The 57671-nt window shown below is 42.8% G+C and carries 45 protein-coding genes and 4 tRNA genes; 27 read left to right on the top strand and 22 right to left on the bottom strand.

Features of this window, described 5'->3' with window-relative positions; translation table 11 throughout:
* Positions 1–355: 355 nt before the first annotated feature.
* The 3 genes from rlmD to cysM form a co-directional block, all read right to left on the bottom strand.
* Positions 356–1927, bottom strand: a complete 1572-nt coding sequence (rlmD, locus tag ABFV72_RS03305; RefSeq protein WP_431192071.1) for a 23S rRNA (uracil(1939)-C(5))-methyltransferase RlmD — start codon at positions 1925–1927, stop codon at positions 356–358.
* A 61-nt stretch (positions 1928–1988) separates the two neighbouring features.
* Positions 1989–2813 carry a 3'-5' exonuclease gene (locus ABFV72_RS03300; protein WP_347162428.1) on the bottom strand — a complete coding sequence of 275 codons (825 nt, stop codon included), beginning with the start codon at positions 2811–2813 and terminating at the stop codon, positions 1989–1991.
* 147 nt (positions 2814–2960) lie between these two features.
* Positions 2961–3932: a cysteine synthase CysM gene (cysM, locus tag ABFV72_RS03295; RefSeq protein ID WP_431192070.1), complete on the bottom strand. Its 972-nt coding sequence runs from the start codon at positions 3930–3932 to the stop codon at positions 2961–2963.
* Positions 3933–4523: 591 nt separating this feature from the next.
* Here cysM and ABFV72_RS03290 point away from each other — a divergent pair.
* The 10 genes from ABFV72_RS03290 to tsf all read left to right on the top strand — a co-directional run bounded on the left by ABFV72_RS03290 (position 4524) and on the right by tsf (position 18091).
* The gene (locus ABFV72_RS03290; RefSeq protein ID WP_347162427.1) at positions 4524–8138 is read left to right on the top strand and encodes an ATP-binding protein; all 3615 of its coding nucleotides are present in this window, start codon (positions 4524–4526) and stop codon (positions 8136–8138) included.
* A 222-nt stretch (positions 8139–8360) separates the two neighbouring features.
* Entirely contained in the window at positions 8361–9173 is an 813-nt protein-coding gene (locus ABFV72_RS03285) for a crotonase/enoyl-CoA hydratase family protein (RefSeq protein WP_101204229.1), read from the top strand.
* Positions 9174–9530: 357 nt separating this feature from the next.
* Positions 9531–10790: a multidrug effflux MFS transporter gene (locus tag ABFV72_RS03280; RefSeq protein ID WP_191114724.1), complete on the top strand. Its 1260-nt coding sequence runs from the start codon at positions 9531–9533 to the stop codon at positions 10788–10790.
* A 353-nt stretch (positions 10791–11143) separates the two neighbouring features.
* Complete coding sequence (locus ABFV72_RS03275) at positions 11144–12013, top strand: substrate-binding periplasmic protein (protein ID WP_347162426.1); 870 nt, start codon at positions 11144–11146, stop codon at positions 12011–12013.
* Positions 12014–12025: 12 nt separating this feature from the next.
* The gene (locus ABFV72_RS03270) at positions 12026–14206 is read left to right on the top strand and encodes an ATP-binding protein (RefSeq protein ID WP_347162425.1); all 2181 of its coding nucleotides are present in this window, start codon (positions 12026–12028) and stop codon (positions 14204–14206) included.
* 61 nt (positions 14207–14267) lie between these two features.
* Positions 14268–14630 (top strand): response regulator, encoded by a 363-nt coding sequence (locus ABFV72_RS03265; protein WP_057758425.1) that lies wholly within the window; start codon positions 14268–14270, stop codon positions 14628–14630.
* Positions 14631–14660: 30 nt separating this feature from the next.
* A complete protein-coding gene (locus ABFV72_RS03260; protein WP_057758427.1) occupies positions 14661–15110 on the top strand; it encodes a chemotaxis protein CheX in 450 nt (149 codons plus the stop codon).
* A gap of 35 nt (positions 15111–15145) precedes the next feature.
* Positions 15146–15595, top strand: a complete 450-nt coding sequence (locus ABFV72_RS03255) for a chemotaxis protein CheX (protein WP_057758429.1) — start codon at positions 15146–15148, stop codon at positions 15593–15595.
* Between the two features lie 463 nt (positions 15596–16058).
* Positions 16059–16850 (top strand): 30S ribosomal protein S2, encoded by a 792-nt coding sequence (gene rpsB / locus ABFV72_RS03250; RefSeq protein ID WP_347162424.1) that lies wholly within the window; start codon positions 16059–16061, stop codon positions 16848–16850.
* Between the two features lie 359 nt (positions 16851–17209).
* Positions 17210–18091, top strand: coding sequence for a translation elongation factor Ts (gene tsf / locus ABFV72_RS03245; protein ID WP_114701165.1), 882 nt, complete (start codon positions 17210–17212; stop codon positions 18089–18091).
* Positions 18092–18262: 171 nt separating this feature from the next.
* Here tsf and ABFV72_RS03240 read toward each other — a convergent pair whose 3' ends face one another.
* From ABFV72_RS03240 to hflX, 4 genes are all read right to left on the bottom strand, one after another.
* Complete coding sequence (locus ABFV72_RS03240) at positions 18263–19069, bottom strand: lytic transglycosylase domain-containing protein (protein ID WP_347162423.1); 807 nt, start codon at positions 19067–19069, stop codon at positions 18263–18265.
* Positions 19070–19554: 485 nt separating this feature from the next.
* Positions 19555–20244 (bottom strand): LrgB family protein, encoded by a 690-nt coding sequence (locus ABFV72_RS03235; protein WP_102094604.1) that lies wholly within the window; start codon positions 20242–20244, stop codon positions 19555–19557.
* A 16-nt stretch (positions 20245–20260) separates the two neighbouring features.
* Entirely contained in the window at positions 20261–20695 is a 435-nt protein-coding gene (locus ABFV72_RS03230) for a CidA/LrgA family protein (RefSeq protein ID WP_160021507.1), read from the bottom strand.
* 376 nt (positions 20696–21071) lie between these two features.
* Positions 21072–22499, bottom strand: a complete 1428-nt coding sequence (gene hflX, locus ABFV72_RS03225; protein ID WP_347162422.1) for a ribosome rescue GTPase HflX — start codon at positions 22497–22499, stop codon at positions 21072–21074.
* A gap of 306 nt (positions 22500–22805) precedes the next feature.
* On the opposite strand from hflX, the gene ABFV72_RS03220 reads away from it, so the two are divergent.
* The gene (locus ABFV72_RS03220; RefSeq protein WP_347162421.1) at positions 22806–23606 is read left to right on the top strand and encodes a lysophospholipid acyltransferase family protein; all 801 of its coding nucleotides are present in this window, start codon (positions 22806–22808) and stop codon (positions 23604–23606) included.
* Between the two features lie 158 nt (positions 23607–23764).
* On the opposite strand, the gene ABFV72_RS03215 is transcribed toward ABFV72_RS03220, so the two are convergent.
* Both ABFV72_RS03215 and ABFV72_RS03210 read right to left on the bottom strand, forming a co-directional pair.
* Complete coding sequence (locus tag ABFV72_RS03215; protein WP_347162420.1) at positions 23765–24805, bottom strand: aldo/keto reductase; 1041 nt, start codon at positions 24803–24805, stop codon at positions 23765–23767.
* A gap of 65 nt (positions 24806–24870) precedes the next feature.
* A complete protein-coding gene (locus ABFV72_RS03210; protein ID WP_201607374.1) occupies positions 24871–25368 on the bottom strand; it encodes an FKBP-type peptidyl-prolyl cis-trans isomerase in 498 nt (165 codons plus the stop codon).
* Positions 25369–25551: 183 nt separating this feature from the next.
* On the opposite strand from ABFV72_RS03210, the gene ABFV72_RS03205 reads away from it, so the two are divergent.
* Positions 25552–26208 (top strand): cold shock and DUF1294 domain-containing protein, encoded by a 657-nt coding sequence (locus ABFV72_RS03205; RefSeq protein WP_347162419.1) that lies wholly within the window; start codon positions 25552–25554, stop codon positions 26206–26208.
* Between the two features lie 38 nt (positions 26209–26246).
* Entirely contained in the window at positions 26247–26936 is a 690-nt protein-coding gene (locus ABFV72_RS03200; RefSeq protein ID WP_347162418.1) for a S24 family peptidase, read from the top strand.
* Positions 26937–27058: 122 nt separating this feature from the next.
* Here the strand turns inward: ABFV72_RS03200 and lspA are convergent, their stop codons facing one another.
* The 4 genes from lspA to ABFV72_RS03180 all read right to left on the bottom strand — a co-directional run bounded on the left by lspA (position 27059) and on the right by ABFV72_RS03180 (position 33386).
* Positions 27059–27709, bottom strand: coding sequence for a signal peptidase II (gene lspA, locus ABFV72_RS03195; protein ID WP_347162417.1), 651 nt, complete (start codon positions 27707–27709; stop codon positions 27059–27061).
* The gene (gene ileS / locus ABFV72_RS03190) at positions 27702–30563 is read right to left on the bottom strand and encodes an isoleucine--tRNA ligase (protein ID WP_347162416.1); all 2862 of its coding nucleotides are present in this window, start codon (positions 30561–30563) and stop codon (positions 27702–27704) included. Before ileS ends, lspA begins: the two co-directional genes overlap by 8 nt.
* 450 nt (positions 30564–31013) lie before the next feature.
* Positions 31014–31562: a protein disulfide oxidoreductase gene (locus ABFV72_RS03185; RefSeq protein WP_347162415.1), complete on the bottom strand. Its 549-nt coding sequence runs from the start codon at positions 31560–31562 to the stop codon at positions 31014–31016.
* A gap of 186 nt (positions 31563–31748) precedes the next feature.
* Positions 31749–33386 carry a carbon-nitrogen hydrolase family protein gene (locus ABFV72_RS03180; RefSeq protein WP_347162414.1) on the bottom strand — a complete coding sequence of 546 codons (1638 nt, stop codon included), beginning with the start codon at positions 33384–33386 and terminating at the stop codon, positions 31749–31751.
* A 537-nt stretch (positions 33387–33923) separates the two neighbouring features.
* Between ABFV72_RS03180 and ABFV72_RS03175 the strand changes: the two genes are divergently transcribed.
* Positions 33924–34553 carry a BLUF domain-containing protein gene (locus tag ABFV72_RS03175; protein WP_114701153.1) on the top strand — a complete coding sequence of 210 codons (630 nt, stop codon included), beginning with the start codon at positions 33924–33926 and terminating at the stop codon, positions 34551–34553.
* A 91-nt stretch (positions 34554–34644) separates the two neighbouring features.
* On the opposite strand, the gene ABFV72_RS03170 is transcribed toward ABFV72_RS03175, so the two are convergent.
* Complete coding sequence (locus ABFV72_RS03170; RefSeq protein WP_347162413.1) at positions 34645–36081, bottom strand: FAD-binding oxidoreductase; 1437 nt, start codon at positions 36079–36081, stop codon at positions 34645–34647.
* Positions 36082–36417: 336 nt separating this feature from the next.
* Between ABFV72_RS03170 and serA the strand changes: the two genes are divergently transcribed.
* On the top strand, positions 36418–37644 hold the full coding sequence (serA, locus tag ABFV72_RS03165) for a phosphoglycerate dehydrogenase (protein ID WP_057758460.1): 1227 nt from the start codon (positions 36418–36420) through the stop codon (positions 37642–37644).
* Positions 37645–37793: 149 nt separating this feature from the next.
* On the opposite strand, the gene ABFV72_RS03160 is transcribed toward serA, so the two are convergent.
* The 4 genes from ABFV72_RS03160 to metX all read right to left on the bottom strand — a co-directional run bounded on the left by ABFV72_RS03160 (position 37794) and on the right by metX (position 42091).
* Entirely contained in the window at positions 37794–38867 is a 1074-nt protein-coding gene (locus ABFV72_RS03160) for a rhodanese-related sulfurtransferase (protein ID WP_431192069.1), read from the bottom strand.
* A 259-nt stretch (positions 38868–39126) separates the two neighbouring features.
* Positions 39127–39708, bottom strand: a complete 582-nt coding sequence (locus ABFV72_RS03155) for a tetratricopeptide repeat protein (protein ID WP_057758462.1) — start codon at positions 39706–39708, stop codon at positions 39127–39129.
* Between the two features lie 413 nt (positions 39709–40121).
* A complete protein-coding gene (gene metW, locus ABFV72_RS03150; RefSeq protein WP_347162412.1) occupies positions 40122–40730 on the bottom strand; it encodes a methionine biosynthesis protein MetW in 609 nt (202 codons plus the stop codon).
* On the bottom strand, positions 40727–42091 hold the full coding sequence (metX, locus tag ABFV72_RS03145) for a homoserine O-acetyltransferase MetX (protein ID WP_347162782.1): 1365 nt from the start codon (positions 42089–42091) through the stop codon (positions 40727–40729). The genes metW and metX overlap by 4 nt, the downstream gene beginning before the upstream one ends.
* A 489-nt stretch (positions 42092–42580) precedes the next feature.
* Between metX and hemH the strand changes: the two genes are divergently transcribed.
* Positions 42581–43600, top strand: coding sequence for a ferrochelatase (gene hemH / locus ABFV72_RS03140; RefSeq protein WP_201568529.1), 1020 nt, complete (start codon positions 42581–42583; stop codon positions 43598–43600).
* Between the two features lie 113 nt (positions 43601–43713).
* Here hemH and ABFV72_RS03135 read toward each other — a convergent pair whose 3' ends face one another.
* The 4 genes from ABFV72_RS03135 to ABFV72_RS03120 form a co-directional block, all read right to left on the bottom strand.
* Positions 43714–44097, bottom strand: coding sequence for a hypothetical protein (locus tag ABFV72_RS03135; RefSeq protein ID WP_347162411.1), 384 nt, complete (start codon positions 44095–44097; stop codon positions 43714–43716).
* Positions 44098–44385: 288 nt separating this feature from the next.
* A complete protein-coding gene (locus ABFV72_RS03130) occupies positions 44386–44844 on the bottom strand; it encodes a hypothetical protein (RefSeq protein WP_347162410.1) in 459 nt (152 codons plus the stop codon).
* A gap of 364 nt (positions 44845–45208) precedes the next feature.
* Entirely contained in the window at positions 45209–48187 is a 2979-nt protein-coding gene (gene polA / locus ABFV72_RS03125) for a DNA polymerase I (RefSeq protein ID WP_347162409.1), read from the bottom strand.
* A 266-nt stretch (positions 48188–48453) separates the two neighbouring features.
* The gene (locus tag ABFV72_RS03120; RefSeq protein ID WP_298808379.1) at positions 48454–48867 is read right to left on the bottom strand and encodes an Ohr family peroxiredoxin; all 414 of its coding nucleotides are present in this window, start codon (positions 48865–48867) and stop codon (positions 48454–48456) included.
* A 268-nt stretch (positions 48868–49135) separates the two neighbouring features.
* Between ABFV72_RS03120 and ABFV72_RS03115 the strand changes: the two genes are divergently transcribed.
* From ABFV72_RS03115 to ABFV72_RS03065, 11 genes are all read left to right on the top strand, one after another.
* A complete protein-coding gene (locus tag ABFV72_RS03115; protein ID WP_347162408.1) occupies positions 49136–50038 on the top strand; it encodes a hypothetical protein in 903 nt (300 codons plus the stop codon).
* Positions 50039–50243: 205 nt separating this feature from the next.
* The gene (locus tag ABFV72_RS03110; protein WP_102094627.1) at positions 50244–51839 is read left to right on the top strand and encodes a peptide chain release factor 3; all 1596 of its coding nucleotides are present in this window, start codon (positions 50244–50246) and stop codon (positions 51837–51839) included.
* A gap of 202 nt (positions 51840–52041) precedes the next feature.
* Positions 52042–52893, top strand: a complete 852-nt coding sequence (locus ABFV72_RS03105; protein ID WP_347162407.1) for an RsiV family protein — start codon at positions 52042–52044, stop codon at positions 52891–52893.
* Positions 52894–53050: 157 nt separating this feature from the next.
* A complete protein-coding gene (locus tag ABFV72_RS03100) occupies positions 53051–54334 on the top strand; it encodes an FHA domain-containing protein (protein WP_347162406.1) in 1284 nt (427 codons plus the stop codon).
* A 174-nt stretch (positions 54335–54508) separates the two neighbouring features.
* Positions 54509–56005: an anthranilate synthase component I gene (trpE, locus tag ABFV72_RS03095; RefSeq protein WP_347162405.1), complete on the top strand. Its 1497-nt coding sequence runs from the start codon at positions 54509–54511 to the stop codon at positions 56003–56005.
* A 192-nt stretch (positions 56006–56197) separates the two neighbouring features.
* A tRNA-Thr gene (locus ABFV72_RS03090) sits at positions 56198–56273 on the top strand.
* Positions 56274–56340: 67 nt separating this feature from the next.
* A tRNA-Tyr gene (locus ABFV72_RS03085) sits at positions 56341–56424 on the top strand.
* Positions 56425–56508: 84 nt separating this feature from the next.
* Positions 56509–56582, top strand: a tRNA-Gly gene (locus ABFV72_RS03080).
* 103 nt (positions 56583–56685) lie between these two features.
* Positions 56686–56760 (top strand) — tRNA-Thr (locus ABFV72_RS03075).
* 209 nt (positions 56761–56969) lie between these two features.
* Positions 56970–57287 (top strand): DUF6122 family protein, encoded by a 318-nt coding sequence (locus ABFV72_RS03070; protein ID WP_347162404.1) that lies wholly within the window; start codon positions 56970–56972, stop codon positions 57285–57287.
* Between the two features lie 278 nt (positions 57288–57565).
* On the top strand, positions 57566–57671 hold a 106-nt coding region (locus ABFV72_RS03065), incomplete at its 3' end, for a GTP-binding protein (RefSeq protein ID WP_087553676.1).

The following is a 57671-nucleotide window of genomic DNA, read 5'->3' as shown; positions in this document are numbered from 1 at the left end:
GATCCATAAAGTGTCAGCTATAAACCAATACAACTGCTAAAAATGTTATTTTTAGCAGCTATAAAATGCGCGTAAAATATATAAAGCTATGAGTGCAAATGCTTGCTATGTAGCGATTAGAAACATCATCAAAAACATAGGAAGATTGTTTACTATTATCTCATTTTAAAGTGACAAATCAAGCGAGCCTCTGTACGGCTGTGGTCAATTACGCTAAATAATGGCTATTTATTAGCACAAACTTATCAAAGCTTTGAGTTATCTTAGATAATTGTAATAACGCTTAATTGTCTCTTTAATCAGGTTCAACTATCAGTCATTCTTGGCTATTCATCATTTTTGAAAATTAATAACGTTAAACCGCTACCTTTTCAAAGCGAGCGATAGACTCAACATGACCCGTATGGCAGAACATATCCATCACGCCAGCATGAGTCAGACGATATCCTTGTTCTAACAATGCTTTTGTATCACGAGCAAGAGTAGCTGGATTACAAGAGACATAAACAATACGCTCAGCATTAAATTTTGGCAAATATTGCATAATCTCCCAAGCACCAGAGCGCGGTGGATCAATCAATAGTGCATCAAAGCCTTGATTTGCCCATGGCTTATCAGTACAGTCTTGAGTCAAATCTTGACTATAAAATTCAGTATTGTTAATACCGTTGCGACGAGCGTTGTCAGCAGCACGTTCGGTCATGGCCTCACTGCCTTCGACACCGACTACTGAGCCTGTCTCGCCAACGAGGCGTGCTAGTGGTAAGCTAAAGTTACCCAAACCACTGAATAAATCTAATACGCGTTCGCCTGCTTTTAAGTCCAACAAGTCACAAGCAAGCTTGGTCATCTGACGGTTGACCGATAAATTTACTTGAGTAAAGTCAGTAGGGATAAATTCAAAAGTCAGATCATACTCTGGCAATTGATAATATAAACGCCCAAATTGCTCGCTCAAATCATCAGCGTCTGTCAACGCGATACGTTGGATGCTATCAACACCTTTCGACTGCAAATATAGCTGCCAATTACGCGCCGCAAAAAATACTTTTAGTTTGTCTATATCGGCATCTGACAACGGTTCTAAATTACGTACGATGAGCGCGACTGGCTGATTACCATCAGGTAGTTCTGGCAGTTGCTCACCCATGGCAAGCTCAAGCTGAGCAATCTTGTCACGGCTCTCTAAGGTGCTAATAAGTGTTTTTAGGTTTTCAATCTCAAAACCAATACGCGGATCCAAGATATGACATTCATCTAGCTCTGCTAAGAAGTTACTTGAACGCTCGCGGAAGCCGACAAGCGCGGTTTCTTTTTTGACAACATAGCGTACGCCCAAACGTGCTTTGGTACGATAGCCAAGACGATCGCCGACCACAGGCGGGAGCCAGTTGTCAGGCTCCGCATTGGCTTGATGCATCAGCATTTCAGCTAGTACTGACTGTTTAAAGTTTATTTGACCATCTGGCTGCCAGTGCTGCAAGTTACAACCACCGCAAGTACCGAAATGCGGGCAGGGTGGTACAGCACGTTCAGGGTTTGGGTTGGCGGTAATACTAATGGCATCGCCTTCTTCAAAGCTAGCACGGCTGTTGGTTATTTTTACTAAGGCGCTTTCACCTGGTAGAGCAAAGCTAACAAAGATTTTTTTGCCGTGCTTATCTTCAGCATGACCTTCAGCAACGTCAAAACCATTACCATACACAGCAACACCGCGACCATCATGTGATAAGCCATCAACATTAAATGGAATTGGCTCTGCGTCTTTTAGACGACGACGTGTCTTTGATGATGGCTTTGATTTTTTCTTACTAGGCGGAATGACAATCGTTTGGGTGTCGTTTGTTTGAGCTTCATTCGTTTGAGCGTTACTGTTTTGCGCTACCATATCAGATGCTGTAGATGTTTTTGAATCGGTGGGTTGCATAAACCTGCCTTAATAATAAATAACTAGAAGAGGGGAATAAAAACTACTAATAATGCGAATTCTATAATTCGGGTGCCGATGACCAGTCAGCGATAAACTCTTGATGTCGCGGACTACCGTCAGCTTGGGTATACTTTGCCAGATAGTCATAGCTCTGCTGCTGCCAAGCATCAAAATCTTGTGAAGACAATTGTCCTGTTAGACGTAACCAGCGTAAATAAATCAGCCAAGTGTTCATAACATCAGACTCACAGTATATAGATAGGGTCTGCCAGTCACCGCTACTAACAAGCGCGCCGACCATGCTGCCATCTACGTCAGTTTTACCAGGTAATCCGTACAGACTTGCGACGATATCCATGGCCTCTCGGCGACTAGCACCATACTGGCTAAACCGATCCATTAAGTCCAGATGACGCGTATGAAAGCGATTAACATAGTTATCAAAGCGCATGTTTTTAATACGCTCGCCTTCTTCGAACAGCCATGGCGCTGACAAATTATACTGCATGGCACGATATATCAGTACAGGTATGTCAAAGCCTGAGCCATTCCAACTAATAAGTTGTGGCAGTGTCTCAACATCGTTAAAGGCTCTAAAGAATTTGGCTAGGATTTCTTTTTCACTAAATTTATCGGCAGTCAAAGAAAATAGCGATAACTTACCATCCTTAATATACAGAGCTGAGATACAGACGATACGCTGTAGTGGCAAGCGCATGAAATCATGCCCTGCCTCTTGCGTACGTATGGCTGTCAGCGCGCTTAAGGCATCTGTATCATTAAGATCGGCCAATTTCGGATAGATACGGCGTGCTGCATCGACATCGGCGACAGTCTCGATATCAAAAACCAAGATAGGGTCGGATGGTAGCGCTTGTGACATAGATAATCCTGACTATTTATGAGCTTATAGTTAATTCATTATAAAAGAATAACAGCGCTAACCTTGCTTGAAGTATTACGTTTATATCTGCACTTGGTCGCTTTGCACTTCTTTTAAATTAACGATACTAAATGGTATTCTTATGCATTAATTAACTTCTGCGCTGCTGTTATCCGTATTGCTATCGTCAACGTTATATAAACCCGTTGATAAATAACGATCGCCACGATCGCAAACAATAAAAGCAATAACAGCATTAGGGTTTGCTTTTGCCACTTGGGTCGCTGCCCACGCAGCTGCGCCCGAAGATACTCCAGCAAAGATACCTTCAGTCTTCGCCAATTTACGCATATAGACTTCAGCAATACGCTGATCGATATCCATCACTTCATCAATCAAGTCTGCATCAAAAATACCTGGCATATAGGCAGCAGGCCAACGGCGAATACCAGCAATCGAAGCTTCTTCGTCAGGCTGTAGGCCGATGATTTTGACGTCTGGATTTTGCTCTTTTAGGTAGCGTGACACACCGGTAATCGTACCTGTCGTGCCCATCGAGCTAATAAAATGCGTAATTTTACCTTCTGTCTGTGCCCATAGCTCAGGGCCTGTAGTCAGGTAATGTGCTTGGCTATTGTCAGGATTATTAAACTGATCCAATACAACCCCTTTGCTATCTGCTTGCATCTGCAATGCCAAATCACGCGCAGCTTCCATACCTTCGTCTACTTCAATCAGCGTTGCGCCATAAGCGATCATGGCATCTTTACGCTCTTGGGTAGAGTTGGTTGGCATCAGCAACGTTATCGGGTAGCCACGCATCGCGGCGACCATGGCCAATGCAATACCAGTATTGCCACTAGTGGCTTCAATCAACATATCACCAGGCTTGATATCACCGCGTTGTTCTGCTTGATAAATCATATTAAAAGCAGGACGATCTTTTACAGAGCCCGCTGGATTATTACCTTCAAGCTTAGCTAGTACTGTGGCACCATTGGCAATGTGCTCTTGCTCAGGCAGACGTTGAAGTTGTACCAACGGTGTTTGACCAACGCAATCAGCGAGGGTAGTGATTTGAGTAATAAAGTTAGCATTTGACATGGCCGTAGTGGACATAAAGTATCCTTTTCTATTTTTTGAATATGTTTTTAATGGCTTGTTTTTGATGGAAGCGCTGTTTTTATTGTTTGATCATAATTTTAGACAGTCGCTTGGTATATAGGTTTACGGTGATAAGCGAGCTAAAAACGAAAGGCATTAGAGTGCGCTCTCATATGTTATGACTATGAGCGATATATTGTGGTAAATAAAAAGTGGCTTTATTATATCATTTTGTTTTCAGCTGCGCTTATCGCATCAAGGATTAATAGTCACTGTATCAGGTCAATGTCAATGTTACGTTGAGGGTTGCAAAAGTAAGACCATTGCTTAAAGCCATATTCTCTTTGACACAGAGTGGTTGGCACTCTAATTATAACGTTATTCATCATATGGAATGCCTAACCAGAACTTAGAGAATCCTGTTAAGATAATCTTGAGCTGTATAGTAGTTGCCTCGTCAAAATCAGTTACCTTATTAACAATTAGTGGCTTCATTAAAAATAGCGCCTTACCCAGATGCTCTGAGATGATGCGCTGCAAGTAACACGAACACTGACATTATTACGAAAATTCACGGCAAGAACATTAGTAGAGAGTAGACCCAGCATGGCATATAAAAAACGTTTCGATACCAGTAGTGCTTATGGTCAGCTGATCATACTGGTGTTTTTGCCTATCTGTGTATTGGCAGCAGTGGGCGGCATTTTGGTATTTCACGAAACCATGCGTGCAAGCGACTCTGAGCAAGAGGTATTGGCCGAAGCGGTACTTATTCGCTATACGCCAGTCATAGCTGAACTGATTCCTGAGCTGCTAGAACAAGAGCGCCAACAAGTAGGGAGTAGTGCTGAGAGGACCCAGCAAGCGGCGATGACGACGCTAGAGGGTATCCAAGATAAGCTTGGACGTATGCAGTCCGAGCAGCATGTGCAGCGCATTGCTATTATTAATGAAGGCAATCAAATACTGGCAACCGTCGGTTATGGCCTCAATGAAGAATGGCCGCTAATCAGTGATTCCGCAAGCTTTTTGTCACAACGCCCAACGCCTGTAGGCACAGCGTATGGCAGTGTATTAGGAGAATTTGAAGGGCAGACGTTGTGGTTACTCGTCGATATGGATAATGAGCCGCTCTATATTGCACGCTACCGTATTGCGATGGCGTTAGTGATTACTGGTTTATTTACTATCCTGATTCTACTACTGAGCTTAAATATCTATTCAAAACGTTGGATTGCCCCCATTTATGAGCTACGTTTGCAGTTGCAACGTACCCATGTTGATAATTTATACCAACCTGTACCCGTTGAGTCAGATGGTGAGCTAAATTTATTACAGCAAGATCTAGTCAGAACATTACGCCGCTTACATAGAAGCTTTCAAGAGCTCAAAGATCATGCTGAGCAAACTGAGGATGATTTACGGTTGGCATTTGATGAAATGGAGATGCAAAACATCTCTATTCGAAATGCACGTGATGCAGCGATTTCAACCAGCCAAGCCAAGTCTGCATTTTTAGCCAATATCAGTCATGAACTGCGTACACCATTGAACAGTATCGATGGTTTTATTAATTTGCTGGCACGTCATGGTGAGCTTAATCCTGAGCAGGACTTGTATGTACAGACCATACGTAAGTCCTCAGCACACTTGCTCGCTTTGGTAAATGATGTCTTAGATTTTTCTAAAATTGAGGCAGGCAAGCTGGTATTGGATCGCCATGAGTTTGATCTCTATGACACCATTTATGATGTGGTCGATATGCTATCCCCGGTCTCTGCGGAGAAGGGGTTGCGCATGGCAGTACTGTTTTACAATGATGTGCCGATGCGTATCAATGGCGATGCATTACGTCTTAAGCAAGTATTGACCAATATTGTTGGTAATGCCATTAAATTTACGGATAGTGGTGATGTAGTGGTGCGTGTGAGCTTAGATGACCACCGTGATAATTATCTGATGATTAGCGTGCAAGATAGCGGAAAAGGTATTTCTCTGGCAGATCAAAAAATGCTGTTCCAAAGCTTTAGCCAAGGCGATCCATCAATCACGCGTCAGTATGGCGGTACAGGGTTGGGTCTGGTTATCTCCAAACAGTTAACACGCTTGATGGGCGGTGATATTGGGTTTCATGATAATGCTCAAGAAAATATTGCCAACCAAGGTGCGACTTTTTGGTTTCGCATGCCAGCCCATGTCGATGTGCTAGAGGCGGCCACAGGGCAGACGATCGAATTACCAGTATTAGCGCCACTGGCAAGCGAGACCGATGAATTTAATGTACTGGTTTGGATTAATCATACCGCTTCGATACAAGTACTCAAGGCTAGCTTGCAGTACTTACCGATTAAGCTGACTCAAGCCAACTCGTTGCCGGGTGTACTGGAGTCGTTGAAAGAGCACGGTAACTATTGGGATTGGGTCATCGTTGATGATGACACGCAAGACGATATGATGGCGCTCCTCAAGCAAATACGTTTGCATTATCAAGGCAAGCTTGCTGTATTTGGCTATCAAGTGGCGGCCGACCAAGCGCTACTCAACCGCTATCATGCCAACATACTGTATGAGCCATTAGACAAAAGACAGCTGTACGCGATGCTTGATACGCAAAGCCGTAGTACGCCGCAAAGCCTGCAGGAACCACGTTGGAAAGGGGTCACGGTACTGGCAGTTGATGACCATTTGCCTAATTTATTAGTGCTTGATGCTCTATTGAGCGAGCTAGGGATTCAGGTAGTTACTGCGAGCAGTGGATTTGATGCTATTGAGATTATTAGTAAACAGCAAACCAAAAATATCAAAACTGCCAAGAGCGATAAGCAAAGCCTATCGAATAAAACGCAACTTTCTAAAGCAGAAACACGTGATGAGATAAATAAGAAAACAAATAGCGCGTACTATCATGAGGATATAAGCGCTGACGACAAAGCGGCTACGCAAGACAAAGACAATATTGATTTGATATTTATGGATATTCAAATGCCGCGTATGTCGGGACATGAGGCGGCTAAGCAAATTCGCAATATTGAAAATACGGATAGCCGTATCCCTATTATTGCTTTGACAGCGCATGGGTTGGCAGATGAACGTGACAAACTTATAGCCAGCGGTATCAATGACTATGTCGGCAAACCTATTAGCCAACCTCAGTTATTGCAAGTGCTACAGAAATGGCTTGGTCGTAAGAGTACCGCACCACAGTTGACCGCGCTGCCCGATACAGACTTGCAAAGCTTTGGCTTACAGCATCCTGATTTGCAGAGTGATAATTTACAAGATGCTAATGTACAAGGTACCGACTCATCAGAGGCTGAGCTAACTGCTATTGACTCGCTGCGCGGTTACTCAATCAATGACAATGATTTATCGAACGACTTACTCTCTAACAAGGTAAATAATAAAGAGTCTCAAGCCAGTTCAGGTATATCTTCAGATACATTAACCGCTACTTATCCAATAATAAGAGGAGATGGGGTAGATCGTAACAGCACTTCTGTCAGTAGCGAGCCGAAAATTACCCGTCCATTATCCTTGAAAAAAATCCGTGATGATTATTTGCGCGATAGCCAGCCTCGTGAAGGCTATAGACGAGATACTGCGCGTGATATTCAACCGCGCTATGAGAGCTTACGTCTACAAAAACAAGGTCAGTCGCCACTACTACAATCACCAACAAAGTCTATCGACAACTCTCAAGATAAAAGCCCTCAAGACCAAAGCTTTCAAGATAGAACAGCTCACGATAATACGACTTTACACGAGCAAATCAATAATGACCTTAGCCACAACAATATAAGTAAGAGTGATACCTCAAACATTTTAGATTGGCAAGATGCGCTTACTCGTTCAGCGAACAAACCTGAATTGGCGGCCAAGCTGATTATCATGATGATCGATACTATCAATGATGAAAAGCAGGCACTCATTCAGGCATGGGAAGCGCATGACCGCAATATGTTGGCACAAATTGCCCATCGTATATTGGGTGGGAGTCGATATACAGGTGTACCACAACTGCGTCAGGCTAGCCAAGATTTAGAAGATAAGTGCTTGCTGAATGTACAGCATACGACACCTGTGCAGTTTGCAATGATTGAGCCATATTATGAGGCATTATTAACGGCACTAGACAACTTGCAAAAGGTAGATTTATCTTCTTATCCGCAGCTTAATTATCATCGCTTAAGCGAAAATGACATGACGTGGAAAATGATATAAGTGAGAGTAAGGTAGAACAGACAAAATCATTCAGGTTCAGAGAGCGATAAGTAATCTCATTAGATTTGCTTATCGCTATCAACTAGACACTCTATATCTGCTGTATATGAAACTGACTATAGTATCGTGGCAGTCAGTTATTACTACGGTACAACAAAGACAAGCCTGCTAATATTGTGAATATTAGAACCATATTTGTTTTATTCATTAATAAGGATTGTTATGAACGCGATTGCAAGTTACCAGTATGAGACCTTACAAGTTAGTATTACAGATAACATACTGACGGTTACCTTAAATCGTCCACATAAAAAAAATGCAATGAGCTTTCAGGTAATCAATGAGCTGATTAAGCTGGCAGGTCGTATTAGCAAAGACAGAACCATACGCGCAGTCATTCTAAATGGGGCAGAGGGGACGTTTTGTGCAGGGATTGATTTAGGAGACTTAAATCATCCAAAAAACACAGCATTTGCGCTTTGGGAGCTGATTAAGCCATGGCAAAGTGCGTTCCAACGAGTATGCTTAGTATGGCGTGACCTGCCAGTACCTGTCATAGCGGTATTGGAAGGGTATTGTATCGGCGCTGGGTTGCAGTTGGCGTTGGCTTGTGACGTACGTATCAGCCATCCTGATTGTCAATTATCTATTATGGAAGCTAAGTGGGGGTTAGTGCCAGATATGGGACTGACCCAATCAGCATTTGGAGTTCTACGAGAAGATACTCTAAAAGAACTCGCCATGAGCGCTCGTATCATCGATGCTAATGAAGGCAAAGAGTTAGGCTTGATTAGCCATTGTAGTGAAGCGCCTCTTGAACAAGCACAAAAGCTTGCTGCCGAATTCGCAGAGCGCTCTCCTGATGCAGTGCTAGCAAGTAAACGCGTGATAAATGCGATGTATGATCAACCTGCTAAGACTTTATATAAAGAAAAAGCATGGCAGCTTAAAATGATGCTTGGTCGCAATCGTAAGCTTGCCCTCAGAAAAGCAAAGCAGGCCAGCACCTTATTTGGCAAACGCCAGTTCCGCTAAATTTTTGCTACTAGCAACTTTGCTAGTTCCGTTTTTTATTTGACTCGCTTTAATAGAAGAGGGCTATTGTCTAAGAATACCAGACATATTTTGATAAGTTATTTCGACGAGTTTTAATTGTTAGCAGTTGTTTCGCCATTATCTTATAGCCATTGAAATGCAAGTAGATAGCACGATATAGCATTGTCTGCTTGCACCGATATGGGTAAAGATGCACTATTGTTGTTAAAGGTATCTATTTTGATTACTGTATAAGCCAGTAAAATGACGAAAGCCTACCTAACAACACGTGCAAGCAGTTAAACGTCGAAAAATAAAATATCAAAAATAATAGCCACTATATAAAACGGTCTAAATATGTCTGCTTCAAAACCCTCCCTTCCAAATAAACCTATCGCTTCTGAGCGAGTGCGCTCTGCTGATTTGCCTGTTGCATGGATTATGATGCTTGGGCTGATGGTTGCGGTAGGGCCATTATCGATTGATATGTATCTGCCAGCATTGCCATCAATGGCCGATGATTTTGGCGTTTCAACGGCCTTTATGGCTAACTCTGTCCCTGCATACTTTTTAGGCTTGGTATTTGGACAGCTATTTTACGGACCATTCAGTGATCGTGTCGGCCGTGTGAAACCTTTATATATAGGTATGACGTTATACGTTATCGCTTCTATCCTTTGTGCGACCACTGACAATGAGTACGTACTGTTTGCAGGCCGTACTCTACAAGCATTGGGCGCGTGCGTCGGTGCAGTAGTTACTCGTGCCGCAATTCGAGATCGCCTCACTGCCAAACAAACGGCGAAAGCTTTTTCCATCATGATTTTAGTGATGGGCTTAGCACCCATATTGGCACCATCGCTTGGCGCGCTATTCTTACAGTTTTTTGATTGGCACTCTATCTTTTGGTTCTTAGCTGCATTTGGCGCTCTAAACTTGCTACTTACCAAGTTTTTCTTTTTTGAAACTTTGACCGAAGAAAATCGTAACGTACGCCCTGCAAGAGAAGTGCTCAGTCAATATTGGGATTTATTAAAAGACCCGACCTTTAACTATCCAGCAATTGGTGGTGGATTGTTAATGGGAGCAATGTTTGTCTATATCAGCTCGGCTTCAGAGCTAATTATGGATACTTATGGCGTCTCAGCGACACATTTCGCTTGGTTGTTCGGAATGAATGCGGCGGGTTTTGTAGGTTTGACTCAGTTAAACCAATGGCTTACCAATCGCTTTCGAATACTAAGTATTTTACGATTTGGGGCGATGATGCAGGTTATCTCTGCGGGTCTGCTATTCGTGATCGGCTTGCTTTTAGGGACGGACGCTTGGTTGCCACTGGTGCTGGCTTGTATTTTCTTTTGTATCGCAGGATTGGGTCTGACCCAGCCCAATGCTTCTGCAATTGCCCTCGCTTTTCAGAAACGCCGTGCTGGTATGGCAAGTGCGCTACAAGGTTCACTAATGTTTTCAGTCGGTATCTTTGGCGGTTTATTGTTGAATTTGTTTCCAGTCAACCCAGTCCTTAAGGTCGGTATTGCTCTGTTCTCACTAATGAGTTTCGGTTCTTTCCTGATTTGGAAGATAGACCGTAATCTAAATTTGGACGATGCAGAGTAACAGCATCTCTATTTTAAGTTAACTGTATTTTAAAAAGCACTCATACGTTCACAGCGTATAAGTGCTTTTTTTTGTGTTGAATACTTATTCAGTTAAGGATCAAGTCTTGTAGAGACGTTAAGTAGCAACGGTCACTAGATTTTAGTAAACATAAGTTTTTCCGAATTATATGCTAAATTTTATATATATAACTAACTCTAAATAATGACCAAACATAATTATTGCAATCGCAAAATTAGGTAAGTATTATCTAACGTAACTTTCTGTAAGTGAATATGTATAGACATTGCTTAACCTTGCTAGATTGTCAATTAATTAAAATGTAATACAACGTTAGGTTTCAAGGATAGATTATGAAGCAGTTATATCGAGCGTTACCGATTTTATTGAGTGTTGGCCTATTTGGCTGTGGTAATTCTGCTACTCAAGAAAGTGCAAGCGCACCAGTAAAGGAAAACACAGATAGCTTTGTGAGTAAGCTACCTGATACAGCGCCGACCATAAAGGTGGCTACAACAGGTACGATGCCACCGTTTTCGTTTCAAGATGACTATGGCAATATGCAAGGTATTGATATTGATTCAATTCGTGCTATCGGTGAAGAACAAGGTTTCAAAGTCGAGTTCTACAAGGAGACTTGGCAGAACATGTTTGACACAGTAGAGTCTGGTGGTCGTGATCTAGCCATCTCAGGCATCTCTTATAAAGATGACCGAGCTGTAAAATATGGTCTTTCTGCTCCTTATTTCTTTAACCCATCATCAATTATGTACAAAAACACTGACTTGAAAATCAATCGTATAGATGATTTGCAAGGCATGCATGTTGCAGCGATGGAAGGCTCAAAGCAAGAAGATCAGCTCAGAGCGATGGGTAAATATAGCGAACTGACGACTCGAAGCACTGCTTATTTATTATTTGAAGATTTGATGCAGGACAAAGTCGATGTCATTTTGCACGACTTACCGATTCTACAGTTCACAGCGAAAAACCATCCTGAGTATGACGTGACTATCGTCGCTTATGAGGGCGAAGATAACCCTTCAGCACAGCAAGTTATCTTGATGGCAAAAGGCAATAAAGACCTCATTAGTAAAGTGGATGAAGGTATTGCAAAGCTCAAACAAAAAGGAACGTTTAAAGAGATTGAGAATCGTTGGTTGGGCGCAGCAGAGACTGCTGAAAAAAGTGATTCTGATACTAATACTAAGCAAGTGAACTAAGGAATTCTGAAGATGGCAACCGTACCTAATGTCGACAATAAGCGCTATCAAGGTCTGATTATTTCAATTGCACTATTTTTATCTCTAATTGGTGCTTTGCTAGCGTTCACGTTTTATACCTCAAACTTATTAGAAAGAAACACCGCTTTAATTGACCAAACCAACCAAGTTGCAAACAGTGCACAGGCGGTAATTAAAGATCTTTTCGACTTGGACAGCAGTTATGGTGAGGATACTAAGTCTCCACACATACAACGAGTGCTAAGTCGTTTAGAGCAGAATACTGCGCTAATTACCAGCTCTATCGCTGCCATTGAGCAAGGCGGTACGATCACAGATGTAGAAGGTAATAGCTACGATTTACCAAAAATTGATAGCAATGCACAAACCAATATTGCTGCTGCCAACGAGCAGTGGAAAACACTAGAGCCCAAAATTCAAGCATACTTAAAAAATGCTGACAACGTCATGGTGCCTTCTGCTGATGAATTGACTCAAGCAGTTGAGCAGGCTAAGACATCAAGTTTGTTTATTAACGACTCTTTGGATAATCTAACCAAAGACGTATTTAATAGTGCAGAGCGTCAAGCAACGACCATTCGTCTTATTCAGGTGCTTGGTGTTGCCGCTATCTTTACCTACTTCCTAATTTTCGTATTCTTCTTTGTACGTCGTCTACGTGAGACGGATGCTGAAGCACTTGCCGCTCGCCAAGAAACGCAAGAAATTATGGAAACAGTAAACACGGGTCTTTTCCTACTTGATAAAGACTTGAATATTGGTCAACAGCATTCTCGCGCGCTGAATAATATTATCGGCTCTGATCGCTTGGCAGGGGAAAACTTTACCAATGTCTTGCGCGGTCGTATCTCTGATAAAGACCTCAAGACCACCCAGCAATTCATTGAACAGCTCTATAACCCTCGCGTTAAAGAAAAACTGGTAGATTCACTTAACCCGCTAAACAAGGTCATGTTGCATAACTTGTCTGAAGACAAGAGTCTTGATAATCGCTTCTTAGATTTTAAATTCTCACGTGTTTATGACAATAAAGACATTGCTCGTATCTTGGTCAACGTAAATGATGTATCAGATGCAGTCTACTTAGAACAGCGCCTAGAAAAAGAGCGTTCGCAAAACGATATGCAGATTGAGATGTTAACGACTATCTTGAATGTAAATCCAAAGATTATTAATGAGTTTATTGGTAATACCCAAGCTCATATCGAGAAGATGAATAATATCTTAAAAAATCCTGGTAGCTCACAATATGAGCTTGAAGGCAAATTAAAAGCTATTTATCGTGAAATGCATAGCTTAAAAGGTGAGGCATCAGCACTAAAACTACATAGCTTTACGAAGATTGCTTCTGATGCTGAAGACAAGTTGCATGCATTACAAAACCAAGGTCAGTTGTCTGGTAATGATTTCTTACCATTGGCGGTACATTTGGATGATTTGCTTAGCTTATCGAACACGATTGCGACGTTGGGTGAGCGTATCAACCGCTCAGCACCGACAGCAGCTAAGTCGTCAACCGTACAAGCACCAGTCGCTACTCAAAATCCAGTAGCAGACCATACAGCTGGCAATGCTGACTTCGATGGTGGGCTAGATATCGACTTAAACAATGAAGCAGATGACGATTTATTGTCTTTTTACAATGAATTCACAAAAGAGATTGCTGCAAGACAAGGCAAGCTAGTACAGCTAAAAAGTACGACGCTGACCCAAACCAGCATTCCAGCGCATCTTGCAAAACCAATCAAAGAAATCAGTATTCAGTTGCTGCGTAATGCAGTGGTACATGGTATCGAGTCGCCAAGTGTGCGTCATGCTACTGGCAAACCTGACGTTGGGACCATAGATTTGGAAGTGCAAGACAACGGTTCAAACTTTATGCTAGTTGTGCAAGACGACGGACAAGGTATCAACTATGACAACATTCGTAATAAACTGATTCAAGAAGGTCGTTTCGGTACGGAAGAGGCAAATCAGCTTAGCAAAGGTGACTTGCTTAAGCAGCTGTTCTCTTCTGGATTCTCTACCAAAGAGCACGCAGATGAAGACGGTGGTCGCGGTGTCGGACTTGATATCATCAAAGCGAAAGTAAAAGAGTATGATGGCAAGCTTAACGTAAATAGCGAGCTGGGTCAGATGACACGGTTTGTCATTACTTTACCTAAAGCTTAATCAAAATAGTAATTATATTGTCAGGGACGACAAGCACTTCATTAAAGGTAGTAGATAAGTTATGCATAAGTTAATGATTGTTGATGATTCAAATATTATTAGAAACCGTATTCAGCGCGCATACGATTCAGGAAAGTTCATGTTGGTTGCGACAGCGACTAGCGGTGTTCAAGCCATCGAAAAGTTCAATGTCCATCGTCCTGATGTGATCACCATGGACCTAACCATGCCACAAATGGATGGACTAGAATGTATTGAAAAAATCATCGCGATTGATCCTGAAGTACGCATTTTAGTGGTATCAGCGTTATCGGACAAAGCCACTGGTATTGAAGCATTGTCACTAGGTGCTAGCGGATTTTTGTGCAAGCCTTTTTCGGAAGAGGAGCTTGTAGAGTCTTTGTATGAGCTGATGCAAGACTAATACCATTCATCGACCAAAGCAGATGTCATTATGAAAGAGCAAAAGCTACAGATTTTTTTAAGTATTATTAGTAATTATTTTGACCAGTTTGGTGGAGAAGAGCTTATTGCCGATACCCCTTACTTACTAGAAAACAAACAGCCAAAAGTCCATGATTATACGGGCGTGATTGGTATATCTGGTGGCCAAAAAGGCGTGGTGTATTTTTCGGCGACGCGTGACTTGCTGTCTTCAATCTTAGACAGCATGGGCGAGACCGATAAAAGTGAAGAGAACTATGTAGATCTGGCTGGGGAAGTGGCCAATACAATTGCAGGCAATGCACGCAAAGAGTTTGGTTCAGAGTTTCATATCTCTGTACCATTTGTGTTCAAAGGTGCGCCGCAAAGTATTGTGTTGCCGAACGATGAGCGTTCTTTTATCATCCCCATCACTTGGCATTCTCAAGTAGGCGAGATTGTGGTTTGTTTGCAAGATTAATGCTGCCACGTAATACAGATGGATATTAATATATTATGGTTAAAGTAGAAAAATTGGGTGTGTTTCTAAGCTCGATCAATGCGTTTTTTGCGCAAATCGATGGCTCAGAAGTGTCAATTGATACCCCTTACTTGAACAACAACAAAAGCGCGATTGGCTTTGATTATAGCGGTGTTATTAAGATATCAGGCCCTTTGGAAGGCTGCGTCTATGTCAGTGCACCAAGCGTGATGTTGCGAGAAGTCATCAAAGTGATGGGCGAGCCTGACTCTTCAATCACGATGATGAAAGATTTGTTAGGTGAAATGGCCAATACAATCTCAGGTAACGCTCGTACAGAGTTTGGTTCAGAGTTTATTATCTCGCCGCCGCACATTGTAGAGAGTGCGCCAAGCGTATCTTATTTGCCTAAAGACCGTCAAAGCTATATCACACCATTTACGTGGCGTGGTTACAAGGCGGTCATTGGTATTTGCATTGCATAAATTATAGTCAATCCTCTATAAACGAGTGATAACTATAAAAGAGCGACAGCATTAACCTTGCTTAAAAATAGCCATTAAAAATATAATCATAAAAAAAGCGATACAAATGTGTCGCTTTTTCTGTTTTATTATCGCCATAGTTTGTTTTTATCTTATTGATACGCTACAAACAAACTGCTGGAGATTCTGAGACGTTATGTGATAAGATACAGCGCAGCTATTTTTTATAATTCACTTTATAGTTTAGATTTGGGCATTTGCTTCAATCTAGCGATAGCTTCTTTTTTTAAACCAACCAATGACACACACATCATGGCAAAAAATTGCTGGGTGTTTGGCGACTTGATTAATTTGTAATCTGTTAGTGCTTTACTAATGAAAACTAACCGGTAGCAGATGCGTGTCGCTAAATAGGCTGTTTTTGTGATGTGGAGGCATAACCCAACCAATAGGATATATTCTCATGGCTACAAAGAATCCAACCAAAATCGAAATGCGCGACTTACTACAAGCAGGCGCTCACTTTGGTCACCAAACACGTTTTTGGAACCCGAAAATGGGTCCATACATCTTTGGTGCACGTAACAAAATCCATATCATCAACTTAGAGCACACCGTAAAAGCGTTCAACGAAGCGTTGACTTACGTAAATGGCCTAGCTGCTAAGAAAAACAAAGTATTATTTGTTGGTACTAAACGCGCTGCAAGCGGTATCGTACGTGAGCAAGCAGCTCGCGCTGGTATGCCATACGTTGACCATCGCTGGTTAGGTGGTATGTTGACTAACTGGAAAACACTACGCCAGTCAATCAACCGTCTAAAAGAGCTAGAAAAGCAAGCAGAAGACGGTACTTTCGCTAAGCTAACTAAGCGTGAAGCGCTAGAGCGTACTCGCGATATGGAAAAACTTGAGCGTTCACTAGGTGGTATCAAAGACATGGGCGGCCTACCTGACGCTATCTTCGTAGTAGACGTAGATCACGAAGCTATCGCTATCAAAGAAGCCAAAAACTTGGGTATCCCAGTTATCGGTATCGTTGATACTAACTCTAGCCCAGACAACGTTGACTACATCATCCCAGCTAACGATGATGCTATCCGTGCTGTGACTTTGTACGTAACTTCTATGGCTGATGCTATCATCGCTGGTAAAGAATACGCACAAACTCAAGCTGGTGGTAAAGCTGAGCAAGCACCTACTGCAACTGAAGAAGCGCCAGCTACAGAAGAAGCTGCTGCAACTCCAGCAGAATAAGTAGCTGACTTAAAAAGTTTAACTTTGTAAGGATGCCTTGATAGTGTATCTATCAGCATCCATATAATGTTTTGAACAGCGTATAAGCTCATAATAGGCATGATGTAGTTTTACTCGTCATGCCTTGTTATTGAATAAAGCCTTATTAATAATGCCATTCGTAGAGCGAGCAGCTATTGAGCGAGTATTATCGCTCCTACTGGTCATATCGCTATATTGTACAGATGTTATTTGTTTGACATCATCTATGGCTATATTAGTAATCGTTCAAAACGAGCTGTCTGCTAGATTTTAAGTAATACTAAGATATCGAATAGAAATACAGCACTCCTATACATAACTATACTAAGGTGACTCTTATGACAGAAGTAAAAGTATCTGCCAAAATGGTAAAAGAACTGCGTGACCGTACTGGTCTTGGCATGATGGAATGTAAAAAAGCGTTAGAAGAATCAAACGGTGATGTTGAAGTTGCCATTGATAACCTACGTAAATCTGGTCAAGCTAAAGCAGCTAAAAAAGCGGGTAACATCGCAGCTGACGGCGCTATCATCATCGCTCAAGGCGAGAACAAAGCATTCTTGTTAGAAGTTAACTGCCAGACTGACTTCGTTGCAAAAGATGACAGCTTCACTGCATTTGCAGAAAAAGTTGCTAACCTTGCACTAGAAAACAACGTAACTGACGTTGCTGCTATCTCTGAATTGTCTTATGGCGAAGGTCAGACTGTTGAAGAAGCACGTGTATCTCTAGTACAGAAAATCGGTGAAAACATCCAGATTCGCCGCGTTGAAACACTTGAAGGTGCTAACATCGCTGCATACCGTCATGGTCTACGTATCGGTGTAGTTGTATCTTATGAAGGTGGCGACGCTGACACTGGTAAAAACCTTGCTATGCATATCGCTGCATTCAACCCTGTTGCTGTAGATGACGAAGATGTTGCTGCCGACGTATTGGCACGCGAAAAAGACATCATCGAAGCAAAAGCTCGTGAGTCTGGCAAGCCTGACAACATCGTTGAAAAAATGATTGAAGGTGGCCTACGTAAGTACCTAGACGAAGTAACTTTACTACGTCAGCCATACGTTATGGACAACGACAAGAAAGTTGGCGAAGTCCTAAAAGCTGAAGGCGTAAAAGTACTTGGCTTCAAACGTCTAGAAGTTGGTGAAGGCATCGAGAAGAAGCAAGAAGACTTCGCTGCTGAAGTTGCTGCAACTCAGGCGGCTAACAAGTAATTATCAAATAGTGTTGGATCAGGCTGTGAGTCCTTATTTGTGGCTCACAGTTTGGCTTTATTACTCTTAATGTATCAAGATATAAAGCATCACGATATAAAGCATCCAAACACAAAAAAGCCCATTAATTCGTTAATGGGCTTTTTTATGTCTGACTTTTAGATAATTGGTTTAGCGTAAAGCCGCATAGGCTGAGTTGGCATAGCTGGCACTATTCACATTGCTGCTGGTGCCGTAACTGACATTTTGTAAGCCACTACTTGTACTGGTGCTACTGGTTTGATTGTTAGCACTGATACTCGCACCAAACAGTCCGGTATCGTTTTTATACAGGCTATGATAACGGCTCATCACTCTTTGAACATAGTTACGTGTTTCTTTGAATGGAGGGATGCCACCGTATTTATCGACATTGCCTTCACCCGCATTGTAGCCTGCGACAGCATGTTCGACGTTATTGTTGAAGCGGCGCATAAGCCATGCGATATATTTGGCTGATCCTTCGATATTATCTGCAGGGTTCCAAGGATTGCTAACATTGAAGCGGCGCGCAGTCGCTGGCATCAACTGCATAAGCCCTTGTGCGCCTACTGGTGAGCGTGCGTTTGGATTGAAAGCGGATTCAGTATGCATCATCGCTTTCATTAGGGCAGGGTCAACACCATTGCGCTCAGCGGACGCACGAATATAGCTGTCGTAAGAGTTGCGACTTCCGCTATTGCTAGCGGCGCTGCTACCATAGCTATCGCTACTTCCGTCATACATCTTAGAGTCTTTATAATAAGTTACTTTTACTTTTTTCGTAAACTTATCAAAATTTCCACTAGGATTGACGTTGGTCAACAGTACTTGTCCACCTTTGTCTTTGTAGATATACATGTTGCCTGCATTTGCAGCGACAGAAAAGGTCGAAAGAGCAATGGCACTTAGCAAAAGGGGAGATAAGCAGCGAGTCATCAAAGTAGCCGTATTTATCATAGTAAAATCACTTTTTATCGAATAACAGCAAATTATTTTGCCTACATATGCGTTGATTTAGGCGCTTAAGCGGTTACTGATTTTGCAGAATTATTTAGCCCACTGTGAGGACAGCAGCTTAGCAATTATCACTTTCAATAAGGAACCACTTGCAATAGATACAAAAAATAATAGTTGCTTACTATAACATATAATAACTTTTTGACGCATCAGATTGACAAACTAAGTTGTAAAATCAGATTTCTATTATTAAATAACCTTAGATAAATCAATATACTAACTTTTCTAAGTGACTTAATGAGCCATTTGTAGTAGGTTTTTTCATTTATGAATTCAGATAAATAAAGTGTCTCAATTTTTTAAGAAATAATAATGACATTTGAATAGTCGAGGTAATTTTCAATCTGAAATTAACAGTAGATAAGCCTATTAATGGTTAGGTTTTTAAAAATATAAGAATAGTTTAGGTAGACTTTTAGTGATGACTAGATACCGATAGCACTGATAAAGATAGGTACCCAAACTGCAGTAACCAACCCATTCACTGCCAAGCCAAATGCGGCATAACGTCCTGCTGTATGACTGATCTGCCATGCCTCTACAGTACCAAACGCATGAGCTGCTAAACCTAGCGCTAGACCTTTGGCACGGTCATCATTGATACCGCGGAACAAAAAGCGAGCGACCGTACCACCTATCAATCCTGAGACGATGATAATTAGGTTAGCCATTGCCAATGGTGCTTTGATTAAATCTGCGACACTCAGGCCAATCGGCGTTGTAACAGAGCGGGTAGCGAAGGCCAATAGGGTCTCATGGCTGAGCGAAAATAAGTAAGCTAATGACATAGGCAGTAATGCGCCAACGACGCTAGCGATAGCGACAATTAAGGTGAGTTTTTTAACTGGTAAGCCTTTGAAATTCATCGCCGCCAATGGTACAGCCAGAAGTACTGTCACATATCCCAACAGATGGTCAAATACAGGTTTTGCCGCGCTGTAATAGTTGTTGTAATCCCACTGCAGTAAAAATAGGAAAACAAGTACTAGGACAAGTGCGGTAATGACCATCGGTAACCATGATAATTTACGTGCCAATACACGTGCAATTACGTGTGCTGCTAATGTCAATAATATTGCAGCTAGGGTTGCCATAAATACGCTGTCAAAAGTCATAATATCTCTCCGCAGCTCACGGCTGTCCCTTTTGCTCAGTGGTAGTCGTACTATCAGTGTTTGCAGCATGGTTAAGCCAACGATTGGCCAATAATGCCAGTCCCCACAGTGGTATGAGCGTACTAACGATCATCGTTATCATCACACCCAATAGCTCATCTCCTAGAGCAAATAGCAACAAGCCTGCACCAGCAGAAACTGGTAAGAAGGCAAAACCACTATCGACTAGTAAAGTATTACTGGCCTGTGTGAGCCAGCTCGGCAACCCTTTAAGCAGTCGCCACGCCATCAAAATAACAAACATCGCAACCAAACCGACAATATTGGCCGCTTTTTCGATGCCTGCCATTTGACAGAGAACAACCGCCGTTTCTCGAACAACGATAACCATGGTCAACGTTAGAATTAACGCAAGCCATAGTGGAAGATGGGGAGAGTGAGCAGACTTCATAAGCAATTCTGGCCAAGTCAGATATAAATGGATGGTGTACCAAACAAAGTATATGATGGCACCAAGAACACAACGTAGAAAATGATGCTATAAATACTGATAGTAGCAATAATTCACTTTTAAAATATTAACGCTATCTATCAATATTTGTTGAATGTACAACAGGCGATTATATAGAGAGTAAGGCAACTAATAAAGCCTATGCACCGTGACTGGTCATATCCAAAAAAAATAGACGATATCACTGGATATCGTCTATTCTATTTTAACGTACTATATAAGGGTCTGTGGGCTAACAGTATGAATCAAACGTTTATTCAGTTACTGCCGCAAATGACTCACTTTCATAATAGTTCTTATTTTATAGGAACAACTATTATTTTTCTGAATCAGCTGTTTCTGTGTGTAATGCATCAAAATCGTCAAACGCTTTTTCCTCAGCCTCTGTCATGGTTGGCTCTTCAACGTCATCAACCTTTTCAAACTCTTCAAGTACCGGCATCAGTAGTGTTGCTTGTGCCAGCGGTAATACATCGATAGGTTTTAAGTTGGCTTGACCGAGTAGCTGTCTTAGACGGTCACTTGGCAAGCGAATCGTCAGACATTCACGACCCGTATCGTCGTAACTTTCTTCTTCAATAACACCCAGTTCATATAAGGTGTTTTTGAATTGTCCAGCATCATACGGCAAGGTCAAATCAAACGTTGTCAATTTACCTGTCAGCAGTTGCTGTACGGCAAGCGTTAGCTCCTCCATACCGAGGTTCTGTCTAGAAGACACATAGACGCGGTTTGGCTGACCTTCGCTAGCATAGCCGATATGTGCAGGTTCATCAGTCAAATCAATCTTGTTGTAGACATTGAGCACAGGTACGTCGTTATCGATTTCTGCCAATACTTCTTTGACCGCCTGAATCTGCTCGTGCATGTCCTCGCTAGAGGAGTCAATGACGTGCAATAACAAGTCGGCTTCTAGAGTTTCCTCTAAGGTCGCATGAAAAGACTCAACCAGCTCATGCGGCAGATGACGGACGAAACCAACCGTATCAACCAAGACGACACGACCAACTCCCTGCCAGTCCAGACGGCGTAGAGTAGGGTCTAGCGTCGCAAATAGTTTGTCAGCAGCGTAGATATTTTCATCGACCAAACGGTTGAACAAAGTAGATTTGCCCGCATTGGTATAGCCGACCAGTGAGATGGTCGGTACATCAGATTTCTGTCTACGGGCGCGACCTTGCGCACGGGTCTGACGGACTTTTTCTAGTTTGCTCTTTAGCTGATTGACGCGAGTCTGTAGTAGACGGCGATCGGTCTCAAGCTGAGTCTCACCCGGTCCACGCAGACCAATACCACCTTTTTGACGTTCCAAATGCGTCCAACCACGTACCAGACGCGTTGATAGATGGTTAAGCTGAGCCAGCTCTACTTGCAGTTTCCCTTCATAAGTACGGGCACGCTGCGCAAAAATATCCAAAATTAAACCAGTACGATCCAACACGCGGCACTTCACTAGCGCTTCGATATTACGCTCTTGTGATGGCGACAGGCTATGGTTAAACAGTACGATATCTGCTTCGTGTTCGCGCACTAGTTCTGCGATTTCTTCTGCTTTTCCGCTACCAACGAAGTATTTGGCATCAGGGCGTGAGCGTGATCCAGTGACTAGTGCCAAACGATCGGCACCTGCTGAATCAGCCAACAGCTCAAATTCACTAAGATCATCAGGATCTTGGATTTGGCGGATGTCTAAATGTACTAAAATGGCGCGTTCGCCACCTTCATGTCTTTCAAAATAATCCAAAGAGTATCACCTATGTAATAAAGTAAATGTCTCGCTATAACCAGCTCAATAAGCTTTGATGTAGCGTTCATATGATTATCTATATATGGTCTTATCACTTGATATTAAAGCGTATTAGCATAATTAGCGATGATTTTATGTTACAGCGTTTGCTGCGGATAATTTTTTATAAATCTGCTTTATTGCCCGTTTGTATAAAAGTCAGCACTCACTGAGTGAACAAGCTATCACTGAGTGTGCTAACTTTGTTATACTGGGCTCGTTTTTTGACTATTAAACACCCGTTATTTAATCATGAGGGCGAAGATGAGCCAAGCTAAATCAAGCTTTTCACTCAGACGACAGTTGAGCCGAGGCAGACAGGTTGCTGGTATGACCACGACCATGGTCGGCGGCATACGCGCGGCGAAGCGTATTGGTGCATTTAAGCAGCCACCACGCGAAACCCTACCACGCTATATCCAGACATTCTGCCGCAAGATGGCAGGCTCTTTTGGGGTAAAAGTGGTAGAAGTGGAACCTGTAGAGCAGTTCCATGGCTTATGGGTATCGAATCACGTGTCATGGATGGATATTCCTGTTGTTGGGACTGTAAGCCCAGCGTTCTTTTTATCCAAGGCTGAGATTGGTGAATGGCCTGTATTTGGCAAACTTGCTCATGCCGCAGGGACGCTTTTCATTGAGCGCGGCTCCGGTGATGCAAGCTCAGTATCGGCGCAGATTGCTGACTTTTTAGCCAAAGGATTTTCGATTGTTTTCTTCCCTGAGGCGACGACCACTAGTGGTAAAAAAGTAAAACGCATTCATGGAACATTGCTGCAAGCAGCCATCGATGCTGATGTGCCTATCAGACCGATCATCATCGCTTATGTCAATAAAGACGGCACACTAAGCGACGCATTGCCATACTATGGTAAGCTGACGATGAAAGAAAGTATGAAAAAAGTGCTCGATAGCAAAAACGTGACCGCTTACGTATTGCCACTCGCGCCTATAGATCCAGAAGGTCGTAACAAGAGTGAGCTTACCAATTTATTACAAGCACGCATGAATGAAGGGTTGGCTGAGCTGCATTCAAGAGTCCTTAGCGCACCAGTTGAAGACTGATTGTTTAGGGTTGAGCTAGTGTAGCTAATCTCAGCCAGGCAACAAAAGGGCGCAAATCGAAACGATTTGCGCCCTTTTTTATAGGAGATTTAATAGAGCAAACTTAATGTTATTTATTCATCAGGCTCTATTAATATCGAGTTTCCATAAAAGACCAACTATGGCGATGGATTAGGTTGCTGTGTATGCACCGCTTCAATCGCTTCTAATACATCTGCTGTTAGCTCCACATTGACACTATCGATGTTTGATTTGAGTTGCTCGGTCGTCGTTGCTCCAATGATGTTACTGGTGACAAAGTGACGAGAGTTTACAAAAGCCAATGACATCTGCGCCATGTCCAAACCTGCATCAGCAGCTATCTTGGCATATTGTTCAGTCGCTGATTTGGCCTGCTCGTTCACATAACGACCGAAACGATCATACATAGTCAGACGTGCGCCAGTTGGACGTTTACCATCAAGGTATTTGCCAGACAACACACCAAACCCAAGCGGTGAATACGCAAGTAGACCAACGTTTTCACGATGGGCAATCTCAGCCATACCAACTTCATATAAACGGTTCAATAGGCTATATGGGTTTTGCACGGTAAGTGGTGGAATTAGGCCGTTTTTATTTGCTTCCCATAGATAGCGCATGAGTCCCCACGCGGTATCATTCGATAGACCATAAGCACGAATACGACCTTTTTTAATTTCATCGTTCAACGCTTGAATAGTCTCTAAAAATGGCGTTAAATCGTCTAATGACTGTGCTGCCATCTCTTCATCATAGCCGCGCTGACCAAAGAAATTCGCCTGACGCTCTGGCCAATGCAGCTGATAGATATCGATATAGTCTGTTTGTAGACGTTCCAAATTACCATCGATAGCGCTGCTAATATGCTCGGCGTTAAAGCGCGTTTGTCCATCACGCAAAAAATTCATTGGCGATATTTTGCTAGCGAGAATGACTTTGTCACGCTGTTTGGTCTTGTTAAACCAAGTGCCCATAAAGCGCTCAGTATCACCTTGTTTGTCTTTATCTGGTGGTGACGGGTACATCTCGGCGGTATCCCAAAAATTCACACCTTCACTGAGCGCCATGTCCATTTGCTCGTGTGCTTCGGACTCAGTATTTTGCTGTCCCCATGTCATCGTGCCTAGACAGATTTTAGATACTTTTTCATCGAGTTGCGGTAACGTTTGATACTGCATATAAGTCTCCCTTTTGACTGTTTTTTATCAATATTTATTTTTAGATGAGTTATATCTATTGATGTTTACATCAATTTGATACCAGTGACACCGGGTGGTGTGACTTTAAAGATTTTTACTTTGAATAGTACGTCTTGTCCTGCCAGTGGGTGGTTAAAGTCGACTTCGACTTGATCATCATCGATGGCACTGATCGTACCGGGCAGTGTATTTTTACCTTTGTCTTCGAACTCAACCATCATGCCAATTTCTGGATTGTCAGCGACTAGCGCAAACTGAGTACGACTAAAGTGTTGGATGTTTTCAGGATTCCACTCACCAAATGCTTGCTCTGGCTCAAGGTGTGCGGTGCGAGTATCACCGGCGCGTAGATTCATTAGTACTTGCTCAAAGCCAGGTAACAAGCTCTCATCACCAATGGTCAAAGACACAGGTGCATCACGATTAAAAGTTGAGTCGATGATGGTGCCGTTCTCTAGTGAAACTTCAAAGTGTAACTTCACAAGGCTACCATGAGCGATACGAGTGTCTTCGTTTGGATTAATAAATTGAGATTGAGTCATAATAAAAAGCCATCGGTTGCTAGAATAAAAGAATAGAAAATAATGCGTTGGATTACAGTCTCTTTAATTGCCGTATTATCGTGTAAGAAATAATAAGCCATCTAAGACCAGATGTAAGCGTCAATAATGTAACGCAGATGGTGTACTATAATTGGCAATTCTAAAAGATATGAGGTGTCGGTAGTGAATAAACAACAAGGCACTGTCAAAAAATGGCAGGACGATAAAGGGTTTGGCTTTATTGAAACTGAAGCAGGCGAGTCTGTCTTCTTTCATATAAGTGAGTTTAAGGCTCAGCGCCGTCCTGATATCGGTGAGGCAGTGGTCTTTAGCATTGGACAAGATGCGGAGGGACGCAAGCGAGCCAAGCAAGTACAAGAGCTTGGGTTTGTACAGCAAAAAATGGCACAAAAAAATCAGCAGATCCGTCAGCGCAATCAGAAACGTAGCCATCAGGCAGAGTTTGAAGCGGGTCAAAAGAAACGCTCGTTTCTTGGACTGGCTTTTTATGGCGTTTTAGTTTTATTAGCAGCGACAGATAAACTGAGCTGGCTAGTGGTCGGCTGGTACGTCGTGCTAGGGATTATTACTTATGGCATGTATGCCAAAGACAAAGCTGCTGCGCAAAGTGGCGACTGGCGTACACCTGAGTCTACACTGCATATACTAAGCGCGCTTGGCGGTTGGGTAGGCGCGCTATTGGCTCAAACGTATCTGCGTCACAAATCACAAAAGCCTGAGTTTCGAGTGACTTATTATTTGACCGTCGTTGTGAACATGGCAGGGTTATTGTTTTTATTGGCAGGTGGTGGGTTAGAGACTTTGAAAGGATTTCTCTAAAAATGGGTTTTACGGAAATAAAATTAACGGAGATATAAGTGTCTAAACTATTTACTAGTATCGAAGACATTAGACGTGAGAACGTCAGAAGACTTATGCAGCAATATAAAACGAAAAGGATGGATCTATCACAAGGTACAAAGATCAATTATGCATTACTAGGCCACTATATAGGTAAAAATCCTATCAAAGCTATTGGTGACGAAACTGCAAGTAAGATAGAAACGTTTTTTAATAAACCTCCTAACTGGTTAGACCATGAACACAATAGCTTAGTTCAGGAAACAGTGAGTAATCTTTCTAAAGAAATAGTTGATGGTTTAATTGAGATACCAGTTTACAAGTCCTTTTTCTTTAATGAAGAAAACAATAGTTGTGATTTTGAAGACATTAAGGATATACATTTTTTCCAAGCTAATTACTTTAAAAGCAAAGGTATAAGCGTTGATTGTTTTAGAATGACTTTTGCGATTGATGATAGTATGCAGCCATATATAAACATTAAAGATAGAGTGGGAATTGCCACAGATGATACCGTCATAAGAGATGGTGATATATACGCCGTAATATTGAATGGCAAGTATTCTATGTTTAAACAGATATTTATAGAAACAGGTAACATGCTGCGACTACACAGCTTAAATAAAGACTATCCAGATAAATTAGTCGACTCAGATGAAAAGGTAAATCTCATCATTGTTGGTAAACAAATATACAGGGCTGGATAACTTATCAAATCATAAATAATGAGAGTGATTTTGGTACTTTATAATATAGATAAATCAAAAGTCCCACTATAGATAGCTATAGTGGGACTTTTTTATGATGGCATATCTTAGTTTAGATACTACTATCTAGCTTCACGCTTTTTTTCCAAAAACAGCATATCGATGACAATCAATAAGACACCGATAGATATACCGATATCCGCAATATTAAAAATCGGATAATGCCATGCATCGGCGTAATGCACATGGATAAAGTCAATCACATGACCATGTAGCAAGCGATCAATCAAGTTACCGACCGCGCCGCCAAGTACCAAAGCTAGACCGAACGATAGTAGCGTGGCTTTGCGTGGTGCTTTAATCAGATAGATGATTAGAAACAGCGACATGAGTAATGCCAGCCCTGAAAAGAACCACTTCTGCCAACCGCCAGCATCTGCCAAAAAGCTAAATGCCGCGCCATAATTATAAGCCAATGTCCAATTAAGAAATGGCTCGATCACTGGCACTGGATCATGAAAGGTCAGTTTGGTTTCTGCCAGCCATTTAGTCCACTGATCGATAATGACAATAACCAATGCCAATACATACCATACAAAAGCACGACTACCATTGGCTACTAGCTTTGGTATCCTATTTGTTGACTTGGTCAGGCGACTTCTAGGTGTAATCGAGCTACCCGTGGTTGCATGAGCAGGCTTAGGTGAATGGTCAACCTCAACCTGCGGCTGCTGGTCATGCTGGCTTTCAGACGAATCAGTTGGGTTAGGCATAGTGACGTACCTCGCCATCGCCACTGACATTGGTCACGCAGCGCGCGCATAGTTCAGGGTGTGTGCTATCTGTACCGATGTCATCACGGATGTGCCAGCAGCGTACGCACTTAGTACCAGTAGCCGCGCTTACTTGTACCACTAAATCTACAGCTTCTTCGGTATTGGTGTCGGTCGCTTCTGCTGTCTGTGTAATGCTATCAGCAGGTGCTTCGCTCATTGGCTTCAATGCAGCGTTACTAGTAATCAATACAAAACGTAGCTCTTCATCAAGCTTGGCTAAGCTCTCATACATTGCACCGTCAGCGTATAGACTCACGTCGGCAGACAAGTTGGCATTGATGATTTTTTCGCCACGTGCAGTTTCGATATGTTTATTCACCATGTCTTTGGCGAACATGATGCGCTGCCAGTCATTGTTGCTGATAGCACTTAGCTCAAACGCTGGGAACTCATACCATTCTTGAGTGAATACATAGCCGCCTTTATCCGCATCACGTTGGTTCAGCACTTCCCATGCCTCTTGCGCCGTGAATGACAAGATTGGTGTAATCCAGCGAATCAGCGCATGAGTGATATGGTAGATAGCCGTCTGTGCAGAACGACGAGGCTGTCCATCTGCCTGCGTAGTGTACTGGCGATCCTTGATAATATCTAGATAGAAGCTACCCAAGTCTTGTGAGCAAAACGCCGTCACGTGCTGAGTGACTTGGTGAAAGTCCATTGCATCATAAGCGCTTATGATTTGTGCTTGTACAGTTTGTGCGCGCTCAATAATGAATTTATCAAGACTGACCAATTCATTGATATCAATGCTATCAGTCGCTGGATTGAAGTCATCGGTATTGGCAAGCAAGAAACGTAAGGTGTTACGGATACGGCGATACATATCGATCGCACCCTTAAAGACCGTTTTACCTGCGCTCATTTCATAACGATAGTCACTCGATGCAATCCACAGACGCAGCATGTCAGCGCCTGTTTTATTAATCTCTTCTTGCGGAGTGATGATGTTGCCAAGTGATTTACTCATCTTGCGACCGTTTTCATCGACTACAAAGCCATGGGTCAGTACTTGCTTAAACGGTGGGCGCTCATACATCGCTTCTGACGTTAGCAGTGACGTCTGGAACCAGCCGCGATGTTGGTCAGAGCCTTCTAGATACATATCAGCTGGATTGGTCAATTCATCACGTTGATCAAGGACAGCGAAATGCGTCGTGCCTGAGTCAAACCAAACGTCCAACGTGTCAGTTGCTTTGTCATAGTCAGCGGCTTCACTGCCTAAGAAGTCTTCACAGCTAGCATCAAACCACGCTTCTACGCCGCCTTCATTGATTTTTTGTGCCGCAGTTTCCATTAGCTCAAGCGTGTTTGGATGCAGCTCGCCTGTTTCTTTATGCGTAAAGAAAGTAATCGGCACGCCCCACGTACGTTGACGCGAGATACACCAATCAGGACGACCCGTCATCATTGATTCGATACGGTTTTGTCCCCACGCTGGCGTCCAACTTACCGATGGAATGTCAGCAAGCGCGCGAGCGCGTAAGCCTTTGGTTTCCATGTTGATAAACCACTGAGGCGTAGCACGGAAAATAATTGGCGACTTATGACGCCAGCAATGCGGATAGCTGTGCTCAATTTTGGTATGGCTGATTAGATGGCCGTTGTCATGTAGTGCAGCGATGATTTTTGGATTGGCTTTATAGATGTGCTCGCCGGCAAATACAGCAGCGCTATCTAAATAAACGCCCGTGCCGCTTACTGGGTTTTCCACTGGTAAGTTGTATTTTAGACCAACGATATAATCGTCAAGGCCGTGACCAGGGGCCGTATGTACCAGACCAGTACCACTATCAGTAGTCACATGATCGCCCAAGATGAGCGGTACTTGACGGTCTGCAATTAGTGGATGCTGGGCATGTAGGCCTTCAAGCTCACTGCCTGATACAGTTGCTAGAATGCCGTTATTGTCTAGTTTTAGCTCACTCAACGCAGTTTCGACAAGATCCGCTGCGAGTAGTAGGTTGCCTTTTTCAGTAGCGACCACGCTATAGTTATGCTCAGGATGTACTGAGATAGCTTGGTTGGCAGGCAGGGTCCAGGGCGTAGTTGTCCAAATAACAGCAGCGATATTATCTGCGATATCTGCCAATGCGGCTACTTTATCTGTACCGAGTACATCAAAGCTGACATAGATCGCGTCAGAGACTTTGTCTTGATATTCTACTTCAGCTTCTGCTAGGGCAGAGCTACAGTCCAAGCACCAGTTGACCGGCTTCATACCGCGAGTCACATGACCATTGTCATAGATTTTGGCAAGCGCACGTACGATGTTGGCTTCTTGATGGAAGTTCATGGTCAGATAAGGGTTGTCCCAATCACCAAACACACCTAGACGCTTGAAGTCTGCTTTTTGCAGTTCAATCTGAGTACTCGCATATTCGCGGCATAGACCACGGAATTCGGTCGCAGACACTTTTTGACCAACTTTACCGACCTTGGCTTCGACTTTTTGTTCGATTGGCAGACCATGACAATCCCAACCAGGGACATAAGGCGCATCAAATCCTGATAAGGTTTTTGATTTTACAATAATGTCTTTTAGTACTTTATTGACTGCGTGACCCAAGTGAATCTGACCGTTGGCGTATGGAGGGCCATCGTGCAAAATATATTTGGTTGCACCAGCACGCGCCTGACGAATTTTACCGTAGACGTCATCCGCTTCCCAAGCAGCCAACCAATCTGGCTCGCGCTTGGCAAGGTTTGCGCGCATCGCAAATGGCGTATCCGCAAGGTTCAGCGTGTCTTTGTAATCTTGGCTTGGTGTGTCAGTGCTTTTATCAGTCATAGAAGGTATCTTTTTAAAAGGTAGGTTTGTGTGTCGGTTCAAAACCGGATACAAGGCTCGATGTTCAATGTAGTTCAATATAGTACTGAGGGTTACGCGATATTGATAATGCTTAATTACTAATAGTAGGTATATTGCTCATCATAGTCGGTTTATCAACCATCATGTCAATAAATACCCATTGTCGCTCATTAGTCGGTAAATAGTTACGTCAATAATAAATGGTAACGAGACGATTGCAACATAAAATATGCTGGTAAAAATAATTCAAGAAAATATTTAGATCGGCAGCTATTATATGACAAAAAGGGTAGGGTAAAAAGAGCTGTGCGAGGTCAACCCAATTTTGTCCAATATCAATCGTTTATCTACGTCATATATCCTCAGCAAAGATGTAGCTATAAGCTCCTTGAATGCTTATTTATTGAAATATAAAGTACGACTCAACTGCTAAAAAACAGACGCTAACCACAAGCGCAGTTTCAATGACCATAATGGCTGAATACCTGTCAGCCCTTGTGTCATCTCGCCATTCTCTAATACCACATAAGACGGTGTGACTTGTCCTTGCCAATCCGCAAAGATATCGCCTTGTTGATCATTTATGGTAGTGAAGTCAAACTGATGTTGATCGAGGTAGCTGCGTAGCTCTTGGTTTGAGCCTGACTGTATGGCCACAGTGACAACGGGATAGTTATCTGCTGCGAGCTTACTGATGGTAGGCGAGGTAAAGCTGCAGACTGAACACCACGTACCCCAAAAGTATACCAGTGTGGGACGCTCGTGACTCATCGCTGCTAGATCGATAGTTTGCCCCTGGTAATCGGTCAGTTGCAACTGAGGGTTGGCAGGAATGATAGGCTGTCGCCACCAATTAACTGCACTATAGATCACGACAAACATGAGACCGTATAACATTATCGTTTTAAGTATCGAAATTATCTTCGGCTTAGTTTGCTTCTTTGGTTTTATTTTTGTTTGCTCAATATCAGTCGTCATGACATCCGCTTTTTAGTTTGCATACTGTTTTCAGTTATTTTCAAATGATGGCTTATCGTTACTGCTTATATTATCGTAATTGCCTATATGGTCATTGCACAAAGAGTAGACAGTAGATAAAAATAAACGGCTGAAAATCAGCCGTATTATTTATAAAGTCTACTATAAGTGTGCGACGTCAACCTATTATGGCTTTTGTGCTCGGTTTTGTAATGGATCACCAATAAGCACGCTGCCTGAATTTTCACGGCGCTGCTCATCAGTTAATTTGCTCGCTGGAACTTTAGATTTTCGCTTCCATTTCAAGCTAAACAAGTCATCACGGCGGTCGATTAAGTTATGTACTGAGCCTTCGTGACGAACGTGAGTAAGCTTGTCCAAGTTTACATCAGAGAAGAACACCATCTCCGTGTTGGCAGTGGTCTCTGCCATAATCGCATCATGCGGGAACGCAAAGTCTGATGGTGAAAAAATCGACGACTGAGCGTACTGAATATCCAAACTCTCAACTTGCGGTAAGTTACCGACTGAACCGCAAATCATCACATAGCATTCGTTTTCGATAGCACGGGCTTGCGCACAGTGGCGGACACGTAGATAGCCGTTTTTGGTGTCAGTCCAGAAGGGCACAAACAAGATATCCATGTCATCAAGTGCCATTAGACGTGCAAGCTCAGGGAACTCAACATCGTAGCAGACCAAAATACCGATACGACCCGCATCTGTGTCGAATACTTTGACTTCATCGCCACCTTCGATTACCCAAGCGCTGCGCTCATGCGGGGTAATATGAATTTTGCGCTGCTCTTCAACGGTGCCATCGCGGCGGCACAGATAGCTGACGTTGTATAAAGTATCATCTTCGTCTAGTAACGGCATCGAACCGGTAATGACGTTGACGTTATAGCTGACGGCTAAATGCGAGATTTCATTTTTGAACCACTCGGTATAACCCGCCAAAAATCGAATGGCAATATTTTGATCGGTTTCTTCGCATAAACCCATCAATGGCGCATTGAAAAATTCAGGTAAGCAGGCAAAGTCTGAGTTGTAGTCAGCCATGATATCGACAAAGAACTCAACCTGTTGCAATAGCTCCTCAGGTGATTCGACTTCACGCATTTGCCACTGAATACCACCAATACGCACCTCAGACTTGCGTGTATTAGGCTTATAATCTTTAGGCTCGTAATAGATATTTGCCCACTCAAGCAAGGTAGCAAAGCCCTTCGACTGCTTATCATCTGGCAGGTAAGCGGTCAAAATACGTTTAACAATAAAGCCATTAGACAGCTGGAACGACAAAGCTGAATCGTGAATTTCACGGCTTTCAACGGCATCGATGTACTCGCCTGGGGTCAGGTCTTTATGATTGTGGTAATTAGGAATACGGCCGCCGGCAAGAATAGAGCGGAAATTCAACTGACGACACAGCTCTTTACGAGCATCATAAAGACGGCGACCGAGGCGATAGCCACGATAATCAGGGTCGATGAGCGCATCTAAACCATAGATTGCATCACCTTCTGGGTTGTCTCTGATGATTTCTTTTTGCCCAATCAAATCATCATAGGTGTGCGGGTTAGAGAACTTTGCATAATCGACACGCATCGAGAGCACGATACCGATTAATTGGTCATGGTCAAACAAAGCAATCTGACCTTCAGGAAAAGCGTCAATCAAAGTATGAATGGTTGTCTTTGACCACGCGCCACCCAAGTTTACATAGACACGATCCATCAAAGCTTTTAATTGTGGGTAATCTTTTTTCTTAATCTCAGCAATCGTGAGGTGAAAGTCATCTAGTTTTTCCATCTTACTCATAAGTTTCCTGTTTTAAATAGCTATTGAATGTAGTGGTAACAAATAATGGTGTCATAGCACATTGATATGCCGATTTTTGTGCAAAAAAGTAATAAAAATATTCCAATAGGAAGATATTGTCGTTACAATAATTTATTGCCGTATTTACAATAGGTTATGTTGATATATTAGGCCGTTTTGCTCACTCTATTTAGTAATGGTTTTAGCTAACGTATAGGGTTAAAAGATAGCGAACGCCGCATTCTATATCACTTTACACCTATTAGGTTTGTGAGTACCGATAAGGGCCTAGCTCTACGTTATCATTGTACCTGCGACTGTCTTGCTATTTATTATCTCAATATAGAATCTAAATAATATCTATCAGCACCTTTTGTTTTGCTTGTTATCATAGCAAGCTGTAACGGTAATAACAGTCTCACGTAGTAAATATTTGCTACGTTTTTGTGAGTCAATTTTTTGTTTCAACTCAGGCATAGTATTGTGTTGCTTGTTTCGTTTAGCCGTATCTTATCGGCTTCTTAGGATTATTTTATTATGCCTTTAAATCATACCAATAGAATCATGAAGTGGGATGACATAGATGACTCCGCTTTGGTTCAGTTGGTTTATGTCAGTACGCTGACTCTTGGCTCGCGTTTGAGCACTTCTATTTTTGATGAAGTAGAAGGCCACGCACGTAACTACAATCAGCAGCATAACATCACAGGCACGCTATGCTACGGCAATGGTCACTTCTTGCAATGTATTGAAGGCAAAAAATCAGACGTATTTAATCTGCAAGAGCGTATCTTTGTAGATAGTCGTCATAAGAATGTAGAAGTGTTGCTATTACAAGTCATCAATCATCGCAGCTTTGCCGACTGGCGTATGCGCTTGCTGTTTTTGGAGCGTTGGTTATGGTCACCCGCAACCAAGAAACAGGCCGTACAATTATCTCCGTTTTTACCATTTGCGCCGCACGGCTGGTCATCTGATCGGACTGAGCAGTTTTTGCAAATTATCAAAACTTTCGATAGTCCACCTCATATTAAGGCGGCAGGTATTACTTATAATGCTTTAGGTAATATGGTACGTCATATCGCGGCACCGCATCAGGCGTTTCTGATTATTCAAGGGTTTTTGAGCATATTACTGGTCGTCGCATTGATACTGTTATATTTATAGATTGTAGTTTTTGCGAATTATAAATCCAAAAAAAGACGCTAGCCTCTCGGGTTAGCGTCTTTTTATTTAGATTAAGTGTTTAGCGTGCTAATCACATATCAAAAATCTTACCACGGTTCATAATGTTGTTTGGATCGAATACTTTTTTGACTTCTCGTAAATAATCAATCTCAGTCTCACTGCGGCTATAGTGCAAGTACGGCTTCTTCGTCATACCCACCCCATGCTCAGCAGACACTGAACCGCCATATTTCTGTACCGTCTCAAACACATATTTATTGACGACCTGACACTCAGCAAAGAAATCATCTTTATTCATGTTTTCTGGTTTTAAAATATTCAGATGCAAATTACCATCACCGATATGACCAAACCAACAGACTTCAAAGTCAGGATAGTTACTGCTGACAATGTGATCAATCTCTTCGATAAAGGTCGGTACGTGACTTATTAGCACCGAGACATCGTTTTTATAAGGGGTAAATACTGAGATGGTCTCTGAGATATACTCACGTAGCTTCCACAGCTCTTCAGCCTGTGTGAGATTTTGACTCATCACCCCATCGACGACCCAACCTTGCTCCATACAATGCTCAAATATGGCCATGGCTTTGTCCATGATTGGCTCATAAGGCGCTTCAAACTCTAATAGCGTATAGAACTTGGTACGTGATTCAAAGGGTTCTTGTACTTGACCATGTGCCATCAGCTTATCAATGGCTACATCGTCAAAGAACTCAAATGCCGTCAAATCAATCTGTGCTTGAAAGGCAGAGAGTACGTTCATGACGTCATTAAAGCTGTCCATGCCAAGCACCATGACGTTTAAATCTTGTGGCTGACGCTCAAGTTTGATTTGCGCGTGAGTAACAAGGCCAAGCGTACCTTCACTACCGATGAACAATTGGCGCAAGTCATAACCAGTAGCATTCTTTACCATGCCGCGATTGAGGTGCAAGATATCGCCTTTACCTGTGACAACAGTCAGACCCATGATCCATTGACGAGTCATGCCATAACGAATGACTTTGATACCGCCTGCGTTGGTGCCGATGTTGCCGCCTATCTGACTAGAGCCTGCTGAGGCAAAGTCGACAGGGTAGTATAAGTCTTTTGATTCAGCGAATTCTTGCAACTGCTGAGTGACCACACCTGCCTCAATTTCGACCATACGATCGGCAGGATAAAACTGTCCGATACGGTTCATTTTATCCATGCTAACAACGATTTCACCGTTGGCTGCGACGGCACCAGCAGACAGGCCTGTACGACCACCACTGGGGGTTAGGACGACGTTGTGCTCATTGGCAAGGAGTACTATAGTCTGTACTTGTTCAGTGTTCTTTGGAAAAACGATGGCAGAGGCAGCAGGGGCAAAGTGCTTGGTCCAGTCTTTGCCCCAATGCTCTAGACTTTCAGCATCGGTTTTGATTTGGGTCGGGTCGAAGTCATGGTTATCAGTGAGCGTGCTCAAGATGGTTTGCACGGCATTAGTTTCGGATGTGTTCTGAGCGGTAGTTGGCGTCATGGTCAAATCTCAATATTGGCGTAAGCACGATGCTGGGACTGTTTATTATATAGCGAAATAACTATAAATTCAGTGATGAGTCAGCTCGTAGAGGTAATAAGTGGATGATAATTTTTACCTATAAGAAGAGGTAAGTAATAAATAATTGATTCGAGCGGTTTCAAACAGAATAATTCACTATAGCATAAAAATTTTTCAGGCCTGATAACCAATAATTCATCTAATCTGCTAACATCGACTTCAAATTTTGTGTAAGATATCGGGACTGTTTTCGTTTCCTCCATCATAGATTATCCAACAGGTAATCTTATAAAACAATTATAGGACAGTTCTCATATGGCGTTATCACTACAAAAAGACAAAATCCGGTTTTTATTGCTTGAAGGTCTACATGACAATGCCCTAAAAGTATTGGAAGGAGCTGGTTATCACAACATCGAGAATATCAGTCACGCTTTAGATCAAGACGAGCTGATTGAAAAGATCAAAGATGCTCACTTTATCGGTATTCGTTCGCGCACTCAGCTGACGCGTGAAGTACTTGAGCACGCACACAAGCTTATCGGCATTGGTTGCTTTTGTATTGGTACCAACCAAGTAGATCTAGACGCCGCTCGTGATCTTGGTATCCCTGTCTTTAACGCGCCATTCTCGAACACTCGTTCGGTAGCTGAGCTAGTATTGGCAGAAGCCATTATGCTGTACCGTGGTATTCCTGAAAAGAATGCAACCGTACATCGCGGCGGCTGGGGTAAGTCTGCGACCAACTCACACGAAGTACGTGGCAAGACTATCGGTATCGTCGGTTATGGCTCTATCGGCTCGCAGCTGTCTGTCTTGGCAGAAAGCTTTGGTATGAAAGTCATCTATCATGATGCTGTGACCAAATTGCCACTAGGCAACGCGGTACAAGTTGGTAGCCTAGAAGAGCTACTATCAACGGCTGATATCGTGACATTGCATGTACCTGATGTACCAAGTACCCGCTATATGATGAAAGCTGAGCAATTCGCTCAAATGAAAGAAGGCAGCTACTTTATCAATGCGGCTCGCGGTACGTGCGTCGAGATTGATGATCTGGCGGATGCGCTTGAGTCTGGTAAAATTTTGGGCGCGGCCATCGATGTGTTCCCAAAAGAGCCAAAGTCAGCTGACGAAGAGTTTGAGTCACCACTACGTAAGTTTGATAATGTGATTTTGACGCCGCATATTGGTGGTTCAACACAAGAAGCACAGGCCAATATCGGCCTTGAAGTAGCAGATAAATTTGTTAGATACTCTGACCAAGGTGATACGGCGACGGCTGTGAACTTCCCAGAAGTTTCTATTCCGTTCAAAGAAAACTCGCATCGTCTACTACACATTCACAAAAACGTGCCAGGCGTACTGTCTCAGATTAACCGTTTGTTTGCTGAAGCTGGCATTAACATCCTAGCGCAGAGCCTGATGACAGAAGGTGATGTTGGTTATCTAGTGATGGATGTCGATTACAATGATTCGACCGCTGCACTAGACCAGTTAAAAGACGTAGAAGAGACTATCCGCGTACGTATCTTATTCTAATATAGTCAATCCACTTTCAAATTGGATTAACTATATCAGTGCTAATAGTTTTGATAGGCACTGAAGATTTGTCATAAAAAAAGAGAGGTTCTATTGATTAGAGCCTCTCTTTTTTGTTTCACTTCTTTCTTATTGTACTAAGACTAAGTTTAGTTCGCTTTAGTATTGTTTGCAGCTTCCGCTTGTAGACGCGCTTCCGTCTTAGCAGCTTTACGTTTTTCGATTACATCCATCACATCGCTACCGATATGGGCTTCGCCACGCTTTTTCGCTAGCTGCATTTGGTGCTCACGCTCACGGAAACGGGCTTTTTGCTCTTCGGTCGCTTTGTCGATACAGTGTGGGCATGACTCGCCTTTGATATAGGCAGGGCTTTGCATGTCATCGACAGTGATCGGCATACGGCAAGCAAAACACTGCTCGTAGCTGCCTTTTTCTAAGTTATGGTTGACCGAAACTCGATTGTCAAAAACAAAGCAGTCGCCTTGCCACATAGAGTCACTGGCAGGGACTTCTTCAAGGTATTTTAGGATGCCACCTTCTAAATGGTAAACCTCTTCAAATCCTTGTTCGCGTAGATACGCAGTCGACTTCTCGCAGCGGATACCACCCGTACAGAACATGGCGACTTTTTTATGCTTAGTTGGGTCTAGCTCTTTTGAGACGTATTCTGGAAACTCGCGGAAGGTCTCAGTGTTTGGATTGACGGCATTTTGGAAGGTACCGATTTGCACTTCATAGTCGTTACGCGTGTCGATCAAGGTGACTTCAGGATCTGAGATCAATGCGTTCCATTCGCTAGGCTTCACATAGCGACCAACGGATTCCAATGGATCGATATTCTCGACACCCATAGTAACGATTTCTTTTTTTAGCTTCACCTTAGTGCGATAAAAAGGTTGTGCGTCAGTATAGGACTCTTTGAAGGTAAACGTACCAATTGCCTCAATACTACGCAGGTAGTCAAGTACGGTATCGATAGCTTGACGCGTACCAGAAATCGTACCGTTAATGCCTTCGCTTGCAAGTAACAACGTGCCTTTTACATCGTGATCGAGCATAGTGTTTAAGATAGGCTCACGATATTGCTCAAAATCAGCAAAGCGCGTGAACTTATATAGTGCGGCAACAACGATACTGTTAGTCACACTATCGTATACAGGGGCTGAATTGCTTTCAGTTATTACGGTTTCTTTGATATTACTATCTTGAGAGGTGCTCATGTCTTTCTCCTGCTGGCTAGGTCGCAAACCTAGTGCGTTGGGGTTAAAGTAACTTTTCAATTTAAAGCATTAACAAAATTGTGGAATTGATTAATGCGCGCGTAGTGTAGCAAATTTTACGTGGGTTTTGAATAGTTTGTAATGCGTGGCTTGATGTTATGGAAAACGTTCTACCACTGATGAATATGATAAAAAACAAAAAAGCCCAGTAAAATACTGAGCTTTTTTTATATTCAATTCGTAGTACGAAAGTTAGATACTATTTACTCTGGAACCAAGTATCCGCTTTGCTACGAGCACTGGCGATATCATCACTTGATAAGTTTAATGCCAACTGACCAATTTTACCGCGCGCTTTGTTACGGACTTTTTCATCTAGCATGCCATCACGGGCAGCCAAGTCATACCATTTATAGGCATCGACCAGATTTTTTTGCTTTTCATCTAATAGCGCAAGCGTGTAGCTGGCACGGTTATCGCCACGCATTGCAGCTTTTTCTAACCACAGACGAGCTTGTTGTAAGTTAGGCTGAACACCTTCACCGCGCAAATACATGATGGCAAGATTCAACTGAGCAGGGGCAACGCCTTGCTGAGCCGCTTTGGTATACCACTGGATTGCTTGTTGGGTATTTTGCGCAATGCCTTCACCTTTTTGCAGACGCTTGGCCAGATAGAACTGAGCGTGATCGTTACCTTGGGCGGCACGACTAGACAACTCACTCACAGGCATAAGCTCAAAACGTGAGGTATCAAGCGGTACGTTTGATATTAACTCAGCATTGGCTAAACCAGCACAAGAAAATAATGCGGTAAACAACGCAGCTTTTAATAATTTCATAGCAGCTCCAAAATTAGGCAGTTAATAAGCAAAAAAAATTGTACCGCTAAACATTGTCTCGCTAAAGACAGTCAGACGGCGATAACAATTAGGTGGAATCTTGCGATATGAACTTACCTAATCATTAGCAAAAGGGGGTTGTCATCTCTAAATCAGAAATTTCACCCTAACTGATTAGACAAACGGTCGTAATAGTGGGGTGGCTGACAATATTTTGCTAGCTTAACACCCAAACTTACGAAACTCAAATACTAATTACAAGGTCTCATAGACGTTTGTACCTGATTGTCCTTAACAAAATCAGACAGTTACTAAAAAATTATATTAAGTTAACAATCTATTAAGGTTAATACTAGCTCGTAGAGCATTGTTTAGCAGTCTATAAAACATAAAGACAGCCGATAATTTAACGGCTATTTCTTGGTCACTCGGTAGATAGCGACGTCTGCTAACAAGTTAGGCGCTTGCCTAATTAACGCCTTAATCAAAGGTGTATGACCTTTTTCAGAATCACTAACGGCAAAACGATTAATAATATGAATATCATGCTGCGCACATAACAGTTCAAAATCTTTGAAAGTACATAGATGAATGTTTGGCGTGTTGTACCATTCGTAAGGCAGCGCTTCAGAGACAGGCATCATACCTTTAAGCCCTAAATGAATGCGGTTTTGCCAATGCGCAAAGTTAGGGAAGGTGATGACTGCTTCACGGGCAACTCTCAGCATATCAAGCAACAACTCATCAGGTGCTTTTACTGCTTGTAGGGCACGTGCCATGACGACCGTGTCAAAGCTGTTATCAGCAAAGCGCGCTAGACCATCGTTGAGATCCTGTTCGACAATTGATAAGCCATTGCCAATTGCTTCATTAATTTTGTCTTCATCAATCTCTAGTCCGTAACCTGTCACGCCTAGTTTTTGCTGTAAGTGGGCAAGCAGCTCGCCATTACCACAACCTAAGTCCAGTACATGTGCTTGCGGCGCAATCCAGCGCTCTGCCAGTTGGTGATCCATTCTCATGAGCGTTCTCCTGTGGCTGGGCGGCTAGGGGTAATAAATGGTGCAGTCAAAAATCCTTTAATCGCACCCATGTAGCGAGGAATATCAAACAAGAAAGAATCATGTCCGTGCGGCGCGTCAATATTGATATAGCTGACTGGTTTGCCAGTGGCCATCAGCGCATCGACAATCTCTTGCGAGCGCTCAGGTGCAAAACGCCAGTCAGTAGTAAATGACACGACCAGATACTGGCATTGTGTATGGGCAAAGGCTGCTTTGAGCGCAGAAAGCTCTTGCTGACGATCAGACTCAATATCTTCAATCGTCGTTACTGCATCTTCTAACTCACTCTGTGCATTCGCCTTGCTAGATTCGACTGACGCCGCGATTGATTCTTCTATTTGTACTGCTGACTCTGTAGTATCTTTTGCTACGGTTGATGGGTAGTCGCGTATTGGATAGTCGCGCGTCGGATCAAAGTAATCTAAGGCTTTGGTCATGAGCAGATAAGTATTGGCATCGAAGTTTTCACTAAAGCGCTCGCCTTGATATCGTAGGTAGCTTTCGACCTGAAACTCGACATCGTAGCCATACATGAATTTACCTGATTTTAAATCACGGCCAAATTTTGCTTTCATCGCGTCATCAGTTAAATAGGTAATATGGCCAACCATACGCGCCAATATCAGTCCGCGGCGAGGGTAAGTGCCTTCTTGGATATAGCGTCCGTCTTTAAAGTCAGGATCGGATAATATAGATTGGCGCGCCACTTCGTTGAAGGCGATATTTTGAGCAGATAGCTTTGGCGTACTGGCGATGACCACACAGCGCTTTAACCGCTCTGGATAATCAACAGACCATTGTAGCGCTTGCATACCACCCATCGAGCCGCCGACAATAGCGTGCCAAACGTCAATGCCTAAACGATCTGAGAGCATTGCTTGGGTTTTTACCCAGTCTTTGATGGTGATCAGCGGGAAATCAGGGCCATACACTTGCGGCTCATCGCTACTATTTGAATCAAGGCTGTCCGAACTAACATTATCCGAATCAACACTATCAGGGTTAATAGTGGTAGGCCCTGTTGAACCAAAACAGCTACCGATATTATTGACACATACTACATAGAACTGATTGGTATCAATCGCTTTATTAGGGCCAATCATATTGTCCCACCAGCCTGCTTTTTTGTCATCAGTACTATGGAAGCCAGCTGCATGATGATTGCCCGATAACGCGTGGCAAATTAGAATCGCATTTGATTTGTCGCTATTGAGCGTACCGTAAGTCTCTACCATCAAGTCAAAAGAGGGCAGGGTACGGTTGCATTCTAACGTTAAGGGCTCAGCGAAATGAAAATTCTGAGGCGTAACGACACCCACAGACCCTGCAGCACTATCGGTATTGGCTGAGCCATTAGGGTGAGGTTGTGAATTAGGATGCTGGTCACTGGTATTATTAGAGCGTGCGTTCAAAGCTACCTCGCAAGACTACAATCATCAATAAAATAAAAGCAAAATAGCACATTGCTAACTGGCTATTTTAGCTACACGGTTTTTATAAACTGGGCTTGCCTATTGTATGGTGATGCGCGTTGGAGTACAACCGTCGAGCGCGCCTTTCGAGCGTATCGTTCGTAGTTTTTATGGAACATACTTTATAAATGAATAACGAGTAAGCCGCCAGCATCAAGTAATCAAGAGTTAATAAATAGCAACTGCGTATCAAATTGTATAGGTGCGCTTTTAGCCCGCGTCATTAATGGATAAAATGCTACACTAATGAGGTGTCTATTCAACTGTGTCTTAACAGTAACGTCTCTTATTATTTTGACCTCACCCTTAATAACTTACTGCTAATAAAGTGCTGCTATGAAACCTAAATTGCCCCCACGTATTGCCGTTTTGTTAGTGAATCTTGGTACACCAGATGAGCCAACGGCCCCTGCCGTACGTCGCTACCTCAAACAGTTTTTGTCAGACCCACGAGTGATTGAGATTCCCAAATTTCTATGGGCTATTATTCTGAATCTATTTGTCTTGCCCAGTCGTCCTAAACGCGTAGCAAAGGCTTACGCCAGTATCTGGGAAGGTGACTCACCGATTCGTAAAATACTAAAAAGCCAAGTTGAGCTATTGGAACCACGTTTGGCTGATAGTGTGGCGCCATTTCGTGTCTCTGTGCATCCTGCGATGAGCTATGGTAATCCTGGTTTGCCTGATGTGATGGACGCGTTACGTGGTGAAGGGGTTGATCACTTTGTCATTCTACCGTTGTTTCCGCAGTACTCTGCCTCTTCAGGTGGTGCTGTATATGATGCGCTGACGAAGTGGACGCTGAAACAACGCAACTTGCCAAATTATACGATTGTAAAAGACTACTTCGCCCATCCACTATATATTCAAGCATTAGCCAACTCTATTCGCCGTTTTCAAGAGAAGCATGGCAAGCCTGAAAAGTTAATGTTTAGTTTTCATGGTATTCCGCAGCCTTATGCCGATAAAGGCGATCCGTACCCTAAACGTTGTAAATGTACGGCTGCGCAAGTGGCGCATGAACTTGGCCTGAACGATGACGAATGGATTATTAGTTTCCAGTCACGCTTTGGTAAGCAAGAGTGGGTTAAGCCGTATACCGATGTGGTGTTGGAAGATTGGGGTCAGTCAGGTGTGCGCTCGGTACAAGTCATTAGCCCTGCATTTTCAGCGGATTGTCTTGAAACGTTAGAGGAGCTAGCCATTGAAAACCGTGACAACTTCCTTAATGCTGGCGGGCAAGAGTATCATTATATTCCTGCATTAAACCTTGATGAGACACATATTGAATTGCTTGAAGCGTTGAGCTTGCCTCTAGTAAAAGGTTGGGCTGGCACGCTAGATGGCTGGGTTTAGTTAGTCGAGAGTAGTTGTATTGGTGCGTTAAATAGTAGAATAAAAAAGCACGCTTAATATAGTTAAGCGTGCTTTTTTGGTTTAGAGGGGTAAATCAACAATCGTATTAAGTGCTAAAAATCATCATCGTTGCTACGTTCGGCCGCTTCTCTATCAACAATATCCATCGCATCTGGATAATCACTGTCATCAAGATTGTCTTGAACCAAAATCTCATCAACACGTGACTCATCGATATTTTGACGATGCGCAGGTGTGAGTCCTTGGGTCGCATCACTACCGACTTCTGAATTGTTGAATCCCGCACTATTATCAATTACATCATCGTTATCGATGGTATGCAGCATAGGATTGTCCAAATCGACCAATTGGTTGTCTTGTTCATCCTGATTATTGTTATCTAAATTATCTGAGTTATCGACGCTGTCATTGGTATCACGACGATTACCGTCAATATGATCCATCTCTTCTGGTAGTGGATTTTTTGAGTTTTCCATGAATAATTCCTTATTGTAGTTATTAGATGTCGCCATCATTAAAAGTAAAAATATCGCGCTGGCTTGTTAAAGCATCGCTCATTGCAATGTAGATAATATGCTTCTCAGTTTGTACGCTTAATCAACTTTTCACTAGTAGTAAGGTGTGACAGGATGTTCAAAAAATGTAAGGCAATGACTAGAAAGCAAAACGACTACTCAAAATGAGCAGCCGTAATTGTTTATGAAGTTTATGCTAAGTCTTTGTACGATAGCAAAGTCGCTAAATAAGAAATCAAACTTATAGTTTTAATTATTGGCGTGGTCGAACTTATAATTTAACTTCTGTACCAGACATGAGTGATAGTCAGCCAGTTTGAATCGCCATAAATAGGTCAAGGCAATACCGTAGATTGCAGTCTCAGCCAGCTCTTCGATAATCTCACCAAATGTATGCGGGAACACAATAGCGTTCTCACCCATGTACTGAATGATAGCCAGTACAGTAACGCTAAGATAGAGCGAAACTGGCACGTTTTTTAGCACTGCCCATAGGTAATGCCTTGAGTAGACCAGCAAACCAAGCGCGACGAGATAGATAACGGTAAGGACGCTGTCCTCCCACCAGTCATAAGACTGACCAAGCATTGAAAAATCGCTTGGAACCAGTAAGTCTGGTAGATAGTTCAACTCTCGACGAATGACAGAGACAAATATAAGTACGGCTGCTAGCCAAAAAGCCTTAATTTGTTTGACATGACTTTTCATAACATATTGTGAACTGCGCAATAGGCATATTATCAAAAGGATAATGCCAGGGACTTCAATGATGCCATCTGAACTCAAAATAACTGGCTCCTGCGTATCAAAAAGAATGTGTTAAAAACAAAAAAGTGAGCCCATAGGCTCACTTTAAAGCAAAGATATCGAATAATTAGGGTTTAATAGGTGTCCTATTATAAACCCCGTACCTAGACATTACTGTTATTAAATATAACTAACTGGTCATAAGTGATTGTTAATATAAACAATATATAATGACTTATTGTAGTATCAGTTATCAAAAACTGTCATATTTGCAAGGTACATCGATAATCATACCTTACATGCTTGATTAAATGGCAGTTAATGATTAATGCGCCTCATCCCAGTTTTGACCACTATCAGTTTCGACCAATAAAGGCACTGCAAAGTCGACATTCCAGCCTTTTTCTACTGCTGTAGTCGTCAATACATCTTGCATAGCATCAGTAATCAGCTGGCTAACTTCGTCTACTTTATCGGCATCCACTTCGAACACCAGTTCATCGTGAACCTGTAGCAGCATTTTAGCCTGCTCTTTTGGCAGCACTTTATCAACGGCAATCATAGCAAGTTTGATTAAATCAGCAGCAGAGCCTTGTAATGGCGCGTTAATCGCCGCGCGCTCAGCACCTTGCTTGACCATACGATTGCTGTGATTGATATCAGGCGTATAGAGCTTACGGCCCAGTATCGTCTCGACATAACCTTGCTCATAAGCGCTAGCACGAGTATTGATCATATAGTTTTTGACGCCTGGATAACGCTCAAAGTACATATCGATATAGTCTTGTGCTTCGCCGCGGCTCATCTGTAGCTGCTTGGCAAGTCCAAAGGCACTCATCCCGTATAGCAGACCAAAGTTAATGGCTTTAGCGTTACGGCGCTCGGTTGAAGTGACGTCTGCGACATCCTTACCAAGTACTTCGGCAGCGGTGGCCGCGTGAATATCTAACCCTTCATTGAAGGCATGAGTTAGGTTCTTATCACCTGAGAAGTGCGCCATTAGACGCAACTCAATTTGTGAATAATCGGCGGCCAAAATAACGCGACCTTCTGGTGCGATAAAAGCTTGACGAATGAGGCGACCAGTCGCAGTACGAATTGGGATATTCTGTAAGTTAGGATCTGTCGATGACAAACGCCCAGTGCTCGTTAATGCCTGATGGTAGCTAGTATGTACACGATCGGTTTCGCTATCTGCGACATTATCGAGTGCGTCGGTATAAGTGCTCTTAAGCTTGGACAGTCCGCGATACTCTAGTGTAATATCGACCAATGGATGATCGATTTTTGAGAGTACCGCCTCACCAGTCGAGTATTGACCAGACTTGGTTTTTTTGCCACCAGCAACGCCTAGCTTTTCAAACAGCATCTCACCAAGCTGCTTAGGAGAGCCTAAGTTAAACTCTTCACCTGCTACTTCATAGGCGCGCTTCTCTAGGGCGATAATTTCTTCATCAAAGCGTTTTGACAGCTCGTTTAAGAAGGAGCGTTTAATCAAAATACCATGCGCTTCCATTTGGCAAAGTATCTCTGCCGTTGGAATTTCTAGCTCGTGTAGTAATTTGGCATTATTGGCATCGTTAGCTAGCTCAACGCTGAACACGTCAAATAATTGATAGGTGATATCGGCATCTTCACAAGCATAATCGCTCGCGATATCGATAGCCACTTGGTCAAAGGTAACTTGCTTAGCGCCTTTACCTGCTACGTCTTCAAAGCTGATGGTTTGCGTTTGTAGATAATGACGTGCCAAATCGTCCATACCGTGGCGAGTAGCTGCCGCATTGATGACATAGCTGGCAAGCATGGTGTCCATTGCCCAGTTGTTTGGCTGCTCATGTATAGCACCAACTAGGTCGATATCGTAGTGAGCGAGGATATGTGCATCATACTTTAGATGCTGACCGATTTTACCGATATTAGGATTCTCTAGTACAGGTTTTAAGCGAGCTAATACTGTATCGCGATCAAGTTGCTTGGCAATTAGCTCATCACCTTCTAGGCTATGCGTAAGCGGAATGTAATAGGCTTCGTGTGCTTGCAACGCAAAGGATAAACCGACAATTTGTGCATCGCGCCAATGAACGCTAGTGGTTTCGGTATCAATGACAAAATGCGGAGCAGCTTCTAACAATTCGACCAAGCTATCAAACGCTGGCTCATCGAGTACAGTGTGCCACGCTTTATCATGGTTAGTGCTGTCTTTGATGTTGTCGCTCTTGGTTGATTGGAGCGATTTTGCCACCTGTGCCTGTGACTCCGTATCGGCTTGGCTATCAGCAACACTTTTAGAGCCATTGGCAGGATGATTTGGATGGTCAAGCGATGCCAGCTCATTTCTAAACTCAAGCTCATTATATAAGTCGCGTAATTCATCTATATGAGCACAAGGGTCAGTATTGATTTTTAGGTCATTCCAATCTTGACCGATGGCTAAGTTAGTGACGATGGTAGCAAGCTTTCTGTTAAAAGGAATATCGTCAGCGTGTTCAATCAGACCTTTCGCCCCACGACCTTTGATAAAGCCAATATGTTTGAGCATATTTTCGATATCACCATACTCAACGAGTAGGTCTTTAGCGGTCTTTTTACCGATACCCGGTACGCCTTTGATACCGTCAGAGGCATCACCCATTAGCGTTAAGAAATCGATCATCTGATTTGGATTGATGCCAAACTTATCGATTACCGCTGGTGTATCCGTGACTTTACCTGTAAAGCTGTCTTCCAGTATCACGCAGTCGTTGACCAGCTGCATCATGTCTTTATCACCCGTCGAGATGACCACATGATGGCCTTGCTCGACAGCACGATGGGCAAGTGTACCGATGATATCATCGGCTTCTGCACCTTCGATACGCAACAGCGGAATACCTAATGCAGTGACCAAACGATGAATATAAGGAATTTGCTCTACTAACTCGACATCGATGGGTGGACGAGCGGCCTTGTAATCAGCAGACATATGATGGCGAAAAGTCGGTGATTTGGTATCGAAGCAAACAGCCATATGGGTAGGGTGATAGCGACGCATCAGCTTGAGTAATGCGTTGAGTGTGCCGCGTATCGCATTGGTGATTAGGCCCTGCGAGTTTTGCATGGTTTTTGGTAGGGCGTGATAAGTGCGGAACAGATAATAAGAGCCATCAACCAAAATAAAAGGCGGCTGCTCTTTGTCTACATGACTGGTATCCATCAGCGCCACGTTAGGCATGGTATCGAAGTTCGGTAGTGCTTTGGGGTCAAGCGCTTGGTGAGAGTTGTGGTCGTTATCGGTGGTATTGTCAGCTATGTCATCAGTCATAAAAGTCACTTATCAGCTATTAGATAAAAATATATACGCTTATTATAACGATAAAATTAGCGCGTGCCGAACTGCTTAACCGTTACGAGATGTTCTATCGTGTTCTTTTTTATTGAAATCTATATTGAGTTTTCAAAATTTCATGTCTAGGACAAATAAATTGCTAAAGACAAAAAAAGAACCCAGATAAACTGAGTTCTTTTAGAAGGAAATGACTATCGACTACTTATCATCCAATAGGTATGGATAACGAGTCACTGAATACGTTATTTTACTTCTGAAGAGACTTCGACATCGATGTTACCGCTAGTCGCTTTCGAATACGGGCATACTTCATGCGCTTTTTCGACCAATCTTTGGATCTCGTCAGCAGATAGGTCTGTGTTATCAGCGATGACATGAATTTTTACAGCAAGCTTATATTCATGGTTGTCACCTTGTAATAGGTCTACAGAGGTCTCAACAGTTGAGCCAAATGTTGCGCTTTCCATTTTTTTGACTACGCCTAAGGCGCCATCGAAACAAGCGCCATAACCCATAGCGAGTAATTGCTCAGGGTTATTACCTTTTTCATTACCGCCTGGTGGTACCATATTGATTTCAAGATCGCTATCGCTTAAGGTTGCTGTACCCATGCGACCGCCAGTAACAGTAGATTTGGTAGAATATAGAGATTTCATGACACATCCTTTGTTGTGAGTTTTTATGTTTATAGTTGAGTGGTAAATCTTGATATGAAACCTAGCATAACAAATCGCTCACGCAGCTCAGTGCATAGAGAGTAAATATATACTGCTAGTTTGTAAATGAGATTTTGCGCACAGTTTTATTCGTTTCTAGATTTACAAGCTTATCGTACAGTCGCCAAAGAGGTACAATAGCGGTAATGAGCCATATATACGTTATCAGTACGGATAATAGAAATCTGAATCATAAGGACATTGTTTGATGAATAGATGGATTGCGATACCTAGTGTTTGCTTTTTGACGACGCTTGCTTTGATAGGGTGCGAGGAAGAAGACGGCGCTTATGGGACGGCTAGTAGCGAGATTACTTTGACAAGCTTTGCTAATAGTTATGATAGCAAAGCCAATGCAACGGCAATTGCGCGGATTGATGAAACGTATCGTACTGGTGCGCGCGAGATCAAAACAACCAATCTCATCAACAGTTATAGTAATCAAAGCCTGAATGATTTAGACAGAACCGTGCTAGCAGATGATTTCGAAGGTCGACTTGAAAACAAAGACATCGAGGTTAATAATCGGACGGTTAAACGCCCCATTTATGAAAAAAATACCAACAACCAGCTAGACTACCAAACCACTTATAAGACGCTCAATTTGTCAGGGCTGCGTGCTAACAGCTATGTTGCTAGTACAAACGTGAACAATAGATATGGTATTATTACCGACTTAAATAACTATTCTGAAATTCCGACCAATGTTGCTTTTCCTGAAGGGTCGGTTTGTTATATTCCTGTGGTAACCAGCGAGCGTTCGTTTTTGGCATTTAATGAGAAAAACAAGACTGGTTACGCTTCAATAGAAAGGTGGATTGAAGTGGCCAAAACTCGCTTTAGTGCAGATAGGGATCATAGAACCTCTCAGTTCGGAGTGGGCGTAGGTAATCAGCAACAAGCCGCGCAAGTTATGTTTTTTGAGTATGATGACCAGCCTGCTTATGAATATAGCGGTGTTGAGTACGGAAAAGACGTCTATGAGGCAAACTATGTAGCCAAAGGTAGCACCGACCTGAACACAGACAGTCGTTTTGACGTAGTCGATTGTACAATCGTCAATGAGGTAGCTGGCGACTTCTTAGCTGAGCAAATAGAACGCTACTATTGAGATGAATTGATGGCTATTGGTCATGCTACTCAAGCATGATGATCGCAATTAAAAAGCCCAAAAACACGCTTCGTTGAAATAACGGAGCGTGTTTTTTTATACGCTAATTCTGCACCCTGATGCTAAATCCGCTACAATACGCCCATTATTTATTTTATTTATTTAGAGTCACTTCTAAATCACATAACTGTTGAAGCTGAAAATTATGAGCGTAGATCCAAAGAAATTAAACAAAGAAGTTGCTAAGCGCCGCACCTTTGCCATTATCTCGCATCCCGATGCTGGTAAGACCACCATGACCGAAAAACTCCTGTTGTGGGGTCAAGCGATTCAGGTAGTGGGCGAAGTAAAAGGCCGTAAGACAGATCGTCATGCAACCTCGGATTGGATGAGCATGGAGCAAGAGCGTGGTATCTCGATTACGACGTCTGTCATGCAGTTTCCGTATAAAGACCATATGGTCAACCTACTAGACACCCCAGGTCACGCCGACTTTAGTGAAGATACTTACCGTACTTTGACTGCAGTGGATAGTGCGCTGATGATGGTTGATGGTGCAAAAGGTGTCGAAGAACGAACCATCAAGCTGATGGAAGTGTGTCGTATGCGCGATACGCCTATCATCTCATTCGTCAACAAGCTAGATCGTCAGATTCGTGAGCCGCTTGAGTTGCTTAGCGAAATCGAAGCAGTTCTAAAAATCAAATGTATCCCAGTGACTTGGCCTATCGGTATGGGTCAAGACTTCATTGGCGTCTATCATTTGACTGAAAATAAAACTTACTTTTATGAAAAAGGTAATGGCGGCAAGATGACGGTCTCTGAGACCCGAGAAGGCTACGATTATCCAGATATCCGTGAGCGTCTAGGACAGTTGATGTTTGACGCTTTCGAAGAGTCGCTTGAGCTGGTACAGATGGCACTAGAAGAGTTCAGTGTTGAAGCATTTTTGGCTGGCGAGATGACGCCAGTATTGTTTGGTACAGCATTAGGTAACTTTGGGGTGAACATGGTACTTGATACCTTGGTCAAATATGCACCGCCGCCAAAAGCCCATCCAACGACTGAGCGTGAAGTATCAGCTACTGAGACAGATTTTACAGGCTTCGTCTTTAAGATTCAGGCCAATATGGATCCGCGTCACCGTGACCGCATTGCGTTCTTGCGAGTGTGCTCTGGTAAATATGAGAAGGGCATGAAAATGAAGCACGTGCGTCTGGGGAAAGACGTCCGTATCGCTGATGCTCTAACCTTTTTAGCAGGTGACCGTGAGGCGTTAGAAGAAGCTTATCCAGGTGATATCATTGGTTTGCATAACCATGGCACCATCTCTATCGGTGACAGCTTCACTGAAGGCGAAGAGTTAAGCTTTACGGGTATTCCGCATTTCGCCCCTGAACTGTTCCGCCGTGTGGTACTAAAAGATCCGCTTAAATCAAAAGCCCTGCAAAAAGGTCTACAGCAGTTGAGTGAAGAGGGTGCAACGCAGGTCTTTATGCCGCAGATTAACAATGATTTGGTTTTGGGTGCGGTTGGTGTACTACAGTTTGAAGTAGTCGCACATCGTCTAAAAGAAGAGTACAAAGTTCAGTGTACCTTTGAGCCAGTCTCGATAGCTACGGTACGCTGGATTCATTGCGATGATGAAGTAGCATTGGCGAAATTTAAGAAAAAAGCCCATGACCAGTTGTCGATAGATGGGGGTGGTTATCTGACCTATCTTGCGCCATCACGCGTCAATCTACAGCTGATGCAAGACCGCTATCCAGAAGTGACTTTTAGTAGCACTCGCGAACATTAAATTTATTTATACGCTTATATCTTTTATTGATTAAGACACGCCAGCCGTGTCTTTTTTATTGCCTGTGTTTACGACTCAAATAGTGAGAGTCAGATAACCGTACGCTTACACCACCTCAAAAACGTGAACAGTCTTCCTACAATACATTGCAATTGTTACGGTAGAATATTGAATGGCATTTTATATTTGTAAAAGAGGACATATGCATACTACGACTCAAACTGATGATAAATCTATATCGGCTGATCTATTTTCGATGAAGGTGAGTCAGGGACGTTCAATTGCTATGTTGACTGGCAGCCTACTGTTAAGTGCCGTTAGTATGTCGGTAAATGCAGGAAGTTTTATTAGCAGCACGGAGTATCTACCGTATCAGCTACCCAGTAATATACAAGAGACGTGTGACAAGCGTGATAACTGTCCAGAGATTGAAATTAAATATCTCAAAAGCAGTCAAAACTGGATAGATGAGATTGCCAATGCCCGTATCGATAACTTAGTCGTCAATAGTCAGATGACAGAGTCAGCACCTATTAAGGGTAAAATCAGCGAAAAAGAAGTTAAAGATGCTCTTGATAGCTTTGTGAGTTCGCAATTCCAAGATATGCCTGATGATGTGTCATGGGGTTATAATCTGATGGTAGCGCCCAATTATCTAGGTCATGTTGATGACTTTGAACTGTTTGAGATTAGTTCCTATGTCTATACTGGCGGTGCACACGGCATGCCTTATAGCGAGTACCTAGTATTTGACCCAAGTACCAAAAAGCAAGTCACGCTTGATGATATGCTTATCTCAGATAAAAAACCTCGTTTTGAGGCGCTTGCCTATGATGCTTATAAAACGTGGGTTAAAACGGTTGCCGAAGACGTGAGCAGTTATGAGAAAAACTGGCCATTTACGTTAAGCGATAATGTGACTTTGACAGATGCAGGCGTTAGCATTCGTTATCAGCATTATTCTATCAGTCCATACGCTTACGGTATGCCTGTCCTTAATATCCCCTATAGTAAGCTTGATAAAGTTATAAAACCTCACTTTATACCAAAGTAAATACTGTATGGTGTCTGAGGAAAGTACTTAATAAACCGTGCTAGGCAAATATTATTAAAGAAATAGCGACAATACTTATCATAAATTGGCAGTAATATTTTAGAGTTATTATTTTTAGCATCATTGGATATTCAATAGAAAAATAAGGAGTTATAACATGACAAACGAGACAGATAGTATGAATACAGTAGCAAGTACAACTTGGCAGCTGAATGCATTGACCGAAGCGCTAGGTGACCTGACACTGACAGTTAGTGATAGCTTATCTATAGGTCGTGGTAGTGATAACGACGTAGTGCTAGGTAGCAAGCAGGTTTCTCGCAATCACGCGGTACTCAGTGTGCTAGATGGTCAATTGTACGTAAAAGACCTAGATTCTTCTAATGGTACGTTTATCAATGAGCAACGTATCGAAGGTAATGAATCTAGTCATCTAAAGGCAAACGATACGCTTGGCTTTGCAAGTTTTAGTTTTCAAGTACAGGAATCTACTGCACCTGCGACGACGGAGAGTGAAACGCTAGCGCCAGTAGTCACAGAAGAGCCAGTAGCAGATACACATGAGAATGCTGACACAGCTACTGTGCTAGAAATTCCTGCTAGTGAACCTGTGACCGAAGAGCAAGTAGTTGAGGAAAGCGTTCTTGAAGAAAGTGCGAGCAAAGAAACTCTGATTGAAGAAGAGCCGATCATAGAGCAAACAGGCAACGAGCCAGTGATCAAAGAAACTGGCATCGAAGAAATGTTACCTGCTACAGATGATACTGTACCTGTAGATGCCGGCTCAGATATGACCGAAGAATCAGTAACTCCTACGCACGAAACCGTTGAATCAGTTGTTGAAGAGCCAGCTTTTGAAGAACCAGTTACTGAAAAGGTAGCTACTGAAGAGGCCGTTGCTACAGAGCCAGTTGTCAAAGAAACAGGGATTGATGAAGTACTGTCTGACGCGGATGTAGCATCGCCTACGCCAGTAGAAGAAACGCCAGTTGCTACAGAAGGGGTGGATGACACATCTGTACCAACAGCAACTGAAACAGAAGCTGTGACGTCTACAGAGTCATCACATGCAGCATCTACTGATAGCGCGCCAGTGGTAGAAGAGCAGCCAGCAGTGCATGAAGAGCCAGCAGTGCATGAAGAGCCAGCAGTCCAAGACGAACACGACAAAACGACAAAAACAGAGTTACAAGAAGAAGCTGACCCTGAAGTTTTAAAAGCCAAACAAGCAGCTAGCGCCCAGTTTTCAGGCACAGCTAATTTAGGGCAGCCGCGCGATCTTGGTACCGAAGGCAATAATGCGATGGATCAAGAAATCAGCAACCCTGCTCATGCAGGTCATGTAGAGAAAAAAGCGAGCGGCGGCTGGTTTATATGGGTATTTGTGACCATTCTAATTATCGGTTTGGCCTTATGGTTGTTTAATATGGGCGGTGCATAATTTAATTCTACACTAGGTCTTTGTCGTAATTTTTGACAGAGGCCCTTGTGTGTGTACCGTTTTTTAAACAAATGACTCATTATAGCGTCGATATTTTAGCGAATATTGGCGCTATATTTTATAGAGCAGCTTATAGTTTTATCATTGCCTATAAGGTGCTAAGAGAGCGCTATTATGATGACTTTTGAAGAATACCAAGCTTTTAGAGATAGAGGCTTTAGTCACGCACCGCTAGTAAAAAAACGTCTGATGGATGCGCAGACTCCCGTATCTGTATTCTCCAAAGTACGTGATCTAAATGGCTCTGCCTATTTATTTGAGTCTGTAGTAGGCGGTGAGCGCTGGGCACGATACTCCATGATTGGATTGGGTAGTGATCTGATTTTACAGTACGCTGATGGCAATATGACGACCAAGCGAAACGATCATATTGATACAGAGGCAGTAGAGAATCCCTTTGATTACCTGCGTGAGCTGATGGCGCAGTATCATATGCCAACCGCTGAAGATGTGCCGACGATGCCGAGCTTTAGCGGCGGTCTAGTCGGTTACTTTGGATACGATATGGTACGTGTTATTGAGCCAAGTGTCGGCTTATCTGATGCGCCCAATCCAATGTCGATGCCAGATATGTGGCTGATGCTTTCGATGAGCGTTATTGTATTTGATAATTTAGAGAATACGCTATCAATCATCGTCTATGCTGATTGCCAGTCCGAGGATGGCTACAGTTCAGCTATTCGCGAGTTAGAACAAATCGAAGAAAAGCTAGCAGAGCCATCAAACCTGCGCGCACCTGTAATGCCTACGCCTAAATTTATATCGCAAACAGGTGCCGAAAAATACTGTAGCGATGTCGATAAAATAAAGGATTACATTGCCGCAGGTGACGTCATGCAGGTAGTGCCAGCGCAGCGCTTGACAGCGGACTATACAGGCGACTCTCTAGCCGTCTATCGTGCGCTTCGCTATCTAAACCCATCACCGTATCTGTTTTTGGTGCATGGCTATACACTCGATGATCACAAACGCTTTGATATTATCGGTGCTTCTCCTGAAATCCTATCTCGTATCGAAAATGGCAAGGTGACGGTAAGGCCGCTGGCAGGGACGCGGCAACGTGGCCGAGACGAAGCTGAAGACCTAGCGCTTGAGCAAGAGCTGCTAAATGATGAAAAGGAGACAGCCGAGCATCTGATGCTCATTGATTTAGGTCGCAATGATATTGGCCGCGTTTGCGAGTATGGCAGTGTCAAAGTCACAGAAAAGATGTTTATAGAGCGCTACTCACAAGTAATGCATATCGCATCTAACGTTGAGGGTACGATACGAGCTGACAAGGATGCACTAGATGTGTTTTGTGCCACTTTCCCAGCTGGGACGCTATCGGGTGCACCCAAAATCCGTGCCATGCAAATTATCGATGAGATAGAACCGGTACGCCGAACGGTGTTTGGTGGTTCAGTTGGTTATTTAGGTTGGAATGGTAATATGGACACGGCCATTGCTATCCGTACTGCGGTGATGCGCCGTGGTGAGATACATATTCAAGCCGGAGCAGGGGTTGTTGCTGATTCTGTTCCAGAAAAAGAATGGGATGAAACCAATAAAAAAGCATTGGCCTTAATAAAAGCGGTAGAAATGGCCTGTAATGGCTTGCGCATTCGCTAATTAAATAGCCAGTGATATGGCAAAAACAAAGGCTGCAAGTAAAAAGCCAATTTATTGCCATATTTTTATTTATAAAAAAACCAGCTTAATCAGTGACTTAAATATTTATATCAAATTAATTTAAAAAAAGATGAAAAAGTACTTGCGCATCTCAAAAAATTTGATAGAATAGCCACCACTTTAAGAGAACAAGCCGACTTAGCTCAGTTGGTAGAGCAACTGACTTGTAATCAGTAGGTCGCCAGTTCGATCCCGGCAGTCGGCACCATCTCTCTTAAAGTAGCTTTTTATGAATTTGTCTTAAATGTAAGTCATTTTTGTTCAAAGCAACCTAAGGTGGGGTTGGGGAGCGGTCAAACCCAACAGACTGTAAATCTGTCGCGAAAGCTTCGAAGGTTCGAATCCTTCCCCCACCACCATATTTTCTAAAGTTTGTCATAGCGCCAAGCATACTCTCTATATCTCATAACTCTCGATTAGAGTTATCCTGAATAAGAGTAAATGCGGGTGTGGTATAATGGTAACACCTTAGCCTTCCAAGCTAATGACGCGGGTTCGATTCCCGCCACCCGCTCCATATATACACCATCGCAAAGCATAACAATAAATCATCACGAGAGTCAGTAATTATTGCTGCATCGTGATATTTTTTTTAGTGCAGTTCAAAGGTTTCAATATACGCTCATATAGCTCAGCGGTAGAGCACTCCCTTGGTAAGGGAGAGGTCTCGAGTTCAATTCTCGATATGAGCTCCATTTATTGTTTATACCTTTTATGCTTGTTTTGCTATTTATATAACTTTGCGTCGATATCGAAATTATAGAATATTGAAATATATAACAGTAGTGCGGTAGACAATGATTCAAAGGTGACACTGAGGTGTTGCCTTTTAGTGCTGTCAGTATATTAATAAATGTTGGTTTTGATGATCTTATATAGAGAAGACTAAAACTAATAGGTCAGTATGCAGACATTAATACATTATTTTTTGCATTTTGGTTTTCCTCTTTTTATCGCGATTGCGTTTTTTAGAAAAGAGTGGAAAAAAGCATATCTGATTTTGCTTGCGACCATGCTGGTTGATATAGATCATCTGGTAGCAAACCCAGTATTTCAGGCAAATAGATGTAGTATTAATTTTCATCCGTTACATACTTATTATGCGATGCTAGTGTATTTTGCTTTACTCTTTCTTCGTAAGCCTCTTAATATCATTGGAATTGGATTGCTGTTCCATATGTTAACGGATTTTACGGATTGTTTGATGATGTCGGTCAGCTAATATCGCGACCTTGCATATCAAGATAATTATACGGTTATAAGAAAGGTTATAATCAATCGAGCTTTATATCTACTCGTTAGAGAGAAGTTGATTTCGATTGAGAGATGTATGACTATTTAAGACAAGTCAGCGTATAATAACGGATACAAGAATTAGTTCGGAGCATTGTTTAAGCAGTGGTTCGTGCGGTTGATAGCTAGGTTTATGATGATTTAATTCTATTATGAGCCATTAAACAGCTTTTTATTGATCATTCACCAAAAAAAGAGGAAATACCCATGGCAAAGGCCAAGTTTGAACGTAACAAGCCACACGTCAACGTCGGTACAATCGGACACGTTGACCATGGTAAAACAACCCTTACCGCTGCAATCGCAACCGTAG

This window comes from Psychrobacter proteolyticus (assembly GCF_039762275.1).
Lineage (GTDB): Bacteria > Pseudomonadota > Gammaproteobacteria > Pseudomonadales > Moraxellaceae > Psychrobacter > Psychrobacter proteolyticus_C.
Note: the sequence above shows the minus strand (reverse complement) of the source record. Positions and strands in the feature narration are given on the sequence as shown.

Coding starts and splice junctions, on each gene's coding strand:
- trpE (WP_347162405.1), top strand. CDS start 54,509: ATGATGACTTTTGAAGAATACCAAGCTTTTAGAGATAGAGGCTTTAGT.
- ABFV72_RS03120 (WP_298808379.1), bottom strand. CDS start 48,867: ATGAAATCTCTATATTCTACCAAATCTACTGTTACTGGCGGTCGCATG.
- ABFV72_RS03135 (WP_347162411.1), bottom strand. CDS start 44,097: ATGGAAAACTCAAAAAATCCACTACCAGAAGAGATGGATCATATTGAC.
- ABFV72_RS03260 (WP_057758427.1), top strand. CDS start 14,661: ATGAAAGAGCAAAAGCTACAGATTTTTTTAAGTATTATTAGTAATTAT.
- polA (WP_347162409.1), bottom strand. CDS start 48,187: ATGACTGATGACATAGCTGACAATACCACCGATAACGACCACAACTCT.
- ABFV72_RS03180 (WP_347162414.1), bottom strand. CDS start 33,386: ATGAGTAAGATGGAAAAACTAGATGACTTTCACCTCACGATTGCTGAG.
- ABFV72_RS03290 (WP_347162427.1), top strand. CDS start 4,524: ATGGCATATAAAAAACGTTTCGATACCAGTAGTGCTTATGGTCAGCTG.
- ABFV72_RS03230 (WP_160021507.1), bottom strand. CDS start 20,695: ATGAAGTCTGCTCACTCTCCCCATCTTCCACTATGGCTTGCGTTAATT.
- ABFV72_RS03300 (WP_347162428.1), bottom strand. CDS start 2,813: ATGTCACAAGCGCTACCATCCGACCCTATCTTGGTTTTTGATATCGAG.
- serA (WP_057758460.1), top strand. CDS start 36,418: ATGGCGTTATCACTACAAAAAGACAAAATCCGGTTTTTATTGCTTGAA.
- ABFV72_RS03070 (WP_347162404.1), top strand. CDS start 56,970: ATGCAGACATTAATACATTATTTTTTGCATTTTGGTTTTCCTCTTTTT.
- hemH (WP_201568529.1), top strand. CDS start 42,581: ATGAAACCTAAATTGCCCCCACGTATTGCCGTTTTGTTAGTGAATCTT.
- ABFV72_RS03280 (WP_191114724.1), top strand. CDS start 9,531: ATGTCTGCTTCAAAACCCTCCCTTCCAAATAAACCTATCGCTTCTGAG.
- ABFV72_RS03185 (WP_347162415.1), bottom strand. CDS start 31,562: ATGACGACTGATATTGAGCAAACAAAAATAAAACCAAAGAAGCAAACT.
- ABFV72_RS03160 (WP_431192069.1), bottom strand. CDS start 38,867: ATGAGCACCTCTCAAGATAGTAATATCAAAGAAACCGTAATAACTGAA.
- rlmD (WP_431192071.1), bottom strand. CDS start 1,927: ATGCAACCCACCGATTCAAAAACATCTACAGCATCTGATATGGTAGCG.
- ABFV72_RS03240 (WP_347162423.1), bottom strand. CDS start 19,069: ATGATAAATACGGCTACTTTGATGACTCGCTGCTTATCTCCCCTTTTG.
- ABFV72_RS03285 (WP_101204229.1), top strand. CDS start 8,361: ATGAACGCGATTGCAAGTTACCAGTATGAGACCTTACAAGTTAGTATT.
- ileS (WP_347162416.1), bottom strand. CDS start 30,563: ATGACTGATAAAAGCACTGACACACCAAGCCAAGATTACAAAGACACG.
- ABFV72_RS03255 (WP_057758429.1), top strand. CDS start 15,146: ATGGTTAAAGTAGAAAAATTGGGTGTGTTTCTAAGCTCGATCAATGCG.
- ABFV72_RS03210 (WP_201607374.1), bottom strand. CDS start 25,368: ATGACTCAATCTCAATTTATTAATCCAAACGAAGACACTCGTATCGCT.
- ABFV72_RS03100 (WP_347162406.1), top strand. CDS start 53,051: ATGACAAACGAGACAGATAGTATGAATACAGTAGCAAGTACAACTTGG.
- metW (WP_347162412.1), bottom strand. CDS start 40,730: ATGAGAATGGATCACCAACTGGCAGAGCGCTGGATTGCGCCGCAAGCA.
- ABFV72_RS03170 (WP_347162413.1), bottom strand. CDS start 36,081: ATGACGCCAACTACCGCTCAGAACACATCCGAAACTAATGCCGTGCAA.
- cysM (WP_431192070.1), bottom strand. CDS start 3,932: ATGTCCACTACGGCCATGTCAAATGCTAACTTTATTACTCAAATCACT.
- ABFV72_RS03115 (WP_347162408.1), top strand. CDS start 49,136: ATGAATAGATGGATTGCGATACCTAGTGTTTGCTTTTTGACGACGCTT.
- tsf (WP_114701165.1), top strand. CDS start 17,210: ATGACAGAAGTAAAAGTATCTGCCAAAATGGTAAAAGAACTGCGTGAC.
- ABFV72_RS03175 (WP_114701153.1), top strand. CDS start 33,924: ATGCCTTTAAATCATACCAATAGAATCATGAAGTGGGATGACATAGAT.
- ABFV72_RS03275 (WP_347162426.1), top strand. CDS start 11,144: ATGAAGCAGTTATATCGAGCGTTACCGATTTTATTGAGTGTTGGCCTA.
- ABFV72_RS03270 (WP_347162425.1), top strand. CDS start 12,026: ATGGCAACCGTACCTAATGTCGACAATAAGCGCTATCAAGGTCTGATT.
- ABFV72_RS03220 (WP_347162421.1), top strand. CDS start 22,806: ATGAGCCAAGCTAAATCAAGCTTTTCACTCAGACGACAGTTGAGCCGA.
- ABFV72_RS03215 (WP_347162420.1), bottom strand. CDS start 24,805: ATGCAGTATCAAACGTTACCGCAACTCGATGAAAAAGTATCTAAAATC.
- lspA (WP_347162417.1), bottom strand. CDS start 27,709: ATGCCTAACCCAACTGATTCGTCTGAAAGCCAGCATGACCAGCAGCCG.
- ABFV72_RS03105 (WP_347162407.1), top strand. CDS start 52,042: ATGCATACTACGACTCAAACTGATGATAAATCTATATCGGCTGATCTA.
- rpsB (WP_347162424.1), top strand. CDS start 16,059: ATGGCTACAAAGAATCCAACCAAAATCGAAATGCGCGACTTACTACAA.
- ABFV72_RS03130 (WP_347162410.1), bottom strand. CDS start 44,844: ATGAAAAGTCATGTCAAACAAATTAAGGCTTTTTGGCTAGCAGCCGTA.
- ABFV72_RS03265 (WP_057758425.1), top strand. CDS start 14,268: ATGCATAAGTTAATGATTGTTGATGATTCAAATATTATTAGAAACCGT.
- ABFV72_RS03110 (WP_102094627.1), top strand. CDS start 50,244: ATGAGCGTAGATCCAAAGAAATTAAACAAAGAAGTTGCTAAGCGCCGC.
- ABFV72_RS03155 (WP_057758462.1), bottom strand. CDS start 39,708: ATGAAATTATTAAAAGCTGCGTTGTTTACCGCATTATTTTCTTGTGCT.
- ABFV72_RS03235 (WP_102094604.1), bottom strand. CDS start 20,244: ATGACTTTTGACAGCGTATTTATGGCAACCCTAGCTGCAATATTATTG.